Source organism: Paenibacillus sp. Cedars (genome assembly GCF_003184205.1).
Taxonomy (GTDB): domain Bacteria; phylum Bacillota; class Bacilli; order Paenibacillales; family Paenibacillaceae; genus Paenibacillus_AQ; species Paenibacillus_AQ glucanolyticus.
Window position 1 is genome coordinate 4,935,001 of the sequence record NZ_CP020866.1, and the last position, 57,671, is coordinate 4,992,671.

46 protein-coding genes and 1 riboswitch (1 of these 47 running past the window's edge) are annotated in these 57,671 nt (G+C 50.6%); of the genes, 10 read left to right on the top strand and 36 right to left on the bottom strand.

Annotated elements, in window-relative coordinates:
* Positions 1 to 98 precede the first annotated feature (98 nt).
* The 19 genes from B9D94_RS24320 to B9D94_RS24410 all read right to left on the bottom strand — a co-directional run bounded on the left by B9D94_RS24320 (position 99) and on the right by B9D94_RS24410 (position 28,104).
* Positions 99 to 1,469, bottom strand: a complete 1,371-nt coding sequence (locus tag B9D94_RS24320) for an NCS2 family permease (protein WP_148248174.1) — start codon at positions 1,467 to 1,469, stop codon at positions 99 to 101.
* Positions 1,470 to 1,679: 210 nt separating this feature from the next.
* A riboswitch (purine riboswitch) is annotated at positions 1,680 to 1,778 on the bottom strand.
* 534 nt (positions 1,779 to 2,312) lie between these two features.
* Positions 2,313 to 3,851 carry a glutamine-hydrolyzing GMP synthase gene (guaA, locus tag B9D94_RS24325; protein WP_006208249.1) on the bottom strand — a complete coding sequence of 513 codons (1,539 nt, stop codon included), beginning with the start codon at positions 3,849 to 3,851 and terminating at the stop codon, positions 2,313 to 2,315.
* 78 nt (positions 3,852 to 3,929) lie between these two features.
* Positions 3,930 to 6,254: a transglutaminase TgpA family protein gene (locus B9D94_RS24330; RefSeq protein ID WP_148248175.1), complete on the bottom strand. Its 2,325-nt coding sequence runs from the start codon at positions 6,252 to 6,254 to the stop codon at positions 3,930 to 3,932.
* Positions 6,223 to 7,521, bottom strand: coding sequence for a DUF58 domain-containing protein (locus B9D94_RS24335; RefSeq protein ID WP_148248176.1), 1,299 nt, complete (start codon positions 7,519 to 7,521; stop codon positions 6,223 to 6,225). The genes B9D94_RS24330 and B9D94_RS24335 overlap by 32 nt, the downstream gene beginning before the upstream one ends.
* The gene (locus B9D94_RS24340; protein ID WP_063478580.1) at positions 7,518 to 8,525 is read right to left on the bottom strand and encodes an AAA family ATPase; all 1,008 of its coding nucleotides are present in this window, start codon (positions 8,523 to 8,525) and stop codon (positions 7,518 to 7,520) included. Before B9D94_RS24340 ends, B9D94_RS24335 begins: the two co-directional genes overlap by 4 nt.
* 378 nt (positions 8,526 to 8,903) lie before the next feature.
* Positions 8,904 to 9,863 (bottom strand): carbohydrate ABC transporter permease, encoded by a 960-nt coding sequence (locus B9D94_RS24345; protein ID WP_006208246.1) that lies wholly within the window; start codon positions 9,861 to 9,863, stop codon positions 8,904 to 8,906.
* A gap of 2 nt (positions 9,864 to 9,865) precedes the next feature.
* Positions 9,866 to 10,831 carry an ABC transporter permease gene (locus tag B9D94_RS24350; RefSeq protein WP_036638823.1) on the bottom strand — a complete coding sequence of 322 codons (966 nt, stop codon included), beginning with the start codon at positions 10,829 to 10,831 and terminating at the stop codon, positions 9,866 to 9,868.
* Between the two features lie 84 nt (positions 10,832 to 10,915).
* A complete protein-coding gene (locus B9D94_RS24355) occupies positions 10,916 to 12,613 on the bottom strand; it encodes an ABC transporter substrate-binding protein (protein ID WP_148248177.1) in 1,698 nt (565 codons plus the stop codon).
* 124 nt (positions 12,614 to 12,737) lie between these two features.
* Positions 12,738 to 14,270: a response regulator transcription factor gene (locus B9D94_RS24360; protein WP_063478579.1), complete on the bottom strand. Its 1,533-nt coding sequence runs from the start codon at positions 14,268 to 14,270 to the stop codon at positions 12,738 to 12,740.
* Positions 14,242 to 16,086 carry a cache domain-containing sensor histidine kinase gene (locus B9D94_RS24365; protein WP_006208242.1) on the bottom strand — a complete coding sequence of 615 codons (1,845 nt, stop codon included), beginning with the start codon at positions 16,084 to 16,086 and terminating at the stop codon, positions 14,242 to 14,244. Before B9D94_RS24365 ends, B9D94_RS24360 begins: the two co-directional genes overlap by 29 nt.
* Positions 16,087 to 16,104: 18 nt before the next feature.
* Positions 16,105 to 17,646, bottom strand: a complete 1,542-nt coding sequence (locus B9D94_RS24370; protein WP_006208241.1) for a helix-turn-helix domain-containing protein — start codon at positions 17,644 to 17,646, stop codon at positions 16,105 to 16,107.
* 227 nt (positions 17,647 to 17,873) lie between these two features.
* A complete protein-coding gene (locus tag B9D94_RS24375) occupies positions 17,874 to 18,707 on the bottom strand; it encodes a carbohydrate ABC transporter permease (protein ID WP_006208240.1) in 834 nt (277 codons plus the stop codon).
* A 32-nt stretch (positions 18,708 to 18,739) separates the two neighbouring features.
* A complete protein-coding gene (locus B9D94_RS24380) occupies positions 18,740 to 19,693 on the bottom strand; it encodes a carbohydrate ABC transporter permease (protein ID WP_036638810.1) in 954 nt (317 codons plus the stop codon).
* 30 nt (positions 19,694 to 19,723) lie between these two features.
* Positions 19,724 to 21,046 carry an ABC transporter substrate-binding protein gene (locus B9D94_RS24385; protein ID WP_148248178.1) on the bottom strand — a complete coding sequence of 441 codons (1,323 nt, stop codon included), beginning with the start codon at positions 21,044 to 21,046 and terminating at the stop codon, positions 19,724 to 19,726.
* A gap of 141 nt (positions 21,047 to 21,187) precedes the next feature.
* Positions 21,188 to 22,735, bottom strand: coding sequence for a response regulator (locus tag B9D94_RS24390; protein WP_148248179.1), 1,548 nt, complete (start codon positions 22,733 to 22,735; stop codon positions 21,188 to 21,190).
* Positions 22,710 to 24,488 carry a sensor histidine kinase gene (locus tag B9D94_RS24395; protein WP_006208236.1) on the bottom strand — a complete coding sequence of 593 codons (1,779 nt, stop codon included), beginning with the start codon at positions 24,486 to 24,488 and terminating at the stop codon, positions 22,710 to 22,712. The genes B9D94_RS24390 and B9D94_RS24395 overlap by 26 nt, the downstream gene beginning before the upstream one ends.
* Positions 24,489 to 24,846: 358 nt before the next feature.
* Positions 24,847 to 26,022 carry an NAD(P)/FAD-dependent oxidoreductase gene (locus B9D94_RS24400; RefSeq protein WP_006208235.1) on the bottom strand — a complete coding sequence of 392 codons (1,176 nt, stop codon included), beginning with the start codon at positions 26,020 to 26,022 and terminating at the stop codon, positions 24,847 to 24,849.
* Positions 26,023 to 26,054: 32 nt separating this feature from the next.
* Positions 26,055 to 26,525, bottom strand: a complete 471-nt coding sequence (locus B9D94_RS24405; protein WP_006208234.1) for a DUF1641 domain-containing protein — start codon at positions 26,523 to 26,525, stop codon at positions 26,055 to 26,057.
* A 271-nt stretch (positions 26,526 to 26,796) separates the two neighbouring features.
* Entirely contained in the window at positions 26,797 to 28,104 is a 1,308-nt protein-coding gene (locus B9D94_RS24410; RefSeq protein ID WP_148248180.1) for a polysaccharide deacetylase family protein, read from the bottom strand.
* A gap of 242 nt (positions 28,105 to 28,346) precedes the next feature.
* Between B9D94_RS24410 and B9D94_RS24415 the strand changes: the two genes are divergently transcribed.
* Entirely contained in the window at positions 28,347 to 29,201 is an 855-nt protein-coding gene (locus B9D94_RS24415; protein ID WP_036638797.1) for a pirin family protein, read from the top strand.
* A gap of 99 nt (positions 29,202 to 29,300) precedes the next feature.
* Here the strand turns inward: B9D94_RS24415 and bcp are convergent, their stop codons facing one another.
* Entirely contained in the window at positions 29,301 to 29,756 is a 456-nt protein-coding gene (gene bcp / locus B9D94_RS24420) for a thioredoxin-dependent thiol peroxidase (protein ID WP_006208231.1), read from the bottom strand.
* Positions 29,757 to 29,915: 159 nt separating this feature from the next.
* Here bcp and B9D94_RS24425 point away from each other — a divergent pair, with 159 nt between their 5' ends.
* The 3 genes from B9D94_RS24425 to B9D94_RS24435 all read left to right on the top strand — a co-directional run bounded on the left by B9D94_RS24425 (position 29,916) and on the right by B9D94_RS24435 (position 33,415).
* Complete coding sequence (locus B9D94_RS24425; protein WP_148248181.1) at positions 29,916 to 30,974, top strand: LCP family protein; 1,059 nt, start codon at positions 29,916 to 29,918, stop codon at positions 30,972 to 30,974.
* Positions 30,975 to 31,054: 80 nt separating this feature from the next.
* Complete coding sequence (locus tag B9D94_RS24430; protein WP_148248182.1) at positions 31,055 to 32,371, top strand: glutamate-1-semialdehyde 2,1-aminomutase; 1,317 nt, start codon at positions 31,055 to 31,057, stop codon at positions 32,369 to 32,371.
* Positions 32,372 to 32,542: 171 nt separating this feature from the next.
* The gene (locus tag B9D94_RS24435) at positions 32,543 to 33,415 is read left to right on the top strand and encodes an aminoglycoside 6-adenylyltransferase (RefSeq protein WP_148248183.1); all 873 of its coding nucleotides are present in this window, start codon (positions 32,543 to 32,545) and stop codon (positions 33,413 to 33,415) included.
* Between the two features lie 165 nt (positions 33,416 to 33,580).
* Here the strand turns inward: B9D94_RS24435 and B9D94_RS24440 are convergent, their stop codons facing one another.
* The 15 genes from B9D94_RS24440 to B9D94_RS24510 form a co-directional block, all read right to left on the bottom strand.
* Positions 33,581 to 35,029, bottom strand: coding sequence for an ABC transporter substrate-binding protein (locus B9D94_RS24440; protein ID WP_006208227.1), 1,449 nt, complete (start codon positions 35,027 to 35,029; stop codon positions 33,581 to 33,583).
* Between the two features lie 130 nt (positions 35,030 to 35,159).
* Positions 35,160 to 36,026 (bottom strand): carbohydrate ABC transporter permease, encoded by an 867-nt coding sequence (locus B9D94_RS24445; protein ID WP_076150627.1) that lies wholly within the window; start codon positions 36,024 to 36,026, stop codon positions 35,160 to 35,162.
* Between the two features lies 1 nt (position 36,027).
* Entirely contained in the window at positions 36,028 to 36,963 is a 936-nt protein-coding gene (locus tag B9D94_RS24450; protein ID WP_036638783.1) for a carbohydrate ABC transporter permease, read from the bottom strand.
* Between the two features lie 97 nt (positions 36,964 to 37,060).
* Positions 37,061 to 38,383, bottom strand: a complete 1,323-nt coding sequence (locus tag B9D94_RS24455) for a response regulator (RefSeq protein ID WP_036638780.1) — start codon at positions 38,381 to 38,383, stop codon at positions 37,061 to 37,063.
* Complete coding sequence (locus B9D94_RS24460) at positions 38,383 to 40,215, bottom strand: cache domain-containing sensor histidine kinase (RefSeq protein WP_006208223.1); 1,833 nt, start codon at positions 40,213 to 40,215, stop codon at positions 38,383 to 38,385. The genes B9D94_RS24455 and B9D94_RS24460 overlap by 1 nt, the downstream gene beginning before the upstream one ends.
* A gap of 512 nt (positions 40,216 to 40,727) precedes the next feature.
* Positions 40,728 to 41,474 carry a type I methionyl aminopeptidase gene (gene map, locus B9D94_RS24465; RefSeq protein ID WP_006208222.1) on the bottom strand — a complete coding sequence of 249 codons (747 nt, stop codon included), beginning with the start codon at positions 41,472 to 41,474 and terminating at the stop codon, positions 40,728 to 40,730.
* A gap of 27 nt (positions 41,475 to 41,501) precedes the next feature.
* Entirely contained in the window at positions 41,502 to 42,230 is a 729-nt protein-coding gene (locus tag B9D94_RS24470; protein ID WP_148248184.1) for a TetR/AcrR family transcriptional regulator, read from the bottom strand.
* A gap of 476 nt (positions 42,231 to 42,706) precedes the next feature.
* A complete protein-coding gene (locus B9D94_RS24475) occupies positions 42,707 to 43,969 on the bottom strand; it encodes an SGNH/GDSL hydrolase family protein (RefSeq protein WP_148248186.1) in 1,263 nt (420 codons plus the stop codon).
* A gap of 74 nt (positions 43,970 to 44,043) precedes the next feature.
* Positions 44,044 to 44,385: a hypothetical protein gene (locus B9D94_RS24480; protein ID WP_253806036.1), complete on the bottom strand. Its 342-nt coding sequence runs from the start codon at positions 44,383 to 44,385 to the stop codon at positions 44,044 to 44,046.
* Positions 44,386 to 44,539: 154 nt separating this feature from the next.
* Positions 44,540 to 44,806 carry a hypothetical protein gene (locus B9D94_RS24485; protein ID WP_006208218.1) on the bottom strand — a complete coding sequence of 89 codons (267 nt, stop codon included), beginning with the start codon at positions 44,804 to 44,806 and terminating at the stop codon, positions 44,540 to 44,542.
* A gap of 65 nt (positions 44,807 to 44,871) precedes the next feature.
* The gene (locus B9D94_RS24490; RefSeq protein WP_148248188.1) at positions 44,872 to 45,735 is read right to left on the bottom strand and encodes an inositol monophosphatase family protein; all 864 of its coding nucleotides are present in this window, start codon (positions 45,733 to 45,735) and stop codon (positions 44,872 to 44,874) included.
* 262 nt (positions 45,736 to 45,997) lie between these two features.
* Positions 45,998 to 46,999, bottom strand: a complete 1,002-nt coding sequence (uvsE, locus tag B9D94_RS24495) for a UV DNA damage repair endonuclease UvsE (protein ID WP_036638769.1) — start codon at positions 46,997 to 46,999, stop codon at positions 45,998 to 46,000.
* A complete protein-coding gene (locus tag B9D94_RS24500; protein ID WP_006208215.1) occupies positions 46,996 to 47,313 on the bottom strand; it encodes a hypothetical protein in 318 nt (105 codons plus the stop codon). The genes uvsE and B9D94_RS24500 overlap by 4 nt, the downstream gene beginning before the upstream one ends.
* 104 nt (positions 47,314 to 47,417) lie before the next feature.
* Positions 47,418 to 48,512 (bottom strand): D-alanine--D-alanine ligase, encoded by a 1,095-nt coding sequence (locus B9D94_RS24505; protein ID WP_148248190.1) that lies wholly within the window; start codon positions 48,510 to 48,512, stop codon positions 47,418 to 47,420.
* 45 nt (positions 48,513 to 48,557) lie between these two features.
* Positions 48,558 to 49,580 (bottom strand): amidase domain-containing protein, encoded by a 1,023-nt coding sequence (locus B9D94_RS24510; protein WP_036638768.1) that lies wholly within the window; start codon positions 49,578 to 49,580, stop codon positions 48,558 to 48,560.
* A gap of 316 nt (positions 49,581 to 49,896) precedes the next feature.
* Between B9D94_RS24510 and acnA the strand changes: the two genes are divergently transcribed.
* The 4 genes from acnA to B9D94_RS24525 all read left to right on the top strand — a co-directional run bounded on the left by acnA (position 49,897) and on the right by B9D94_RS24525 (position 54,631).
* The gene (gene acnA, locus B9D94_RS24515) at positions 49,897 to 52,614 is read left to right on the top strand and encodes an aconitate hydratase AcnA (protein WP_148248191.1); all 2,718 of its coding nucleotides are present in this window, start codon (positions 49,897 to 49,899) and stop codon (positions 52,612 to 52,614) included.
* Between the two features lie 181 nt (positions 52,615 to 52,795).
* Positions 52,796 to 52,951 carry a hypothetical protein gene (locus B9D94_RS31160; protein WP_006208211.1) on the top strand — a complete coding sequence of 52 codons (156 nt, stop codon included), beginning with the start codon at positions 52,796 to 52,798 and terminating at the stop codon, positions 52,949 to 52,951.
* A gap of 184 nt (positions 52,952 to 53,135) precedes the next feature.
* Positions 53,136 to 53,534 carry a GntR family transcriptional regulator gene (locus B9D94_RS24520; protein WP_006208209.1) on the top strand — a complete coding sequence of 133 codons (399 nt, stop codon included), beginning with the start codon at positions 53,136 to 53,138 and terminating at the stop codon, positions 53,532 to 53,534.
* Positions 53,534 to 54,631, top strand: coding sequence for a DUF1648 domain-containing protein (locus tag B9D94_RS24525; RefSeq protein WP_006208208.1), 1,098 nt, complete (start codon positions 53,534 to 53,536; stop codon positions 54,629 to 54,631). Before B9D94_RS24520 ends, B9D94_RS24525 begins: the two co-directional genes overlap by 1 nt.
* A 361-nt stretch (positions 54,632 to 54,992) precedes the next feature.
* Here B9D94_RS24525 and B9D94_RS24530 read toward each other — a convergent pair whose 3' ends face one another.
* A complete protein-coding gene (locus B9D94_RS24530) occupies positions 54,993 to 55,733 on the bottom strand; it encodes an IclR family transcriptional regulator (protein ID WP_148248194.1) in 741 nt (246 codons plus the stop codon).
* A gap of 222 nt (positions 55,734 to 55,955) precedes the next feature.
* Between B9D94_RS24530 and B9D94_RS24535 the strand changes: the two genes are divergently transcribed.
* The gene (locus tag B9D94_RS24535) at positions 55,956 to 56,948 is read left to right on the top strand and encodes an alpha/beta hydrolase (protein ID WP_006208206.1); all 993 of its coding nucleotides are present in this window, start codon (positions 55,956 to 55,958) and stop codon (positions 56,946 to 56,948) included.
* 161 nt (positions 56,949 to 57,109) lie between these two features.
* Positions 57,110 to 57,671 carry the beginning of a Fe-Mn family superoxide dismutase gene (locus tag B9D94_RS24540; protein WP_148248196.1) on the top strand. Its footprint extends 608 nt past the window's final position, so the window shows 562 of its 1,170 coding nt (coding positions 1-562); it begins with the start codon at positions 57,110 to 57,112; its stop codon lies beyond the right edge, outside the window.

Genomic DNA, 57,671 nt, shown 5'->3' on the forward strand with positions numbered 1-57,671 from the left:
ATATACCACATGACTTAGTTACTATGCAAGCATTTTTTTAAAATAAAAAAAACCGCCTCTGAACGAGACGGTTCTATTATGCAACAACTATGAAATTGTTATTCAGCACCCAGGAAAGCATAGCGGATCAAAATGATCACAAACAGGATCCACATCAGCCAATGCACCTTCGTATCTGTGCGTCCAGTCAGCTTACCGAACACAGCCAGTACCACATAAGCAATGATACCAGCGGAGATGCCGTTAGCGATACCGCCAGTGAAAGGCATCAGGATGATGGTCAAGAATGCCGGGAAAGCTTGCATGAAATCATCCCAGTCGATATCGCGTACCTGACTCATCATCAGTACGCCGACAATGACAAGCGCCGGAGCTGTAGCGGCAGAAGGAACAACCAAAGCGATTGGAGCCAAGAACAATGCCAGAATGAACAGCACACCTGTCGTTACAGCAGTCAAGCCTGTACGTCCACCTTCAGCAACACCGGAAGTACTCTCCACGAAAGCGGTGATTGTGCTCGTTCCAAGGAACGCACCCGCACTTACGCCGCCGGCATCAACGAGCATCGCTTTACCAAGCTTCTTCTCGCCTTCCTCTTTGTTCTTCAGAAGTCCGGCGCGGCCTGCCGTACCAACCAGCGTACCGAACGTGTCAAACAATTCAACGAATGTAAAAATGAAAATAACTTCTATTAGACCAATGCCAAGCGCACCCTTCAGATCCATCTGACCGACAGCCAGATTATCAAATGAAGGAATCCAGCTTGCACCGCTCAGACCTGACAGATCCGTAACTCCCATAGGAATACCGATCAGCGTTGTCAGCACGATACCGATAAGCAAAGCGCCTTTTAACTTCAGAACCATCAGGATGGCGATCAGGAAAAGGCCGATAATCGCAAGCAGTGTATCTTTGTTCTCAACGAAATTCCCCAAGCCCAGGTTGAAGGCACCGCCCGGTACAGGATGAGTAATATCGGTTCCCGGATTAATCGAAGCCGTAACAATATTACCGAGCTTAAGTCCAACAATCGTGATGAACAAGCCAATACCGACCGTGATTGCAATCTTCAAGTTGTTCGGAACTGCCGTCAACAGCATTTGGCGAACCTTCGTTACCGTAAGAATGATGAAGACGATACCTGAGATAAATACGGCGCCGAGTGCCGCCTGCCAGGTAATCGCTCCATTTGAGCTTAACACGACGGTCATGAAATACGCATTCAATCCCATACCAGGTGCCAATGCAACCGGGATGTTAACAAAGAAGCCCATCGCCATCGTCACAAGACCCGCACCGACTGCAGTGGCGAAGAACACGCCTTCCTGCGGAATACCCGCGCCATCAGGACCCAAGAACAGATTGTTGACCAGCAGGATGTAAGCCATGGTCATAAAAGTGGTCAAGCCTGCAATAATCTCGGTTCTTACATTTGTTCCGTGTTCCTTTAGCTTAAAGAAACGCTCCATTGTAGAGATATCCCCCTTAAAATTAATGACACGGCAACACACAAATAGACCCTAAGGATAGATCCCCAGGGCCGTCGCTTGAAAAAAGAGCCGCAAAACAATCATTCGCATGCTGCCGGGCAGCATCCTTATCGAATAACCGACAGCCGATCAGGAGCACTGCTCCATCTAGCTGGCCGGTCTCGAATGCTGGACGAGTCCGCATCATTATATTGCCGCTCTTCTTTTCGTAGCGAGATCATTACGGTGACCTGTAGAGACTCCCGGGCCCATTCCCGGGATTATACGAAAAAGCTCGTTATTTGTTGTTGTCATGTCAGTTTCTACACATATTCTAGGACGAGAAGCCCAAGCTTGTCAATAACAAAAACGAATATTAAACTTGTTAATTTAAAGAAACGTTCGGAAATTGACTCCACTTGACATATCCCATCTAGGACAAATGGACCGCATACGACAAAAAACAACCCCAGAACGTGGGATACTGCGCACAGTGGCGTTGAAAAGCGTTAAAATCATTCTGGTGTTCACCCTAGCTTGGCGCTTCAATAAATAGAATAAAAATACAAAAAAAAGACAAAATAGCCCTGCACCGAGGCCTCTCCCCTATAATTGTATTAGGTGATCAGACATAAGAAATGATTAGCCTCTTGGAAAAAAGCTTCTGCCCGAATCTCTAGGCCATGGAAGCTTCTGCCTGAATCGTTAGGCCATAGAAGCTTCTGCCTGAATCGCCAGGCCATAATACAGCTTCTGTCCAAGTCATTTTGGCCATAAAAAACGCTCCCTCTCATCTGCCAAAAGAAGCAAATGAAAGGGAGCGTATATTTTACTATTCCGATCCTATTCCCACTCGATCGTTGCTGGTGGTTTGGACGTCACGTCATACACGATGCGGTTGACGTTCTCGACTTCGTTCACGATGCGCACGGAGATCTTCTCCAGAATATCCCATGGGATACGAGCCCAGTCAGCCGTCATGCCGTCAATGGAAGTTACAGCACGGATGCCTACGGTGTAGGAATACGTACGCGCGTCACCCATTACGCCGACACTCTTCATGTTCGGAAGCGCCGTGAAATACTGCCAGATCTCGCGATCCAGGCCAGCCTTGGCGATTTCTTCACGCAGGATGTAGTCGGAATCACGAACGATTTGCAGCTTGTCCTCCGTCACTTCGCCCAGTACACGAATCGCCAGACCCGGTCCAGGGAAAGGTTGACGGTGCACGATTGCTTCAGGCAAGCCAAGCTCTTCGCCCACCTTGCGAACCTCATCCTTAAAGAGAGCTTTCAATGGCTCGATCAGCGTGAATTTCATGTCTTCAGGCAGCCCGCCAACATTGTGGTGAGATTTGATGGTATGCGCCGTCTCGGTACCACTCTCAACGATATCGGTATAGAGCGTACCTTGAGCCAGGAATGCAAAATCATCAAACTTGCTGGATTCCTCATCAAATACATAGATGAACTCGTTGCCTATGATTTTACGTTTTTTCTCCGGATCGTCTACGCCTTTCAGCTTGGACATGAAGCGTTCCTGAGCGTCAATCTTAACAACCTTCATGTCGAATTTGCCAACGAAGGTCTCCATAACACTCTCAGCCTCGCCCTTGCGCAGCAGGCCATGATCGATGAACATACAAGTCAGCTGATCACCGATGGCTCTGTGAATCAGCATCGCTACAACGGAGGAATCAACGCCGCCGCTCAGTGCGCACAGTACTTTTTGCTCGCCGACAACTTCACGGATTTCACGAAGCTGATCCTCGATGAAAGTCTCCATGCTCCAGTTGCCCTCGCAACCGCACACTTCATACAGGAAATTCTTGATCATCTCATTACCATGAACGGAGTGACGCACCTCCGGATGGAACTGAACAGCATACAGCTTCTTCTCTTCGTTGCTCATGGCTGCGATCGGAGCAGATTCCGTTCCTGCATCCAGCTTGAAGCCGGAAGGCAGCGATACCACATGATCGCCATGACTCATCCATACCGTTTGTTTTTGCTCAATCCCTTTTACAAGCGTTGAGTTCGGAGCAAATTCCAATTCGGCCTTACCGTACTCGCGCTTCGAGGCGCGTTCCACTTTGCCGTCCAGCTGCTGAGCCATAAGCTGCATACCGTAGCAAATACCAAAAATCGGCAGCTCCAGATCATAAATGGCAGGATCCACATGCGGCGCATTTTCAGCGTATACGCTTGAAGGACCTCCTGAGAAAACAATGCCGCGCGGGGAAAGAGCTTTAATCTTCTCGACGGGCGTGTTGTATGGCAAAAGCTCACTATAAACGCCAAGATCGCGAATGCGTCGTGCTATAAGTTGGTTGTACTGTCCACCGAAGTCCAAAACTACGATGATTTCATTAGGCTTATTCATTACCGGGCCTCCCTTGATTAATGAAATTAATTATACGCAACCCCAATTCATACCGTCAAGAAAGAGGGCCCTTTGTTTTCATGCCAGTTTTTTGACAATTCGGATGCATTGACGTAAAAAGAGTACTTTTTCCGTACGGGACCAAGGTTCGTCCTTGTATGCCGCCCGCTCCCAGCGCTGTGCAAACTGCTCCAGATCCGCTCTGAATTCGACATCGGCAATCGACAAGGAATGGACATATTGACGAAGGGTCTGCCCTCTCTCCAAGGCTCCAAACCGGCGCTGCAGCTTGTCCCAAACCAGTACGGAAGCGGATACAAGACCCTCACGCCTGCTTACCGCTATCGTTCTGGCCATCCTGATGAAGGCAAACCTCTCGCGAACGGCCGGAATTTGATAAATGACTGCCACGATGACAGGAAGAATAAGCAGAAGTAAGCCCCCAAACATCACGGGACCGATCACGGATATCAGAAGTAATACTTTAACGGCTGCGTTAATGACGGAATCCCAGAAGTCTAACCAAGGCTTAAACCCGGCAGGAGCTGAATCGCTGGCAACCGAAAGTGGCGACATCGGCTCAATGCCAAACCCGGGGGTCGGATCAAACGTCACCCAGCCATGATCGGGAAAAAAGACTTCAACCCAGGCATGCGCATTCTTCTGTGCGATCTCGTACCGATCGACCGTTCCCGCGACCCGCTCGCCAGGTGCAAATCCAGTTACATAGCGTGCGGGGATGCCTTCAGATCGGAGAAGTACGGTCATCGTTGTAGCAAAATGAACACAGTACCCTTCCTTCGTATCAAACAAGAAATGATCCGTAAAGTCTGTACCCTCAGGCGGCACCGATGTTTGCAGCGAATACGTATAGTTCTGCTCCAAATAGGATTCGATAGCTTCGGCCTTTTCATACCTGTTCGCAGCTGTCGAGGTGATCTCCTCCCCTAAATTGCGTACTCTAAGCGGCAGCTGTTCGGGAAGCTGCAGGTACATTTCTTTCATATATTCCGGATCGTCACCAGACGCACTTCGAAGTGATGGCACATCAGGCTGATCGTATAAAGATTCAATGGTATAACCGGTTACCGCACTTTGGCCTTGTAAAGATACACTTTCGGAGAGCCGATCAACGGATAAGGTTGGCGCCCCTCTCTCCCTGGAAGATTGGATCTCATTCACGCGGGTAATGATGCCTCCTGCCAGAAGCGTCTGAATGGGCGTATCCTTGTCAAAAGTCAGCGTCTGAACCAGCGTGTTTCCTGCAGGCCGCTCCCAGAAGGGCAGGATCCCGCTCAGATCTTCGGATACCTTGACCGACTTGCGGATGGAAGGATCAATCCCCCATTTTCGGCCGTCATACAGGTTATAAGTGTCTCCCCGCCAATAGGTGCGCACAGGCGACTGCGCCGTAAAATACAGCTCATCACTGAGCGTCAGCGGCCCGCCTAAATCTTTTCCCTGAGCAGCATAACCCGTAACCTGGGAGGCAGGAACCGCTGGCTCTGTATTTCCCCGGAGCCGCTCCCCCCAGCCCGACAAGCGCTCGGCCACCTCGGTTAAAGACAACCCCATGCCTGCCGAAGGCTCGCTCAAGGCTCCTCCCATTCGGGTAACTCCTGTTATCAGAAATGAGGTTGCCAGCACAATTAGACCCCATCGCAGCACGGGCAATCCCGACAAGCGACCGACTTTTACAGGCTCATGGACCTGTATATCGCTACACGCACCCTCGACGGTTTCCTGCTTCAGCTTAAGAATCAGCATCATGCCCTGTGCCAGCAAAATATACAACACAGCCCGCATCATATCACGATAGATGCTCTCCTCCATGGCAGATTCCAGCACAGCTAAATAAAGCAGTGTCGAACCGCCAAACAGCCAGACGGTCCGGCGGTGTAATGCCAGCATATGGACGGCAGATACCATAATCCCCCACCCAACGAGCAGGACGATGGTCCTCGTCTCCTGGCTTAACGCTGTAAACTCCCACGCACGACTGAATGCCGCAGCATCATCCGGAAGTATCGCCGAAGCGTAGTCAACAAACCACGCGAGCGGATTCCGATAATCGAATAATTGGGAGCATAGCCAAATTACCAGTACGGCATTCAGCGGCAGCCACACCCAGCCTCGCCACGTAAACAATCCTTGCAGCAGCAGAAATACAGCCCAGAGGGATAAGGCTTGCAGCACAAGGTAGCTGCTCCCCTCTCCCGCAGTGTGAAGCGGCAGGAGCCACTCTGACAGGAGCCCCAACACAGGCAATGTAATAAGAAAACGATGAAGCAGCGTTCCGTGTGTTAATCGGGAATGAAACAGATTCGGCAGAAGCTTGGCTTCCAACCTCTCACTCCCCCGACGGCCAGCTTCAACGGACGAGCTGTTGCTGGATCCTATCATACCCGGCACCCCCTATCCGGGTTGAATTCTCATAAGCCGATAACTCTTGCAAATAAACCAGCTTCCCGCCTTTGCTGAAAAATTCATGCGCCCACTCCGGGTGATCCTGATCTCCCCATTGAACAGGCGATGCGTTTACAGGGGATTTCATCCGCTTTGCCATTTGCGTACAGTAAATGGTCACTTTTCTGCTGCCTTCATTCAGCAGGTTTATTCCGGTAACAGCCGCATTCTTATGGAACACACCTGTCATTACAGCCCATTCCGTATTTTTCTCTGAAGAGTTATGTGAAAACTCAAACCTGGGACTCCGTACAGAATCCTTCTCAGCCAGCTGAACGGAAGCAAACGGCAGCAGTATATCCTGATGATGCTCTGAGAAAGCTCCTTTGTACTCGATAAGCTGATTCACTATACCAGCCCCATCCATTCGCATCTTGAATGGCATTCTGTCGCGAAGAAGCTGTGTTACCAGTCCTGCTGCGACAGATACGGTTTCTTCGAAAGCATCCTCCGGTTTCACTCCTTCATATCCGAAGTAACCTTGAAGCGCTGTATCCAGCACAATTCCCTGTCTTACCCCGTAACCTTCATGCGGCATAAAAGATTGCAGACGTCCAAGCTTCGCGGAGTTCTTCCAATGAATCCGGTTCATGGGATCACCGGGAATATAATCACGGACGCCGGTACCTCTCGTTTCGTTCCATACCCTCACCCGTGCACGCTCATCCTCTCTGTCCATATCGCTTCCCTGCACAAGCACCTGGGCCTCGGGCCACTTCATGGGCCTTGGGAGTACGATAAAGCCGCCAGTGTCACTTTGCAGACTCCGGCATGTCCTGAACCAGCCGAACATATCGCCCCATTCCACCTCACTATAGATTGAAGACCAGACTCCGCGGGGAACCTGGTTCAGACGGTAGGTATACTCGAGCCGCTTGCGCATGCCAGGAAACAGAAGCTTGCGATATTCCCTGCCACCCATCCGATCGGTTACGATGAGCCATGGAAGGGGCAGCACCGAGCGATAGGTGATCTGAACGGTCATCTCAACGGAATCTCCCGCCTGTATGCAGGCAGGGGAACTTCTACGGGAAATGGTCATCCGGGTTGGACCGAACAAACTCGTTAACCCCCCGCATAACAATAGAAACGTACACGCTAACCATACAAATCGAAGCGATTCCCCGCCTAACCACAGATAGAGCCCAAGCGCTGCGAACCAGATGGCGATCCCCCTCGACCATTCCAGCAAACCGCGTCTCATGACAAACTTCCCTTCCGGCTTCGCTGACGGGGAAGATCAAACCTCGTAATGATGGACTCTACCATTTCATAAGGGGTGACTCCTGCTGCGCGTGCATCATGCCCCAGATGGATGCGATGGGTCAGCACAGGCACAGCGACACGAAGGCAATCATCAGGAATGACATACATTCGGCCTGTCAAAAATGCGGCTGCTTGCGAAGCACGGAGCCAGGCCAGCGTTCCTCTTGGACTGATCCCGAGAGACACGCCCTGCTGTTTCCTTGAAGCATCGGCAACACTGACCATGTAGCGCTTAATGGTGTCATCCACAAATACACGGGAAACCATCTGCTGCATTTTCATGAGCTCGGACCCCATCATGATCGGCTTCAGATCCTCCAGCCTCGGGCTGCCCATTCCCCGCTCCAGGAGCTCCAGTTCCCCCTCCATGTTGGGGTATCCGAGCGATAATCGCATGAGAAACCGGTCGAGCTGTGCTTCCGGCAGACGGCTTGTCCCTTCGTATTCGTAAGGGTTTTGCGTTGCCAGCAGGAAGAACGGAGCTGGCAGCGGATACGTATGACCATCCACGGTGACGCGTCCTTCTTCCATCGCCTCAAGGAGTGCGGATTGCGCCCGCGGCGACGCCCGGTTAATCTCATCGGCCAATACGATATTGGACATTACCGGTCCCGGCCTATAAACGAATTCACCCGTATGAGGATAATAGACCGATGCGCCCGTAATATCCCCCGGCATTAAATCATAAGTAAACTGAATCCGGCTGAAGTCGCAGCCAATTAATGCTGCCACCGACTTCACCAGCATCGTCTTCCCGACTCCCGGCACATCCTCCAGCAGCACGTGTCCGCCTGCTAGCAGTGCCATCATCGTTAACGAAATTTGCTCCTCATGTCCAACAATGACACTGCCAACCCGCTTGGTAACTCTCCCCAGAAGATCAGGCGCCCATTCCGGAAGATTTGATTCTTCAGCATGTATGGATGAACTAAACAAGAACATCAACCTCCAACCTGTATTCATAGATTATTAGATTTAGAACCACTCGAAATTTAGAATCTATGAATAGGTTTTCCAAGAAAGAAGGAAGATAGACATCATTTACTAGAAAACCTGGAAGCCTCTACTGCCTCACTCCTATAGAAACCGGAATGATCTGCACCCCATCGCAGTTGGTTTGATGATCCCCTTCTTTCTTAGCTGCGCAAAAGAAAAAGCGGTTACCCGACCTAAAAAAGATCAAAGTAATCGCTTTTTCTATCGCATGAATGATTGATTCGTAGCCTTAACCGTCCGGGTCCCCCGCCGATTTTCACTATAACACGGGATGCTTGCCTTCATGATCTGCATGATAGGAGTTTGGCATTTTGTGCAACGGTTTTATTCTTTTACGCTGCCCACGTTCAATCCGACTACAAAATACTTCTGCAAGAACGGGTAAACGACCAGAATAGGCACGGAGGCTACAACCGTAACCGCAGCCCGTATGGATAAGGGCGTTACCATAGCTGTCGCTGAATCCTGAGTCATCCCGGCCCCTGCGGCCACATTAGGATTACTGTTGGAATTCATGCTGGACGACAGCAGTTTCATGAGCTCATACTGCAGCGTGCTCAGCTTCTGCGTGGAAGATGTATATAGGAATGCATCAAACCATGTATTCCATGCGCCTACCGCTACAAAAAGAGCAATCGTAGCCAGAACCGGCTTGCACAGCGGGAATATGATCTGCATAAAGATTTTGAAATCCCCCGCTCCATCGATTCTTGCCGATTCAACCAGACTTTCGGGCAGCGTGCCGATGTAGGTGCGAATCACGATCAGGTTGAAGGCACTCACCATGGACGGCAGAATGTATACCCAGAAGCTGTTCAGCAAGTTCAGGTCCTTGATCAGGAAATATCCTGGAATCAAACCGGCGTTAAAGTACATCGTCAATACAAAAACAAGTGTAATCGGCTTGCGGAAGGCATATTCCCGCCGGCTTAAGGTGTATGCCAGCATCGTGGTCAGGAAGATATTCAATACGGTTGAGAGAACGGTTCTGGCCACCGTAATCCAGAATGCATTGTAGATCGTTCCTGAGGCGAATACAGCCTTATAATTCTGCAGCGTCCACTCTCTCGGCAGCAGATAGATTCCGCCGCGAATCGTATCGTTCCCGGCATTAAACGATACCGCAATTGTGTTGAGGAACGGGTACAGCGTAACAATAACAAGGAAAATCATGAACACCGTGTTAAAGGTATTAAATAGAACCGGCTCGACACGGTTTCTTACAATATTTTTCTTCACTGGCGCATTTGCCGCTTTCTGCGGGCTGAGTTGTTGATTTGCCATGTCTATAACAACCTCTCTTCCCCAAGCCGCTTCGCGGTCCAGTTGGCAAGCAGCAGCATGGTGACGCTGACAACCGTCTTAAATATACCGCCGGCTGTCGCCATCGAGTAATTTCCTTGGGCAATCCCGTACTTCAATACGAATATATCAATCGTCTCTGCCCAGTCCACCACAAGCCCGTTGCCAAGCAGATACTGCACTTCAAATCCAGCTTCAAGAATATGGCCGATGGACATAATCAGCAAAATAACGATCGTTGCTTTGATGCCAGGAAGCGTAACGTGAAGCATCTTGCGATAACGACTGGCCCCGTCTATCTCAGCTGCCTCGTAAAGCGCAGGATCGATGGAAGCGATGGCGGCCAGATAGATGATCGTGTTCCAGCCAACCTCTTTCCAGACATGGGAGCCCCCTACGATTCCCCAGAAGTATTTCCCTTCGCTCAGCCATAGGATCGGTTCTTTAATCACCTGAAGTTTCATCAGGAGATCGTTGATGATCCCGTCAGAGGCAAGAGAGGTAGCCACGATGCCCGTTACGATAATCCAGGACAAGAAGTGAGGGAGATACGAGATGGTCTGAACGGTTCTTTTCCAAAACACTTTCTTGATTTCGTTTAACAGCAGCGCCAGTATAATGGCGGTAACAAACCCGAGCACGAGGTTAATCAAACTCATGCCCACCGTATTGCGCAGCACGCGCAAAAAGTTGTCGTCCGTAAACAGGAACTTGAAGTGCTTAAAGCCTACCCAGGCTTGTTCTCCGAAATCCTTGGCTGGCTTGTAATCCTGGAAAGCCATCGTCCAGCCCCATACCGGAACATAGGCAAACAATATAATGTACAGCATCAGCGGGACGGACATCATAATCAGCTGTTTCTGATTTTTGATGAGGTTCCATGTGATAGGCTGTTTCTTTCCCCTCTTGGGATTTCGGACGGCTCTCTTTTTCGCTAAGGTCTCATCCATATCAAGCTGCTCTCCCCACAAACCTTAATTTTAGAAAGTGGAAGGCTAATTGCACGCCCTCCACCTCCTGACCTTGCCTGAACATTATTTGCTCCAGTTCGTAATTCTCCACTGGATCTGTTCATTAATGCGGTCTTCATAGGCTTTAATGTTGATCTTACCGATTTCAGCCGTATACTCGCTCCATGCAGATTCGAAATCTGCCGGTTTAGCCAGGATCGCTTTTGGCAGGAATTTGGTAGACAGGTCGTTCAGCTTGGTATTGACCACCTTCGCTTCCGATCCTTCAACCAGATCGATGGTCCATGCCGGGTAAGCAACCTCATTCTCCGGCGGTTCGCTGAAGAAATCCACGTAGCTGTCGAAGCCGTACGCTTCAAGGAATTTCTTGTCATACTCCTTCAGACCGGCTTTGTACTCCTCAGGCTGAGCCGCAGCATCCGTAGCATTTCCGTCACTGAAGCTTCCTTCGATTTTTGGAGCGAAACCGAAGAACGCATCTGCTTTGTTTGCCAATTTCCAAGTTCCGTCCGTAAATGCATCACGCTGCTCCTGCGTTTTCATAAAGCGGCCTTCCTCATTCACGATGTAATCTTCGCCCTCAATCCCCCAACTCAGCACTTTCTGCCAATCTTCCGTAATCAACGCATCCAGCATCTTCAGAATCTTCACGGGATCCTTGGCATTCACGCTGATGCCGAATCCATTATTCAAATTGAGCGGTGCACGGTCACGATAATGATCCTTGGTGTTCTCATCATAGACCAGCGGAAGGCCGACGTACGTTCTTTCGTCCTTGCCCTGCGTGATCAGGGAATTCTCAGCATTCTGGAAATTCCAGTGCTGGTCGAACATGCCGAGAACCGTTCCGCTGGATAACTTGGCAAGATACTGATCGTAGTTCTGCACAAAAGTCTCTTTATCAATCAGGCCCTGCGCATTCATTTCGTTCAGCTTCTGGTAATACTCCTTGGCGTAATCCTTGTTGGCAAACACCTCGGCAACTCCATCCTTGACAACAACACCGCCGTCATTCGGATGTCCGATCAAATGCTGCGGTGCATTGAACAGGCCCCAGTTTCTCCAGTCATAGTTCAAGATCTCGAACCCAATCGTTGGACTGCCGTCGATCGTCGGATATTTTTCCTTGTACTTGCCGATCAGATCAAAGTATTCGTCGAGCGTTTTGACCTTCGGATAACCGAACTCCTCCAGCACAGCCTTCTGAATCCAGAATGCCGGTCCTGAATACCAGGAGCTGTTCAATTTACCGTTGAACACGCCATAGTTCGGAAGAATATAGATATGCCCGTCATTAGGGTCCTTCATCATGTTCCAGTAATCTTCATAATGCTTCTTCAAGTTCGGAGCATGCTCTTCAATGAGATCTTCCAGTGGAATGTAAGCACCGGCAGCTGTAAGCTTCGTATTTCCAGTCATCATATCCGGATAATCAGAACCGGCTATCATGACGCCCAGCTTCTGATTGATGTCGCCAGCCAGAAACTCAAAGTTGAAGCTGGCACCCAACTCATCCTTGATCTTCTTATAAATTTTGTTATCCGGCGTCGGCTGCTGGCCAGCCTCGCCGATAAAGACACTGACTTCAAATGGCTCTACCTTATTCCCGTCTGTTCCGGGTGTTGTTTGTTCCGCGGAGTCCTTTTTTTCCGGCGTGGCCGCATTATTTCCGTTTCCGCTCCCGCAGCCCCCAAGGACAACGCTGAGCGACAACAGCAATACCGTGCTGAGCCGAAGCCATGATTTTGTCTTTCCCCCCATAAAAGCACCTCCGTAATAATGTGGTTACATCGTGTACGAACCCGCATGCTTGTAACCTATCTATATTTTAAAAGCGCTTTCAAAGTCGGACTATACTATAACTAAAGCATTAACCTTAAAAACTTTAGAACATCCCGCTTTTGAATTCATTCGGCGACATGCCCCATCTTTTTTCAAAATGCTTAAGAAACTGGTTGTAGTGGCTATAACCGACCCGATCCGCAATCTCGCTGTTCTTGAGCTTGTTCTGCTTCAGCAGCGCGGTGGCCTCATCGATCCGCAAATTATGGATGAGTTCACTGAAGCCAATACCGTTCTTTCGAATCAGCAGTTGTCCGAGATAGACAGGATGTAAATAAAAGAGTTCCGCCAATCTCTTAATGGTTAGATTCTCGCGGTAATGCAAATGGATATAATGGTTGATTTCTTGTATTACTCCTTGCGATTGCCGTGCTTGCTGTACGAGCAGATGCTCAATACACTCTTCGCCGCAGCGTATCAAATCCCCGATCAAGTCATCCAGATGGGTGACCCCGTCTGTTAATCCGGCTACGTTGTATTTGCTGGACAGATTTTGAGGCTCAGCGCCCTCTGCCTCTTTCACCAAGCCTATGATCCTGTACAGGACATGGATCACCATTTTTTTCACAATTCCAGGTGCGATCCAAAGCTCTCGAAATGCGGATGCCGCGATGGTGGCAGCTTCACGGAACCCCGCCTTGTCCAGCAGCTCCACAGACCTGATCACATCATCCATCAGGCTGATCTGATAATGATAGTGAAACGGTTGATCCCGTATCTCACGATAAGAAATGCTTCCACCATAATCCGTATCATAAAATTTATGCTCGATGGCTTCCTTCGCGGTCAGGTAGCAGCGATGGATATTCAGAAGAGAAGGCTCAGTCGCTCCCTCTGACGCAATCAACCGCTGACCGGCATGACGGTGGAGCAGCTCCCGCAGCGTATCAGAAGACTCGCTCTCTCCGCTTGCGGAATGTCCATAAACCAAACCTATTCGGTTCGGTTCCAGATCGATCACATACTCTCCTTCCATCTGAACGGACAAACTGGCAATCGTCTCCCTGACGCTTGCCATCAGGGAAGGCTCCGATTGGATCAGGCAGCAACTCCATGCTTCACGCGCCGAGGATATTGCCTGAAGTTTCACAAGCCCGCTATCTTTAAGCGGCAGCTCCAGCAGTGAATGCTTGATCAGAGAAATGGCTTCTTCTCGCATGGCAATGACCCCGAGATTGAATCTGTTCTTCTCTTGCACAAGCTCCTCATGAATCCTGCTCAATTCCTCCTCGGCCTCTTCCCCGATAACAGGTTTCAGTATGTAGTGGTTGATTCCATGGCGCAGTGCCTTCCTTGCATATTCGAATTCGCTGTATCCGCTCATGACTACAAACTTAACCCCGCTGTCAGGATACTCCTGCTGCCACGTTTCAATCATGAGAAGTCCGTCCATGAGCGGCATATTCACGTCCGTGATGACCAAATCCGGCTTATATTCAACCATCTTCTGCAGCCCTTCAAGTCCGTTGCTGCAAGTTCCGCAGATGTTAAACCCAAGGCGTTCCCAATCAATCCACAGCGCAAGCCCTTCCAGCGCACCCGGTTCATCATCGATCAAGAGCACGTTGAATGTCATGGCTCTCCCCTCCTCCGCTCCCTTGCTCCTGAGTTTCCAGCAGTTTGATCGGAATCTCGAACGAAACCGTTGTCCCCTGATTCGGGCTGCTGGCAATATTGAAAATGACATGATCGTTATAGTACAATTCCAGCCTCCGGTAGACATTTCGGATACCAAAGCTGTTGCCCGAGAATTGCTCGTTGCGAACCGACAGGATGATGTCCCGGAGCTTGTCTTGCTCAATGCCCTTCCCGTTATCCGAGATGACGATATGAAGATAATCGCTGGCTACGGAAGCGCTGATCGTAACAAGACCGGCTCCATCCACCGTTTGCAGACCGTATTTGCAGGCATTCTCAACGAGAGGCTGAATGCTCATTTTCGGTATTTTATAATGAAGCGCTTCCACATCGATATGGAATTGATATTCAAATTTATCCCGAAACCGAAACTTTTCGATTTTGAGATACATTTCAATAAACCTTATTTCTTCCTCAACAGAGACCAAATCCTCTCTCCAACTTAATAATCTGCGGAGCAGCTTGGACAAACTCTTAATGATGTCCGTCACATCCGAATATTGGTTCTTCGTACAGACCACTAATATCGCGTTAAGGGTATTAAACAGGAAATGGGGATTCATCTGGCTCTGCAAAAAGTTCAATTCAGCCCGGACCCGCTCCATCTCCAGGTCCTTCTTCTGAATTTCCAGCTTATACACATTGTTGATCAGAGAGTTCATCTTCGTTGTCATCTGATTAAAATTACGGATGAGTCCGCCAATTTCGTCCCGTCCTTCATCAATTTCGATCAGATCAAACTTCTCATTGCTCACCTTCTGCATATGACGGGACAGTCGCTTCACACGGTAATTGTAAGACCTGAGCATAACCGTAATAAAAATCGCAGCGATCAGCGTAACCACAGCTGCCAAAATGACGGTAAACAGCTGCATGTCCAGCATGGCGCTCGTTATCCGGTTGCCCTGGGTTATGCCGATCAGCTTCCATCCCTTAACATACCTGGCCGTTCCGATGGAGAACACGTGCCGATCCTCTTCATCGTACTGCTCCAAGTCAAACACCGGATAAGCATCGTACTTCCCTCTCTCGTAACCGCTGCTGGCCGACATGATGATCTCGTTGTTCTCGTTCACTAAATACATATCCAGATAATCGCGTTCCCGTACAATGACGTCATAGATTTTGCTTAAGTCGATATCAATTCGAAGCAGCTTCTCATAGGTGTCATAGTTATCAAAATAAGCCATTTTCTCAATCACGCTTAAATACGGAACCGTCGAAGCGGAGTTATTCGCCTCCGTTGCCCTGTATGCTGCCACCAGCACCGGGTGGGTCGAATTGCTCCACAGCTTAAACCAATCACTATCAAGCACATCGTCATTGATCACATGATAGTTGCCCCCGGACACAATGGAGGGATTGCCGGTGAAGATACTGATTCGCTGAATCTGGTTGTTGACCGGAATGTAGCTGATTACCCGATTCCGCAGCTGTTCATCAAAGGTCTCATAGAAATCCAATTGCGACTCATATTCCCGATCGAGCATTTCGTAGAGTGTCTTATCGGTGCTCAGGGCATGGCTTACTGCCACGCCGCCGTCTATGAAATTATGGATATCCTTTCTTGCCCGCTCCATCGATATGTCAAGGTTCTGCTCTTCTCTCTCCCTGATCAGCTCCGACATTCGATCCATGAACATCAAGTTAATCACCAGAATAGGCAGCAGCACACCTATGACAAAAATAAGAAAGAATTTATATTTCAGTGGAATATCGTTTACGAAATTTCCCCGTCCGAACATCCTCTTCATAAAAGGCACCCTCCCGGATTAGCGCAGCTTGCTATCCTCATTATTCTTGTAATTCGAGGGCAGCATCCCGGTTGTCATCTTAAATTTATGGATGAAATAGTCCGCGTTCGGGAACCCGACATGCTGTGCAACCTCGGACACCTTCATCCCGCTTCGCTTCAGCAGCAGCTTGGCCTCTTCAATCCGCTTGTCATTGACATATTCCTTAAAAGGCCTGCCTGCGTGCTTCTTGAACAGCTGTCCCAAATAGGTGGCGTTCATGTGAAAATGCTGTGCCAACTCCTGAAGCTGCAGCTTACTCCGGTACTCCCGGTCGACATACTGAATCACTTGAAAAATCGTGTTGTGCTCGTTGTGCTTCCTCAACTCAGCGAGCAGTGAGGAGGCTTGGAGCGCGAGATGCCGCACGTAGTTCTTAAGCGCTGCACCATTGCAGGCATCATCCAGATTGCCAAGCTCCTCCTGCAGCCTGTTCATGAAAATATCCGGATCCCCATTCATCTCGGCGATTGTTCTGCACAGCGACAACTCCAGATCAGCCACATCGGCCCGAATGGCTCTCAGATCCGGCATGTAATCGGTCATGACTGCGAAGATCCGCTCCAAACATGCTTCGATTGGTTGGGACTCCCCTGCCAGGATCATCGACATTAAATCTTCGACCCGCCCGAACGGAAATTCCCGGGAATCGGCCATTCTCCTCAGCTCCTGATAACAAAACACGCCGCTTCTTCCTTGGCTTCGTCTATAATGACGCACCTCCGCGCTTTGCCGGTAAAGCTCCCCGACGGCCTGAATTCCTCTCCCCATGGCACTCAATGCCACGATAACCGGCCCTCCCAGCTCCTGGACCAGTGCGGACTGCAATTGAAGCGCGGTTTCCATAACGTCATCAGGGGCCTGCTGCTCAACACGAAGCAGGACTCCGAGACTGCCGCTGCTATCCTGAAAGCATCCGAGCAGTCCCTCGGGGCCATGATTGGCAATCCATTTCATCAAGTCCATGCCCGAGGACTCCGTATCAATCAATAGACACCGAAGCTCCGGCTCTCCCTGGATCAACATCGCCTTGCGGACTTGCTCCGCTATATCGTGGTTATCCCCATCCTGAATTAATCGATTCAATAGATAATGGATGGCGATGCCCGCTTTCATCTGATGGCTATGTTCGGTTTCATACTCATCCCGGATCACATGGCTCAGTCTGGCTAACAGGGCTTCGATCTCTTCATCATCAATCGGTTTGAGCAAATATTCCGCAACCCGCTGCTGCATGGCGTTGTGGGCGTATCCAAAATCATCATATCCGCTCAGAATCACGAATTTCGGTGGATGGGGCATTGTCCGATTGCTGTGCTCAATCAATTCCAGACCGTTCAGCACAGGCATGCGGATATCCGTCATGACCAGCTCCGGCTGCAATCGTTCTATTAACTTCAACGCTTCCGGAGCACTCAGGGCTTCTCCGCATATTTGGAATCCGAACCGGTTCCAGTCAATCATGGTCCTAAGCCCCTCCAGGACCCATGGTTCATCATCCACCAGAAGTACATTGAACATCGTCATCGTCTCCCTTAGTGAAGCGTATTATGTAAGCGCACTCATTTTACTTATACTACCATACTAGTATACCTATGAGAATATACTGACTTGTATAAATTGATGTGAACGCTAATCGTGATGGTGCCTGGTTCTACAAGGCCATTCAGGCGCAGAACGCAAATAACCCGCAAGCGGATTCTGTCATCTAAGAATCCAGCTTACGGGTTATTCCTATCACCTATCAGCTACCCTTTAATTCCCGATAAGGTGACGCCCTCAATAATATATTTCTGGCCGATGATATATACGATAAGGACCGGAATCAGTGCTATGGAAGCCCCCGCCATCATCAGTGTCCAGTCTGTGGAATACATGCCGCGGTACAGATTCAGCATCATCGGAACGGTGAACTTATCCGTGCTGCTGAGAAAGATCAGCGGATTAAAGAAGTTGTTCCACATCCCGAGAAAGGTGAAAATGCCGAGTGCCGACAGCGCCGGTTTAATCAAAGGGAGCATGATCCGGGCATAGATCGTCCAGCGGTTCGCGCCATCCACAATGGCGGCCTCCTCCATCTCTTTCGGAATTCCCCGGAAGAATTGCCGGAGCAGAAACACCCCGAATGCGTTGAGCAACGCCGAAGGGACAATAATCGCCAGATGCGTGTCCAGCCATCCGATATTTTTCATGATCAGATATAGCGGAATGATGGTCACTTGTCCCGGCACCATCATGGTGGCCAGAAACAGAATGAACAGCGGCTCCCGAAACGGGAACGTGATTTTGGCAAAAGCATAGGCTGCCATGGAACAGGTAACTAGCTGTGAAAGGACGACAATCATATTGATATAAAAGCTGTTAAAGTATGCGCGCCCGAAGGGCAGTGCCGTCAGGGAATCCTTATAGTTGGACCAGATGAACGGGTCCGGAATCCATTTGGGCGGCACCACGAATACTTGCGACAAATCCTTGAGCGAGCTGAGCACCATCCAGACAAACGGCAGTGCCATAATACAAGCACCTATGATCAGAACGATGTGCAGCACGACGGTGGACATTCTCAATCCCCGATGTATCATTCATTCTCCTCCTCCTTCCTCGCATGGATCCGTTAGTCTTCGTAATGAACCCACCGTTTGGACATTTTCATCTGGAACAAGGTGAGCGACAGGATCATCACAAACAGGATGACGGCTGACGCCGTGCTCTTGCCGAAGGTAAAGTCCGCAAAGGCTGTCTCGTAAATGTGATACACGAGAGTATAACTCGCCTTCGCCGGTCCGCCGGAGGTCATGACAAAGGACTGGTCGAACACCTGGAAGGAACCGATAATGGACATGATCGTTACAAAAAAGGTTGTCGGCGACAGCAGTGGAATCGTAATATGAATCAACTGCTGCCATTTGCCTGCACCGTCAATCTCGGCTGCCTCATAATAACTTCTGGATATCCCCTGAAGTCCGGCAAGGAACAGCACCATGTTCCCCCCGAGTCCCATCCATACGCTCAAGAGGGCAATCGAGGGCATGACATATCTGGAATCCGTCAGCCAGGAAGGTCCCGTAATACCGAACCATTGCTGCAGATACATGTTAATGAGCCCAAAGTCTGCGTTGAACAGCCACATAAACACAACGGCCACTGCGACGGACATTGTAATGTTCGGCATGAAGTAGATCAGCCGGTACAGGATTTTCCCGCGAACCCGGTTTAAGCCTACCGCCACCAGCATGGCCAGAATAATGCCTGTCGGTACCGATAGAATCGTATAATACACCGTGTTGACCAGGGCGATATGGAACTCCTCATCCTGAAGCTGGGATATGAAATTCTGGAGTCCGATAAACTTCTTGGCTCCCATCCCGTCCCAGTTCATCATGCTGATAACAAAAGCCGAAATCAGCGGAATTAATGAAAAAGCGATCAGTCCGATCATCTGGGGAAGGATAAAAAAGTAGCCCCATAAACCGTCGGATGTCTTGCTTGTTAAGGAGGTTGTTCTCCTCTCCGGGAGCTGCTCCGGAGAAGGAGAGGCTCCGGGGCTTCCAGCAGGCTGCGTCTTCATATCTTCTCACCGTTCCTCTCCAGAGCTTGATCAGTTCTTGCCGCTCTTGTAATCCTGAATTTTCTTATTAGCCATATCCTGAATGTCCTGCAGGGAGCTTTCAAGATCCTGATCTTTCAGCCACAGTGCCTCGAATTTGGATGTGATATCCTGGCTGAGACCCGGAATGCTCGCCTCGAACGGCGTCAGGGAATACCCGATCTCACGAGCATCGAGGAATAACTGGGCATGCTCCGGCAGATTTCCTTCCAGGACCACATCATCCGTGCCTTGTACCGACGGGACCGCATTGCCACCGCCCTGCAGGCGGTAACGTTGACCTTCTTTACTTACATACTCGGAGAAAAAGGTATAGGCTGCTTCCTTATTCTTCGCTGCCTTGTTCATGACCAGGAATGCCGTTGGGATACCGGCCGGCTCGATTTTGTTGCCGGTGTTGGTAGGCCAAGTTACCACGTCATACTCAAGTCCTTGATTCTTCTTGAACAGCGGCAGATACCACCGTCCCGCAGCAACAAATCCGACCTGGTTGGACATAAACATGGCGTCCCCGCCCTGCCCTTTGGGAAGCGTCCCGGAGAACGTAATGTTCTTGGACTTCACGTTGTCGTACAGGAACTTGAAAGCCTCCATTGCCTTGGGATCCGAAGCCGCCACGAAATTCCCCTCGTCATCGTAGACCTGGCCTCCATTCGAGGTAACCCAGCTGTGATAACTGTTCCAGGAATTATCCAGCACGTAGCCGTATTTCTTGCTGTCCCGGATCTTGTCCGACATTTCCTTGAACTTGTCCCAGGTCCATTGTCCATTCGCCTGAAGATCGGCAGGCATCTCGGTTATACCCGCTTCCTTCAGCACCTTCTTGTTGTACCACAGCACCATCGGGTTGCAATCCACCGTCACGCCGTAAGTCTGCCCATCCCGCACCGCTGCTCCCCACAAGCCCTCGAAGTAATCCTCCTTCTTGATCAAGCTCTCCGGGGCATCCATGTAGGGGGTTAAATTCTCAATGCTTTGATTCTCGATCAATTTCACGATCAGACCGTCACCGGCGTAAAAAATATCCGGCGCTGTCCCTCCCGTTAATTGGGTTAATATTTTCTGATCATACTCGCCGGGAATTGGAATGAATTCGGCTTTGATATCTGGATGCTTCTTGTTGAAATCCTTGGTCAGCTCCTGGTAGCGGCTAAGCTCTCCGGGATTCCCCCAGCTCGCCCATTTAATCTTGACCTTCTCGCTGCTTCCCGAATCTCCGCCCTCCGTAGTTCCGCCTCCTCCACACGCCTGAAGCATGGATGATAGTAGAAGAATGATTACAAGCAACGACCCTCTTACCTGTTTCCTTGTCATTTCATTTCCTCCATTCAAACCCGATTTAGTTTTGCTGGCACAGCACTTTGTAACCGCTTTAATTATAAAATTTTGGCAAAAAGCATTTGAACGGATTATGTTCCGAAAAAGTGGCTTCTTTTCCGATCTATGAAGTTTTGATCATTTACGGTGCTGTCCCTGGTACTCAGCCGGCGAAATCCCTACCAGCTTCTTGAACAATTTGCTGAAGTATTTCACATCATTAAATCCGGATCGGTCAGCCACTTCATACACTCTGAGCGAGGTCGTGGAGAGCAGCTCCTTGGCGCGTTTCAGTCGAAGGTCGATCACATAATCGATAAAGTTGTGCCCGGTGACGCGCTTGAACATTTCACTAAAATAGTTGCGGCTTACAGCCACGTCGTCCGCCACCTCCTGCAGAGATATGGGCTCGGTAAAGCGGGCGTTAATATATTGAACAGCCTGCAGCACAATCCGCTCATGCAGCGTGGATTCCGGGACGGGGTGACGGATGGCTTCCTCACGCAGCATGCGGAAAGCTTCAAGAACAAGCCCTTTTACCTCCTCCACCGATCGAAGCCGCCCCGCTTCTCCTGCCTGGGGCAGCGCCGGACCGCCAGGGAGATAATGCATGGCCAGCAGTCCCAGAATGCCCTCTGCTTCTTTAAGAACCGCAGGTTTGTTCATCCTTCCAGGCTTCCAGCGCTCCATGATCGCCTGCAGCTCCACTTCGCTTTTATCCATATTCCCAACAGCCAGCCCCGCTCTAAAGCCATACAGTCCGGAAGTTGAACCTTCCTGTGCCGATTCGGCATCCACGAGGAGCCTATCCTCCGCATGAAGAATCTGTTTATCCCTATAAAAGAAAAGCCCCTCCAGACTTTCAACGGCTTCTTGAAAAGCCTCATGCAGCTTGCCTATGCTGTTGAAGCCTCGGCTCAATCCGATGATACAGCGAATTGGCAGCTTGATGCCCGCTTCGCTGACTTCCCGCCTCTCTTCGGGACGCACTGGTACGTAGGCCGCGATCCGGTCCGTTTCCAGCCGCGCTGCCAGCGCTTCCGGGACCTGGTCATATAACAGCTCCAGAAGCCGTTCGATTCTGTCATGCCAATCCTTCTGCTGTCCCCCCGCCGCCCGATCTCCTATGTCGGAATCAAGCTGAAGCACAGCCATCATATAAGAGCCGCCATGACTCCTGGCTTCCAAATCTTCTATCGCATTTGGATCGCCGGATAAGGCCTGAAACAGTATTTTCTCATCGGCCTTCTTCTTGTTCCGCCGCTGCTGCTGCTCATGCTCCGTCAGAATCCGCTGCATCTGCCGCTCCTCTTCCAGCTTCGAACGCATCTGATCGAGTATGGCACCGAGCGAGTCCGGGTCCAGCGTCGGCTTGAGAATATAATCCGATGCGCCAAGCCTGATGCCTTCGCGCACGAATTCGAAATCGCTGTGGCAGCTGAGCAGCAGCACCTTCACCCATGGACACAGCTCTCGGGTCCGGCGGGTCAGCTCCAAGCCATCCATGACGGGCATCGCGATATCCGTAATCAGAATGTCGAGATCCCCATTCAGAATCCACTTCATTGCCCGCTGTCCATTGGAGGCCTCTCCGACCAGCCGATAACCGTGCTTCTCCCAATCGAAGGTGGATCGAAGTCCTGTACGAGCGATTGCCTCGTCATCCACGAGCAGCACTCTGTACATAAGCGTCCCCCCTTTCCTTGGCAAAGGTGATAGTGACCCGTGTACCTTCGTGTTCCCGGCTCTCCACCCACACTCCGTAGCCGCTGCCATAATACAGCTGGACCGTTTGGTGAACATGACGCAGCCCGATATGGGTCATGCCGTGTTTGGAGTGATCCTGATCATGCGAGAGCAGTCCTGTTATTCGCTCAGGTCTTATGCCGATCCCATTGTCCTCGATCTGTACCAGGACATCCTGCTGCTGCGATGAAATCCTGATCTGAATCACGCCCGTGTCATCCAGCGGCGCAATCCCGTGAAAGATCGCATTCTCCACAATTGGCTGCAGCAGCATCCGGGGAATATGGATGTCCTCCATATCCTCAGGACAATCGATCCTTAGTTCAATCTGATGGTCGTAACGGTAATTCTGAATAATCATGTATTTACGGAGCTGCTCCAGCTCGTCGCCGAGCCGTATGAACACGCCATTGCGCTCCAGGCTCCCCTCCAGCAGATGAACAAGGGCGGTGACCGATTGATCCACGTCGTTAGTCCGGTTAAGCTTGGCCATCCAGCGGATGGAATTCAGCGTATTATAGAGAAAGTGGGGATTAATCTGGTACCGCAGTGCACGGATTTCCGCTTTTTTCTTCTCGGACTCCTCCGCGGCAATCCGCCTGATCAGCAGATCAATTTGCTCAATCATTTTGTTGAAGCTTCTTCCCAGCTGCCCAATTTCACTGGAACCTACATTCTTGCTCCGGACCGATAGATCTCCTGCTTCGCTTCTGCGCATAAGCCTGCTTAGCTGGACGAGCGGATTGCCAATCCGCCGGGTCATGAAATAACCGATGCCGATCGCTGCGAGGATCGATCCGAAGACAATCCAGACGGTGAAACTCCGGATGCTGGCCGAGTCCGCCGTCAGCTCCTTAAGCGGTACCATCCCTACCACATGCCAGCCATTGTTCAGGCGCGACGGAATCATGAGTGTTTTATTGTTGTTCAGGTTATATTCCGTCAGACCCGTCGGCAGCTTGATCTGGGACTGCTTCCCATACATGGAGGGATCGGGATGATAGAAGTAACGGTTCTCATCATTGGCCACGTACATATACCCCGTATCACCGAACTGGACATGGTTTAATTCGTCGATCAGGACATCCCCCATGATCTCGATGAACATCACCCCCACAATCTCCCCCGTATCCCAGCTCCGTATTGCCCTGCCCAGGCCGAATACCGGAAATCCCATTCCCGTCTGCTTCAGGTAGGAGGTATCGGACAGGCCGAACCATACCGCCTGACCGTTAGCTTCCAGAATCGACTGATACCAAGCGGAATCCCATTGGTCCGGGATGGACATCAGGGAATCGGCACTGAGGACCGAATTGTTCCGCAGCACATCGAATACATACACATCCAATATTTCCGGCGAGTTAATCATGATGGAGGTCAACAGATCCTTTCCCTCCTTCACCTTCAGCGTCAGATCATATTTGCTCATATCCTGATCCTCCAGAATGCCGTGCACCACCTTGCTGTTCAGCACCATCATCGAGGAATCGTCCAGTTTCTTGAAAAACATATTCAGTTTGTCACTGACTTGAGTAATGGTGAGAGAGGCAACTTTACTGACTTGTTCCTCCACAATTGATGCCGATTTGTTGTACGACAGGAAACCCATAATAAGTACCGGGAGTGTGGTGCCGATGAAAAAAAACAAAAACAACTGAATGACAATCGAATGAAGACGATGATATCCCCGCATACAAACTCCCTCCGTTTTGTAAAATGAAAATGATGAATCTTTATTTGATAGCGCTTACATAAATACTTAGCCTTCTTACTCATTTCCTCCTTCAAGCTCTCCTCTTCCACCTCCTCTACCGTTTGCTTTCCCCCTCCCCGCCTTCTCCCCAAGTCCCCGTATCTGGCATAACCCAGAACTCGCTCTGCTCCCGGGTGTATACATCGTATTATGTTTTAAGATGATTGTCCCTAAGTCGATCTGCTTATGTTTGGAGTCTGTGCTTCACTTCACCGAGGTCATCTCCATATAAAAAAAGAGATGGCCCCGAATAACTCCGGGTCCATCTCTTTGTATTCGTATAATGCCGCCCTTTGGCTTAGTAAGCCAGTGTGAACAAACCGTTGATGTGGGACAGGTAACGCATGTTACTCGCTTCCTTCATCAAGGTTGCAGGCAGACCTTTCAATTGGGTCTTGTTCGCGCCGATCGTACCGATGGCATCTTTACGTCCCAAGCTGCCCAGCGTACCGGAGAATACCGGTGCGAAGGAAGCTGGTGCGCCGCCGTTCAATTGAGCGAACATGTTGTATCCGATCAGCTCGCCCATTTGCCATGCCAGCTGTGCTGTCGGCGGGAACGGACGACCTTCTGGTCCCATAACAACCGCGCTGTCGCCAGCAACATATACGTCAGGGTGGGAAGCGGATTGCAGGAATTCGTTCACAACCGCACGTCCGCGGTTCACTTCGATTCCGCAGTTAGCGACAACGCTGTTGCCTTGTACGCCGCCTGTCCATACCAATGTGCTGGTTTCGATGGTGCTTCCATCTTTCAGCTCAACGGTGGTGCCGTCCATTTTGGTAATAGGCAATCCAGTCAGGAAGTTCACGCCGCGTTTTTGCAGGCTTGTTGTCGCACGGTCAACCAATTCAGCAGGGAAGCCCGGCAGAATGGAAGGAGCAGCTTCAACACAATAGAGCGTGATTTCCTGTGGATCGATACCGTATTTGCGAGCCAGCTCGCTTCTCATATCGGCATATTCACCAACAAGCTCAACGCCGGTCAAACCGCCGCCGCCAACCACGATGGTAGCGTCCGCTTTGTTTTTCGTTTTGCTGTATTCCGCAATGCGGGACTCAACGTGAGCACGCAGACGGTTTGCATCGTTAACAGACTTCAGAATGAAGCTGTTCTCTTGAAGTCCCGGGATACCGAAAAATGCAGTTTCACTGCCCAGAGCGATAACCAGGGCATCATATGTGAAGCTGCCGCCGTCATCGAGGGAAACCGAACGCTCATCCGGCTTGATTTCCTTAACATTGCCGATGCGCAGGTCAACGTTCGCGCCGCGCAGAAGCTTATCCAGCGGCAAAGCTACTGCTTTCTCTGCGATGTTGCCTGCTGCCAGGCGGTGCAATTCCGTAATGATCTGATGGGTTGGGAAACGGTTAATCAGCGTGATTTTTGCAGATGCGCCGAAATGCTCGCGTGCAGAAAGTGCACTAAGCAAGCCGCCGTAGCCTCCGCCCAAAATTAAAATATGTTTAGACATGACCATCCTCCGTTCTTCGTATGATTTATGGATTAACGCTTGTTTTGTTGGTCGCGCTCGTTAAGAACGTCCAAAAAAGCCTGAGCATAGCGAAGACCCTTTTGAACCTGAGGATCTTTCAGCATTTTCATCAGACCAAATACACCGATCTGAGCCTGGTCGCCTTGAGCGTGGACACGGTCCCCGGCTTCGATAGCTGCAGATGCAACGCTTTTTGCTGCTGTCGTTACCGGCTTCGCGAATCCGCTGAGGGAAGCCATGGTGTCTTCCGCAAGCACGGGATCCGTAGCTACGGATTTACCGAAATCATACGCTTTAGTCATGACGGACAGCATTTCCGTAAGTTTAGGAAGATTGTCCACGAGAGTTGTAAGGGATTCCTGAACCTCGGGCTTGAGCAGTTGTTCGAGCAGCACATCAGGACGGCTGGACGCCGCAGCTTCTTGGTTTCCTACAACATTTTCCGGAGTTTCGGACGGTTGTGGAGAAGATGTTTCTGTCATAAAGAATTGCCTCCTTTTCTTTAAGTAAATTCCCAAGATGAACTTGGCGACGATCGAACCGGCTAGGTTTAATTTTGGGATAACCGGTATCTATTATGCATCACTTACAAAAGTGCGAACTTATGGGTGACTCATCTATCGCCAAAAATAAAGCAGGGGGAAGCTTCCCCCTCCTTTATTCTGAAACATTCTTAGGGATTGTGATAAATATCTCTAAGTACTAGTCTATAACTTGTGCAGCATAATTACAAACATAAAATACAAATTTCGACTACAAAGTTAGAACGCGATATTCGCTTTCTTCATATGTCACTCTTGTAACAGGGTGGCCGGAAAAGTCAAGCGCGTCCCGAATCGGAATCCAAGCCGTGCCGCCGATCAGATGCACATCCGATGACACAGGTTTGCCACCTGTTTGATGGGATAACAGCAAGCCCCCTACCGGGTCCGCATCCCAGCGATTCCCTCCAAGCTTCACCTGCACGGTTTTGTTATGAGACTTCCAGGACACGCTTCCGCCAAGCCGCTCCACCAGGGAGCGCAGCGGAACCATCAGCCGGCCGTCCACCAACTTGTATTCACCTGCCGCAAACGCGGTTTCAAGTCCGCCGAATTCCACGGCGAGCGTCCTTCCAGATTCAAAGAGTGCGGCATTGGCAACAACTTCCTGTGTGATCCACTGCTTCGAAGGCTGCGAAGCCTTTCGGGCCGCCTTCTGTGCGGTAAATTGAACAGGCTGCGTTTTTGTCGAAAGCACTTCAAAGGCGTACCCCTGCTTTTTATAATAAGAAATAATGTCCGGCAGAGCCTTCACGCTTTCGCCATGCCCTTTACCATCATGAAGAAGCACAATCGCCTCATTGCCCTTAACTTTTGTGGTTGCCCCTTTTACGATGTCCTTAACCGGGACCCCTTTATACTTGGAATCGCCACTGTCAACATTCCAATCGAATACATGATAGCCACCCTGCTTCATCAATTGAAAATAGGCTTCGTCAAAATGACCTGCCGTGCCCCCTGGTGCTCGCACCAACTGCGGCCGCTCCCCCGTAATCAAGCGGATGACTTCCTCCGTCTTCTTAATCTGCCCCCAGAAATCCTGAAAACGCCCGTAGAGCTGGTCGTAACGATGATCATATGTATGATTCCCGATGGTATGGCCTTCTTCATAGATGCGATTGATAATCTCCGGACGGGTCTCGGCTTCCTTGCCCAGTACAAAAAATGTGCCTTTAATTCCTTCTCGCTTCAATATATCAAGCACCTCAAGCGTTAAATCCGATGGCCCGTCATCAAAAGTGAGATAAACCGTTTTATCCGTTGGTTTTTTATATGAAACAGGTGCGGCGTTCACAGCGGGTTTGTCCTTGTCTGCCGTAATGACGATGGGCTTGCTTACCTCTTTCCCCTTCATCTGTGCAGCCTGCTGAGGCACTGCCAGGGGTACTGTCGCCAGAGGAGCCTGTTCTACATATATCTCCATCGGCCGCTGGAAGTCCAATCCCGTACCGATCATGATCAGAACAGCCAATACGCCGAAAAATACTGCAATTGATGTTACCCGCACCATGTTTTTCATTATCAACTCTACCTCCATCGTTTCTATGAGTTCGGTTTCCTGATAGATTATATGGGGCGATATTTGAAAAAAGACTAGAATCTGATATTTTCTTGCGAACTTGATTTTAATTCAGATTACTAGTAAACTGAATTTGAGTTCTTCGCTAGCGTTATCTTAATTCCATTATTATAAGAAGCTTCGTTATACAGATTTGGATTGATTCTTGGCCTATTTCGAGATGAGAAGGGATGATAGAAGCTATGGACAACAACTCAACGGTATTCAAACGCGATATTGCAGAGGTCAGAGACGTCGTTCTCCGGCGCAACAGCCCCATCCATGCCGCTGGACCCGTTATTGAATTCGGTAACTGGACCCAATCCGACCCGTTTCTCGGCATGATGGAAGACAAATTCCAAGCCGGTTCATTCGACGATCATCCCCATCGGGGAATTGAAACCGTTACTTTTGTAATCGACGGAACCCTCGAGCATTATGACAGCGTCTCCGAACAACGCGGGGTGCTTGGGCCCGGTGATGTGCAGTGGATGACTGCCGGCAGCGGCGTCATCCACAACGAAGTCCCTTCCGAGGGCGTAACGGCTCATGTCCTGCAGCTCTGGGTCAATTTGCCCCGTGACCGGAAAATGACCTCCCCTCGCTATCAAAACCTGAAGGGGGCGGAGATGCCGGTCAGACAAGAGAAGGGTGCGATCGCACGGGTCTTTTCCGGTTCATCCGGCCATGTGGTATCCGGCACTAAAAACCATGTTCCGGTTACGATGGTTGAGGCCATCCTTGAGCCTGGCGCTTCCATAGCGCAGGACCTGCCCGGCAGCTACAACGGCTTCATCTATATCCTTGAGGGCAGCGGAACCTTCGGAAGCCAAGGTGTGACTGCCTCCCAGAATCAGGTGCTGTGGCTGGGTGCCGGAATTGATGGAATGCCAAGTGAAATCCAGGCAACGGCTGTGGAGCCCCTCCGCTTCGTGCTGTATGCAGGCGAACCCTTGAAGGAACCCGTGGCCGCACGCGGCCCCTTTGTCATGAATACGGAAGAAGAAGTGAATGAAGCGTTCCGCGAATACCGGATGGGTACGTTCTTGAAGCATTGATCCCTCCCACCCGGTCTATTCCTCCGGTCCTATTTTCTCAAAAGAACGGTCCCTTATTATGCCTGTCCAGGCATGCTGAGGGACCGTTCTTCATATAGCTTATGACAGCACGGCTGTGAGAACCGCTTCGACATGACCTTTTACTTTAACCTTCCGCCACTCCCCTGTCATCTTCCCGTTCTCATCAATCAAAAAGGTGGAGCGTATAATGCCCATATACTCACGGCCGAACATCTTCTTCATCTGCCAGACGCCAAACATCTCGCTTACCTTATGCTCCTCATCAGACAGAAGCAAATAGGGCAGGCTATGCTTATCCATAAATTTGGCATGAGATTTCAGTGGATCCGGGCTGATTCCGATCACGACCGCGCCCGCCTCTTTCAAGGCACCATAATGGTCACGGAAGCTGCAAGCCTCCTCGGTACAGGTCGGCGTCATATCTTTCGGATAAAAGAACAGCACGACTTTGCGTCCACGAAAATCGCTTAAAGATACCTTCTCCCCATTCGAAGCCGGAAGTGAAAAGTCCGGCACCTGGCTTCCGATTGTCAATTGCGTTTGATCTACGATAAGGCTTCAACTCCTGCTGTACGGACCTTATGGCCCGTAAAATTGATTGTCTTTTCGAAAAAAATTATAATAGAATGAATGTCGAATATTCAAATGTTCTATCGAATTTATTCATCAGCGTAATCCGAAAGGAAGAACACAATGACCAAAAAAACAAAGAAGACGATTATATGGAGTGTAAGCATCGTGCTCGCAGCTGTCATTGGCTACGGCATTTATTATGCAGTTTCATTCTACGACGGCTTGCACAGTCTTCAAAAATCAGGCGAATCCTCCCCTTTCCGGGAACTTGAAAAAGTGGATGCCAAAGCCCCTGCCCCGCCAGAGTGGGAAGGAACGGAGACCGTTAACATTTTACTCATGGGTGTCGATGCCCGCGGATTTGAGGAAGGTGAAATCCCTCGCTCCGACAGTATGCTTGTTGCCTCAATTGATCCCGTAGCCAAGAAAATGCACTTATTCTCTATTTTGCGCGATACTTACGTAGAAATACCTGGATATGATCGAAACCGGATCAATACGGCAATTACGCACGGTCCGAATACGGCGATGAAGGCCGTAGGCGATTTGCTTGGTATCCCGGTTCAATACTATGTCTATACGGATTTTCAAGGTTTTATGAAGTTGGTTGATTCCGTCGGCGGCGTTGATTTCTATGTTGAGAAGGACATGAATTATTCCAGTAAAGCAGATAAAAATGAATACGACATTGAACTTAAAGAAGGCATGCAGCATCTTGATGGTAATACGGCGCTGCAATACGTCCGCTTCCGCTATGATGCGATGGGCGACTTCACTCGAACCGAGCGTCAGCGCGAACTCCTGAAGGCCGTAGCCAAGAAAATGCAGACCACCACATCAATCATGAAGCTGCCGGAGATTCTGAAATCCGTCAGTCCGTATATTGATACCAACCTCGATGTCGAGGATATGTGGAAACTCGCCAATGTCGCCTATAAGAGCAAAATGAGCGGCAGTGAGCAGGTTCCTCCGATGAAACTTCTGAAAGAAGAAACCATTGGAGGCGCAGCCGTCTTAACCGTTGGCAATCCGGATACGCTGAAGCAGTATATCCAGGATATCATGAATCCGCCGGTGCCTGATCCAGAGACCGAGGGCAGCGAGAGCACGGAAAGTGATCCTGCCAGCAGTTCTTCCGACAGCATCGCTACTCCATCCACAACAACAGACCGCAATTAACACCCTATACCGCATCAGGACAGGTCGCTACTTCATTCAGCAGCCTGTCCTGATTCATGAAGAAAGGAAGTTTTAGTCTAATGTCTACATCCAGAAACCATTCAGAAACCCTGTATCAAGAAGCACTCCAGCATATCGTTGGAGGCGTGAACAGTCCCTCCCGTTCGTTCAAAGCCGTTGGAGGCGGTGCCCCTGTCTTCATGAAGCGCGCAAACGGAGCCCACTTCTGGGACGTGGACGGCAACCGCTATATTGATTATCTGGCGGCTTACGGCCCGATCATAACGGGACATGCCCATCCGCATATTACAGCCGCCATTACAGCCGCTGCCCAAAATGGCACTTTATACGGTACACCGACCGAGCTTGAGATTACCTTGGCTAAAATGCTGAAGGAAGCCATCCCCTCCATGGACAAGGTGCGTTTTGTCAACTCCGGCACCGAGGCTGTCATGACCACGATTCGTGTAGCCCGAGCATATACCAAGCGCAACAAAATCATCAAGTTTGCGGGCTGCTACCACGGCCATTCGGATCTTGTCCTTGTAGCCGCAGGTTCAGGTCCGTCCACGCTCGGAATTCCGGACAGTGCCGGAATTCCGACCAGCATCGCTTCGGAAGTGATTACGGTTCCGTTCAATGATCTGGAAGGCCTGCGCGCTGCCCTGGACCGATGGGGCGATGATATTGCTGCCGTCATGGTGGAACCGATTGTCGGCAACTTCGGCATGGTCATGCCGAAGCCGGGATTCCTGGAGGGGTTATGCCAGATGACTCACGATAATGGTTCCCTTGTCATCTATGACGAGGTCATCAGCGCCTTCCGCTTCCACTACGGCTCCAGCCAAACCTACGCGGGCCTGGCTAACCACGAGGCTATACAGCCCGACCTTACAGCACTTGGCAAAATCATCGGCGGCGGGCTGCCGATCGGCGCGTATGGCGGCCGCAAGCACGTGATGGAGCAGGTCGCTCCGCTGGGCCCTGCTTATCAGGCTGGAACCATGGCGGGCAACCCCGCTTCCATCGCAGCCGGAATCGCCTGTCTGGAGGTTCTGCAGGGTGATGGGGTTTACGAGGAAATGGAACGATTGACAATCAAGCTGACGGAAGGCTTGCAGGCTTCCGCGGACCGCTACGGCATTCCGCTGACCATCAACCGGATCCGCGGCTCCTTCTCCACCCACTTCTGCGATCATCCGGTTACGAACTATGATGAAGCGCAAGACACCGACGGCGAAGCGTTCGCTGCCTTCTTCCGCCACATGCTGGACCGCGGCGTGAACCTGGCTCCTTCCAAATACGAGGCCTGGTTTATGACAACGGCCCATACGGATACGGACATCGAGGCCACGCTGGTTGCTGCGGAGGAATCATTTAAGGCCATGAAGAATTAATCCTATATATCCAAAAAGACGCAAGGAGGTACGCCCATGAAAAAACACCTAAACAAGTTATAACAGGCCTCCTATCCATGCGGTGCTTCTACGGTCCGAATTCGTGGACCTCCTGCCTGTCCGATTCGAATAAAGCTGCTCTAAAAATATGAATACGGAGGCATGGATAACATGAGAAGCGAACAAGAGATGATGGATTTGGTACTGGGCTATGCAGCCCGTGACGAACGGGTTCGGGCCGTGACCCTGGAAGGATCCAGAACGAATCCGAATGTGCCCAAGGATATATTTCAGGATTATGATATCAGCTTTCATGTAACGGACATGGACAGCTTCATTCAAGATCCGAATTGGATCGATGTCTTCGGGGAACGGATAATTCTGCAGACGCCGGAAGACATGGCTATGTTTCCCCCTGATCTGGGAGGCTGGTTCTCGTACCTGATGTTATTTACCGACGGCAACCGGATTGACATGACCCTGATTCCCATCGAGGAGAAGGAGAAATACTGCAAGGAAGACAAACTGATCCAGATCTTAATGGATAAAGATCAAATCTTTCCCAAGATCCCTGCTCCTTCCGACGAGGATTTCTGGGTACAGCGTCCGTCAGCAGCCTTTTTCGAGGATTGCTGCAACGAGTTCTGGTGGGTATCCACGTATGTCGCCAAGGGCTTGTGGCGGGCAGAAATCCTGTATGCCCAGGACCATCTTCACAACATCATGCGGCCGATGCTGTTGAAAATGCTGGAGTGGCAGGTAGGCACCCAGACCGATTTCTCGCTCAGCGTAGGCAAGAACGGCAAGTACTTGAACAAGCACCTGTCTGCGGACAGCTGGAATGAGCTGATGTCCACCTACCCTCGCGGAACCTACGAAGAGGTGTGGGAGGCGCTGTTTACGATGGGAGCGCTGTTCCGCAGAACCGCGCTGGATGTCGCTAAGCAGCTTGGCTTTGACTATGACATGGGGCAGGATCAGCGCGTGAGCGCCTTCCTGCGGCATGTCCGGCAGCTGCCGGCGGATGCACGCGAAATCTACTGATTCTGATTGAAGCAGCGGAAACTGTCGCAGGCTGTTGTGACCCTGCCACACGGAAATGCTACCGATGTTTGCCCCCTGGAAACCGAACAACCCGCTCAAGGAATTCCTTGAGCGGGTTGTTCGTATTTATCTTTAAAGATAGGCCGACCATCGCCGGTCTCTCTCCTATTTCTGCTCGATTTTGTCGAAGAAGTTCTCCTGTACTAACTTGGCCGTATCGTCCAGCTGCTTCTTGGAGTCCGTGCCTTCCTTCGAGAACGATTCCTGTACGACATTGGACATCGCGGCATAATAGTCCTGCGTGCCAAACTGCGCTTCCGGCTTGCCTTCCAGCAGGCTGAAGAGCTGTGGATCATATTTGTACACGTTGTCGTATTTATCGTAAATCGCTTTTACCTTGGCTGCGTACTCCGAATCATCGCTGAAATATTCAAGCGGTGTCGGAACAAAGTATTTGCCCTCGGCTTTGCGGGCATTGATTGTATCCTCCACTGATTTCAGAGCATCATCCGTAAAATAATCAAACGTAATGTAACGGAATGCCATTTCCTGCTCATCCTTCGTGGCGTTCGGGTTGATAACCAGGTAGTTGCCGCCCAGAATCCCGTGGTGTGCTCCGCCCTTCTCCATAGCTGGCATTGGATAAGCGATCACATCCTCAGGCTTCATGCCGCCTTCATTCAGCGCAGGCTGGATCACGTCAAATGCACCTGCAATGACCATAGCCGTACGTCCTTGCTGGAACGAACTGACAGCATCGCCCCAACCGAGAGCCCAGTCCTGGGGAATGGCATTTCCTTCCCATCTCAGTTTCTTGTAGAAATCCAGTGCCTTCACGCCGGCTTCCGAATTAAACACGGCCTTCACTTTGCCGTCCTCGTTCACTTCGATATCCCCGCCGGCTTCGAACAGGAAGTTGGTCCAGTTCCAGCCTGCCTCATTGCCTTTGCCCATTGGCGCAATACCGGATATACCTGCCTTCGGATCAGCGGCACCCTTCGCCGTGTTGTACATATCGTCCCACGTCCAATCCATCGGCGGCAATGCTACTCCCTTCGCGTCCAGCAGTTTCTTGTTCACGATGGTTGACGTGATGTATCCGTTCTGCGTAACGCCGTACACCTTGCCGTCTACGATAAATTGCTCCTGCAGCACAGGGTTCATGTCGTCCTTGTACTCCCAGTTGTTCCAGAACTCCGTAATGTCGGCTACCCAGCCCCGCTCCACGAGCAGCTGCGCCTCTGTAGCCCAGGTGTTATAAAATGTCGGTGCTTCGTTCGAAGCCATCTTTACCCCAATTTCATTGACGCTGTACTGCCAGTCATCCTTCACAATCGTCACGTTTGGATACTTCGCCTGGAAACGCGCGATTTTATCATCCTCCTGCTGACGCAGTGTGGTATCGTCCGGCAGCGGATAGTGAATCTTGATCGTTACTTTTTTATCCGCGACATCCTCTTTCGGCTCTTCATTCTGTGTCGTGGTTGTCCCCCCTGTATTGGTGGTCCCTCCCTCTTTACTGGTGACCTCCGGAGCTGCTTTGCCGCCGCCGCACGCTGCAAGCAAGGAGCTGAACAGCATAAGGCAAATCAGTAGTGCTGAGAACTTGCGCATGGATACTCCCCTTTTCCTTATTGAAATAATATGTTCTTTCCTATCTCCATCATAAAAGCGGAACGCTGAAAGAACGATGTGCATTCATATGACGATCATGTGCAGGCCTACGATCATGCAAACGCTATTTCTACCCTTTGACGGCCGAGAGGCTGACGCTGCGCATGATAAACTTCTGGAACAGCAGAAACACAAAGATAGGCGGCACCATCACCATGAACAGGATTGTGAATTTAATGCTGCTGTCCAGGTTCCGTGCATTGATCACATACTTGTAGATGGCTGTTGCCAGTGTGTATTTGTCCTGTGTCTGCATCACAAGGGACGGCCAGAACCAATCATTCCACGCAGTCGAGAAAATAAAAATCGCAAGCGTTGCAAAAATCGGGACCGACAGCGGAATCGCGATACGCAGAAAGCTGCTGATCTCCGAAGCGCCGTCGATGCGCGCCGCCTCAAATATCTCGGGATGAATCCCATCGAAGAAGTTTTTGATCAACAGGAAGAAGTAAGCGTTCGCCCCTGCCGGCAGCCAGAACGCCCAGTAGGAATTCAGCAGCCCCAGCTCCTTCAAATTGACGAAATTCGGAATCATATAACTCGATGCCGGTATAAACAAGGTCATGAGAATGAAGAAATAAATCGCCCGGTGATACGGAACTTTAATGCGCGAAATGCTGAATGCCGCAAGGCCCAATACCAGAATGGTCACCAGCAAATTACCGCCAAAAATAAACAGCGTATTCTTGAGAAACATCGGCAGATCAATGTAATCCCACCCCTTCGGGAAGTTATCCCAATGCCACTCCGAAGGGAAAAATCGCGGAGGAAACGTGTTGATCTCCTGGTTGCTCTTCAGGCCGTTGAACATCGTCATGCCGATCGGATACAGCATCGTAAAAGCCATTGCCGCAATACACAGCACCATAAAGCCGTAAACCACTTGATTCAAGGGTTTTCTCAAATCCGAAGTCGATAATATGCCTCTCTCTTTCATCCTAGTACTCCTCCCTGTTCATCTTGAATTGCAGGATGCCAAGTATGCTCAGCACGAGGAACATCAAGACGCCCATTGCGGTTCCCGCCCCGTAATCCAGCTGGTTAAACGCATATTTTACGGTGAGGAGAGCATAGGTGAGCGTAGCCTTGTTCGGACCACCGTCCAGCATCGCGAGCTGCGATTGATACGCCTGTGAAGTACCGATCAGCTGCAGAATCAGCATGAGTATAATCAGATTGCGCATCGAGGGAAGCGTAATATATTTGATCCGGGCCCATACGCCCGCACCGTCGATTTCGGCGGCTTCATACCAATCTTTAGGTATGCTGAGCACCCCCGCCAGATAGATCAGCATTGCCGAGCCGAATTGCTGCCACGTTTCCATCACGACCAGTGCCACCATCGAGAAGCGGCTATCCGATATAAACGATACCGGCTCTGCCCCGAAGAAGCCAAACAAGGCATTGATCGGACCTACCGGATCATACATCCATCTCCACATGCCGTAGAGCACGACACCGGGTACAACAAACGGAAGATAAGCCGCGATCCGGGCGAAGCCCTGGAACAGCTTCAGCTCCGAGATGGCAATGGAAGCCGCTATCGGCACCCAGAAGCCGATCACAAACGTTAACAGCATGAAATAGAGTGTATTACGAACGGAAAGCAGCAGGTCGGGATTACTCAGAACGTTGGCGTAATTATCCAACCCGACGAAGGTGTTTCCTTTGACAAAATCGATATGAAAAAAGCTGTAAAAGATCCCTTTAAATATCGGCACCCATAAAAACACGATAAAGATCGCAATAGCCGGAACGAGGAATAAATACCCCCATAAATACTTCCTCCACAGCGGCTTTCGCTTGTGCTCCTGCCGGGTACGATGACCGGGCTCCGTCAGAGCCTGGCCTTGTGACATGACCGTTTCTTCCATCAGACTCCCTCATTCCTTTATTTAATGTCTAGCTTTTATTTTAAAAAAGCAGGGGAGCCTTCGAACATGTCTAAAACTATGTGAAGTATGACCGTTCTTACTTCTTTAACTCACTCGGGCTGACGCCGAAGTACTTTTTGAAGATTTTGCTAAAATGCTCCGGGGACTCATAGCCGACCCGCTCGGCAATCTCGTACCGGCGAAGATCCGTGTTCAGGATCAGAGACCTGCTCTCTTCCATCCGAAGCTTGACCACATACTCCCATAGGCTGCTGCCGGTATATTTTTTGAACAGATAACTTAAGTAGTTCGGGCTCACGTGATTGTTCTTGGCCACCTCATGTATCGTAAGTCCCTTCTGACGGTAATGATCCTCGATGTACTGCCTGGTATTCTCAACGATCCGGTTGCTCTGGCTCGAAAGCACCTCCTGCGACGTTTCATGGGCATAGTTGTGCCAATTGAAGTCCCCGTAATAAAACACATGAAAATCATGCAGCTGCTGGCTCCACAGCATCGCCTTATCCGCCTGACGGCTGAGCACGCTCAAAAATTCGGTCCCCCTCAGGATTTGGCTTATTCCCACGGTACAGCTCTGCTTCAGGTGCTGCTCCACGTGGTGGTGCAGGCTCCGGCCAATCATCTCCAGGTGATGGATCTTTCCGCCCGCATTCTCCTCCATTTCCTGTTCGCTCCATTGAAGGATGATGTTGATATCCCGCTCCGGCGAGTAGAACGCCAGGGTGTGCGGCTCCTGCTCCAGCAGCTCTTTGGCAATATTCAGCGTTGCATATTGAATCAGGCGTATGTCTTGTGAGGAAAAAGAAGATTCGGTGCCTTGCTTGAGGGCAAGCTTCATCTTGATGACGGCAAAATAAGGACCGATCAAGCCGAGCTCCGACTCGTCGTGCAGATCGGCTAACTCTGACTGCTCCGGCTCGGTTGCAAGCCGCTGATTCAGCCGCTCCGTTCTCCCGGACGGAGGCTCATCCATCCGAAAATGCTCATTGTCCGCCATGAGAAACTGCTCTACCTGAGGTGCAGGTTTATCCAGCTTCAGCAGTACACTGCGAACCGAATCCAGAAACTGCTCGCTGTTCAGCGGTTTGATCAAATAATCCCTTGCCCCGAGCTGGAGCGCCCGCTGCGCGTATTGGAACGTTTCATGGGCTGAAATAATGATGGTCTGGACCCATGGCTTCACAATCTTGGCCTGCTGCATCAGCTCGATGCCGTTCATCTCACCCATCTGGATATCGGTGACCAGCAGATCAATATCTCCCATTCGTATGTAATCCAGCGCCTCCTGCCCGCTATAGGCCGTTGCAATGTCGTCTATGGCAAGCCCCGAAGACGTTAGCAGTCCCGCTAAGCCTTTGCATATCAACGGTTCGTCGTCTACCACCAAAATGTTGTACATCAGGAGACCTCCTGTTCGTTTAAGGTAATGGTTGTTGCTTCCATCCGGGGGATCGTAATGGTCACCCGGGTCCCCCCTTCATCTCTTGGTTCATATTGCAGTCCGTATCCACTTCCATAATGCAGCTGAATCCGCTCATGGATATTGCGGATGCCATAGCCCAGCGAATGATCCGGGGCTTCATCATACAGCAGCCTGCGGATGGATTCGTAATTGACCGGACGATAGCCGTTGTCCTCGATGACAATCCGGCAGTGTCCATCCTCCAGATGACCGGATATGCGGATGATTCCGTCCTCGCCCATATTTTTAATGCCGTGAATAATGGCATTCTCCAGCAGCGGCTGCAGCGTAATCTTCGGCACATGATTCACCAGCAAATCCTCCGGAACCTCCCAGTGGACCGCGAACTGGTAATCATAACGATTCAGCTGGAGATTAATATAAGCCCCCGCATGCTCAAGCTCTTCCCCAAGCGTAATGAGATCCCGGCCTCTGCTGAGACTGATCTTCATCAATTTGGACAGATCCTTGATCATTTCGGCAGACTCCGTATTCCCTTCCATCGTGCTCTTCCAGTAAATGCTCTCCAGCGTGTTGTACAGCAGATGAGGATTTATCTGCTGGTAGAGAAGCTGCAATTGCGCCTCCTTCTGCTTCAAATCCATACGGTATTTGTAATGGATCAGATCATTCAATCGGCGGGCCATGTCATAAATCGTGGAGATCAGGACACTGACCTCATCCTTTCTGCGCCGATACGGTGTTTCCGGCACAATGTTCCCCGGTTCATAGCGCCGTACAAAATGGGCCAGCTTCTGGAGCGGTGTCATCAACGACTGCCAGAAATAAAAGACGATGATTAGGCCCACAACAAAATAAGCGATGGAGATGACCTGGATGACCCGCTTCATCTCGCTTTGCTGGGCGAGCAGCGTTTTGACAGGAACCTTATAGACCAGCTTCTGCTGAAGCATATAGTTATAATCGATGACGTAGATGAAATCCGAGGTAATAACGTCCATGACGCCCATGGTAGAGCTGCCCGGATCAACCTCGGGCGGCAGCTCAAGCGTCCCCGCCAAGCCTTTTACCGATGAAGTCAAAATATTGTTGTTCCAGTCCGTCAAATAGAGCTCCCCGTCCGGTATGGATACCGTTGATAAGGACTCTCCGATCCGCGCATCCAGATTGGTAACAACCAGAACGCCGATGGTTCCGCCCTGATAAATATTGTTGACGGCCCGCACGTAGCTTAGGGTCTCTTGATCCTTGCGCCCTTGCACCGGGGGTGACAGATGCTCCATGCGCCGCAAATATCCGTTGCCCTTCATCGCCACGGCTTCATCAAACCAAGCCGGCTTCTCATTCTCGTCCGAGAAGAAATACACGCCTGCTTTTCTGCGTTCGGGGTAATAAGGAGCAAAAAAGTAACTGTTGTCGGGGTCATACACATAGAGTGAGTAATAAACCGGTTCGCGCTCATCCGTCTCCTGGGAGAAGGAAAACAGCATCTTTTCAAGGCGTTCATAGTTCTTCACCCGCTCCAGAACACTCCCCTCGGAAAAGGTGCCGAGCTGCTGGATCTGCGAGTTCTGAATGACTGTAGAGGTTACTTTGTTAACGGTTTCAATGTCCCGGTTGATGAGCTTGAAATTCTGTTTGTTCAGCTCGATATAGGCATTGGTCACATGGCGCTTCAGAATTTGACCAGCCATGGAATTCCCGTAGGCGTTGAGTGCAAACAACGGGATGACCAGCACCAGGAACAGCAGAATCATCTGCTGTTTAATATTCATGCGGCTTAGCGGATTTTTGAAGCGGTTCTTCATCTGCCCTTGCACCTCCGGCTTTTTCAAGCATATCAACAATCAAATGGAACCAGCGTAGTCATTCCTACGGAAATGATGCGTATTTTTACGATGAGATACGAAGTCTCAACTGGAAGTATTAGCCTCGGGGCATGTAATTTCCTGCTAGCTCGTCGGGGTTTGCAGGGGGCGTGGCTTCGGGGGGACAAAATTCAAAATGCCCCCATACGGGTCCGAGCGGACGGAATGGAGGCTTTTGTAACGGATATTTACTTGGAACTTTGCACCCCGATTCGATGCAAAAGGGAAATCCTTTGTGTCTATCAACAGATCGAATACGTTTAGGAGAATGTGGAGTTAAAACCATTGTGCGACGTTTCATTGTCGAGTGACAAGAACCCGGCATTCAAGCGATCCATCATACGGACGATGATCTTCCCCCCTTTCTCGGAGAACATTTTACCATCGCGCAGGCATCGCGCGGGACTCCGAATATGGGCGACTTCGCCTAAGGAGACCGTTCGCCTCCATTCTTACTGGGCCGTTAAAATCAGTGGTCCATCCGGCGTAATTGCAATCGTATGCTCATATTGCGCCGACAACTTGCCGTCGGCCGTTCTCGCCGTCCACTGATCGTCGTCAATCGTGATATGGAACGTACCTTCGTTGATCATCGGTTCGATGGTAAACACCATGCCTTCCTTTAGCCGGATGCCTTTGCCAGCTACGCCGATATGCACGTAGTTAGGCTCCTCGTGCAGGCTCCGCCCGATCCCGTGAGCCAGCAGATCACGCACGACCGAATACCCATTCGCTTCCGCATGCTGTTGTATCGCCGACGTTATGTCACCGAGCCGGCCCCCTGGGATAGCCCGGGCGATCCCCAGATCCAGGCATTCCTTGGTCACCTTCATTAATTTTTGCGCTTCCGGCCGGATATTGCCCACCGCATAACAATGGCAGGAATCGCCGAACCATCCGCCATATTCCACGACGATGTCGAGCTTCAGCAAGTCGCCATCCATAAGCACCCGGTTTGAAGGAATGCCGTGGGCCACCACATCGTTGACCGAAGTGCAGGTTTCGGCGGGGAAACCGTTGTACCCCTTCGTAAACTGCTTGCCGCCCAGCTTAGTGATGTGTCTGGCAACAAAGTCATTGATCTCCCGGGTGGTGATCCCAGGCTCAATCAGCTTGGTCACCTCGCGGTAGCAGTCCGCAACGATTTGGCTCGCCGGCTTCATCTCTTCGATTTCCCTAAGTGATTTTAAGATAACCATCTTTTGTTTATTCGCTCCTTATCCATTTTATAATTTTAATAACCGGGCGATATCCCTGGCCTCTTCGTGCAGCTTTCCGCGGCGCAGCGAAAGCGAGGCGCAGCCGACCAAGGCGGCCAGCAGCATCTCCGCGTGCTGCAGCAGATCCTGCGGCTCCGCAGCGTTTCCGCCGGAAGCGGCTGCCCCGTCCGCCGTATGCCCGCTTCTCAGCAGCGCGGCAAGCGGCGTGAGCACCTCCCGGCGAAAGGCAGCCAAGAGCGGGATCGAGCGCCCTTCAGGCAGCGCGGCAAAGCCCTCACCGGCCAGCTTATGCAGCAGGTACAGGGCGTGGTCCTCCGCCCAAAGCTGCAGCAGCCGGACGCCAGCGGCAGCGACGGGACCAAGCTCTGCGGCCGTTACACGGCTTCCGCTTCGGGAACCCGCGGCAGCCGAGTTCCCGGTATCCGCCGCAGCAGCCAAGCGGAAATGCCCGCCCGCCGGTGCCATCCCCGCATCTGAATCGTGTGGAGCTTCCATCGGAACCTCCAGCCAATCCCCGGCCCGATCCAACGCGTCCCACAGCAGATCGTGGAGCAGATCGCCCTTATTGCTGTAATAATGATATACCGTGCCATAGCCGAGTCCCGCCTGTGCGGCTACATCGCGGATTTCCAGTAAAGGTCCTTTATTCAAAAAAACATCGGCAGCGGCTTTCCGAATTTGCGCCAGACGCCGCAGCCGGATCTCTTCGTTTTGCTCCTTCGTGCGTGGAGTCATCTTCTCCGTTCACCTCTTTTATTTTTGACCTACTATTATGTCAATATAAAACATTGGCTGGCGAATAACAAGAGGCGAACCGGAAGATTTCCGGCTCAAACCTGAAAACGGTGTCTGGCCAGCGGATAGCCCGAGCTGAGGTTAAGCACTTTATTTCAGATCTTTTTTCCAGGCGTTACGCTGCAATGCCAGCAGTCCACTCATTTCATCCTAAGCTGCCGCCATATCCCCTCTACCCATAACTGCCCAGGGACTGAACCAGCATATCCGAGATCATGGCAGCGGCCCCGGTCTTCTCGATGGCGATCGACATCGGAATCATGCCGCCAATCAGTACGAAACACCGGCCTGAATGAACTCATATGAATAACATCACACTGCTGCCGGATCGCCTTCATCCTATGTCTCAAAAAAGTTCCCATTAAAAAAGCTGAACCGGCTTGATTCTGCCGGTCCAGCTATTCTACGCATGAATATTACAAATTAATGAATGCCGTACGCAATTTGGAACTGTATTGAACATCAAAACCAAGACCGGATGCAATCACTGCGAGTGGAACGTAGGTTTTGTCTTCCTTCCCTACTTTTTGCAGGAAAGCTGGTGTATCAATCGGTACAGACTTTCCGTTGACCTGAACGGCTTTGGCACCGATCTTCACCACAACGGTCTGATCTCCGAAGGAGATCGTTGCACTGGACGTTTTATTTTCCCATTTTGTAGTCGCTCCAACTGCATTCACGATATCCTGAATAGCTACGTAGTTCAGATTGTCGCGAAGAATCGGCTTAAACGGCGTATTCAGCTCCTGTCCCTTCACGACGATGCGCATCGGCTGCCCCACCTCCTGAACAGGGGGTTTCTTATAGCTGCCCCAGATCGTCTCTGCAAACACGCTGGCCATCGTCTCATATCCGTATTGGTTCGGATGGATATCATCTTTCAGGATATGGGTCATCGTCAGCTCAGAGCCCACGAACTTCTTGGCAACATGGGCGACTTTGATATCTACGCCCTGACTCGCAAATCCGTCAGCCACGCCTTCCACCAGCTGCGTGAATTCACCGGATGATGCGAGCAGTTTGGCGTATGCGACTTCGTCCGCGATTTTCGGTACCGGATTGTACTGGTCGGCCACTACAATCGCAGCATCCGGATTCATGGTATGCAGATTGGTAATTACAGCCGAAACATTGTCCGTGTACAGCTTGAACAGTTCCTGCATTTTCGCCTTCAACTGCTCGTCGCTTAAGGTTCCCACCGTGCTGACCAGACTCATCATATCATTCCCGCCGATGGTAATCGTGATCAGATCTGCGTCAGCGATGACAGGCTCGGCTTTCGCTGCATCTGCTCCAATCTGCTTGGTGCGCGGGTCAATGCTGCTGAGACCGGGCTGTATTTCCTCTGCTGTAATGGCCCGTTCATCTGCAACGGCCTGGACGTAATGGTTCAACCCGTCGGTCTTCAAACCGCCGATGCCCAAATTCGTCACTTCCGTTCGACCGTAGAACAATCCCTGCTCATACAGCCGATCAACAAAGCCATAGGGCTTGCTGTTCAGATCCATACCCGGCTCATACCCAACGGTCAGCGAGTCCCCCAGTGTTACGATACGATATGTATTCTTGGCTGTCACATCATCGGCAAAAGTTGGTGCAACGCCCGGTGCGACCAGTGCCACCGCGAGCGTCAAGGTGCCGGTTACTGCGGCCAGCCCCTTTTTCCATGGTTTAAACATGCCATCACTCCCTTAACATCATAAATCTGATTCAGCCTTATTTTACCACCACAAACCTGTGAATGGTACCGCCATCAGCTTCTTAATCGTGGTTTCATCAGCAGATAAGCAAACAAATAGCCTAACGATGCAACTCCAAACCAAGCAAATATCCCGGGTGTCCCCGTCAGATACAAGCTGGGCAGTATGGACCATCCAAACGCAATCAGCAGCAGCAATCGGTACGAATAGAACACTGCGATAAGTGCCAAACAGCCGGGAAGAAAAAGCATGATAAAAGTATTTAAGGCAGGACTCAAGTTCGTGCCATCCGTATACGGATTGAAGAAAATAAGGATGAGCCAGAGCAATATGGAGCCCATACCTGAAAGTCCTGCAACAATATGTGAAGCCTTAAGCTTAAGCCGAACTCGCAACGCTCTTCCCCCATCCATGTCAATTGTAAACACCCGAACGAGACCCGCTCCATCATAAAAAAGAATGGGCAGCCGCTCAAGTGCTGTCCATTCTCCGTTTGCCAACCTATGGTGATATTATGCACTCTCACAGCAAATGTTTCCTGAAGCGCTGTCAAACATCTTCACCTGATTCCTCAGGCTTATCCTTCTTGATCGTCTTATCCATATACTTATCGTACCGGCCATCAACTTCCTTAGCCATACTGCGGTATTTCTGGGTCTCCTCCACGATGGGATCGAGCTGGGTCTGAATTCGGATCTCATATTTCGGAGAAAGAAGCCGGCGCTCCTCTTTCTCCCGGTCCCTCTGCTGCATTTCACCTTCCGTCAACATCTCGCTGAGCTGGCGCTCCAAATTCTGATCTGATTTCTCATTCATCGCACGCATACTCCTTTATCAAGCGGTTGTATGTGACCTGCATTTTCTTTTGTTTGTTCCAGGGGTTAACGGACTGATGCTTCGCCCGCATCTTTTAGTGTGTCCAGAAACCGCTGATGGATCAGCCCGTTCGTTGCTGCCAAATGACGTACCGACAGATCGTAAGGACGCCCCTCCGTATCAGTCACCTTGCCACCGGACTCCTGAACCAGCAAGGCACCCGCCGCAACGTCCCAGACACTCAAGCCGTGCTCCCAGTATCCACTGAGCCGGCCCGCCGCAACATAAGCCAGATGAAGCGCGGCGGAACCGCCGGCTCTCACATTGCGTACCTTCGGCAAAAGCGCCTGCAGCTCTGCCATATTCAGCGGCAAGTTGACCGTGCTGTCAAGAGGAAAGCCTGTGGCAAGCAAGCTGTCCGATAACTGCTCTTCCTTGGAAACATAGGTAGGATTGCCGTGAACGTAGGCTCCTTTTCCTTTTTCCGCAACAAATAATTCATCCCGGGAAGGGTCATATATGACACCGACGATGACTTCGCCATGGTGAGCCAGTGCAATGGACACGGAGTAAAAAGGGAATCCATGCACGTAATTCGTCGTTCCGTCAACAGGATCAATGATCCAGAGATACTCTTCTTCTTTTGCATCATCCAAAGCTTTCGCATAGGCTTCGGTGCCGGGAGCAACCCCTTCCTCTCCAAGAATCGCATGGTCTGGAAAATGGGTCAGAATCAGCTTGCGGATCATCTGCTCCGCACCTTTGTCCACCTCGGTTACGATATCCTGCGCGGACGTCTTCGTGCTAAGCTGTTTCACGGTACCCAGCTTGCTCTCAATCCATTCACCCGCTTTCGCGGCACAATTAATCGCTACAGCGGTGTAGCTTTTACTGCTGACAACATAAGGAATCTTTTCGTTCTCATTCAAAGCGCTCACTCTACTTTCTATATAAATCTAGTGATTTTGGCAATCCCTACATCCTATTCAATTAGTACGGGAACGAAAGGGCAGCGTCTCAAAAAATCCGCCCTATTTCAATAAAAGTCCGTCCTATGCTGTGCACCTGAATGCTTGGCGAGAACGAACTTTTTTATCCAATACGATAGCTTGAGGAGAATCTGTGTTCCGTACTTCCAACGTAACCCAAAATCCATCAACTTGCAAGTCATAACAGGTTCGTCTTATGGTTTTAGGCATTTACTTCGATGGAGGCCCCGTCCAGAATCGTTACACCCTCTCCCGCACAATCTCCCAAATCCTTCATCAGACCAAACAAGGCGCCATCCTTCATCTTGGCTTCAATCATAACGTCCACCTTCGGCGTAGCGCCCGCAATCTTCCGTAAAAATGCCAGCAAAGGCACAACGTCCACCCCGTCTGCATGGCTTCGGATATCTGTAGGGCTTTTGGGACTGGACACATGAATCTTCGGCGGCAGCGGTTGTATCGGCTCAGAGCCTTCTTGAGCCAGCGGCGTCTCCCAGGTGCGGAGAATGGCCGGCCACAGCTCCCAAGGCGCCTCACCATCATTATTGACCCACTGATGATGGATATCCAGCACCATCGGCAGCCCGGTCTGCTGGCATACCGCCAGCGTCTCCTGTGCGGTAAAGGTTTTATCATCATTCTCAAGTGTCAGACGTTCCTTGATGCTCTGATCAAGCGCATGAAAGTGCTCAACGAATCGGGCTGAAGCGCTGGGCTTGTCCCCGTAGGCGCCGCCGATATGGATGTTGTTTTTCATGGAAGCAGGCAACCCCATCGCCTTCAGCATATGGACGTGTGACTCCAGGTCCCGAATGGAATTAATCAACACTTCAGGTCGAGGCGTGCTCAGCACCGTGAAATGATCCGGATGAAACGACACCCGCATCTCATGCTTCTTCACAAACTCCCCGATGGCCTGGAAGCCCTCCTTCAGCGCCGGGAAAGGGTTCCAATCATGCATATCATTGTGCGTGGCAAGCGGAATCAGCTTGGACGAGAAACGGTACACCTTGATATCATGGGCCAGATTATGTCTCAATAACCGAAGGGTATTATGTAAATTCTCGTTCGCGATCCGCTCCAGTTTGTGTATGCCGGCCTCACGGTCATCCAGCTTCGTAAAACTCTTCATGGTCATTGTCTTGGAGGGAGAAGCGTTCTGCACAACCGTGGACATGGCTACATAACCGAAACGGACAATCATGCATGGTCTCCGAAGAACATCTCATGAGCGAGCGCGGTCTGAACGCGTGCTTCCTCATCCGTCAATTTGCGGATCAGCTGCAGCTCAACCGAGGTTACCTCACGACCCTGGAAATTAATCTCCGATACACATGCCGTAATCAGGACAATCGCTACCGCCTGGTTATCCGGCGTATAGGCGATGACCTTCTGTCCTGTCGGAAACACCCTCAGTCCGTCCTTCAGCATTTTGCCGCGGCCGTATTCCAGCAGCTCGTAGAGCTCCTGCTCACTCTTAAACTTACAAACGGAATTGAACTCGGTTTGAAATCCCATATCTCGAATCTTCCTTTCATCCCAAAATATTAGACTCAAGGGGAGCCGTGATGAATAGCGCGGACTCCCCCTGGTCAATCGTATCCTATTGTAAAACGGCTAGCTTATGCCTGGTTCTCATAAATCAAGGATTGCTTGCGGTTGTACCGCTCAAGCCCCAGCTCAATCATCCGGTCGAGCAGCTCGCGGTAGGAAACGCCTGTCTCCCGCCATAGAAGGGGATACATGCTGAACGGCGTAAAGCCGGGCATCGTATTCACTTCATTGATCAGAATCGCGCCGTCGGAGCGGCGTACAAAGAAGTCCGCGCGAGTGATTCCGCCGCCTTCAATCGCTTTGAACGCGTTAATCGCGAGCTCGCGCAGGCGATCAGCCACATCCGGCTCGATCTCCGCCGGGATTTGCATCTGTGACTGTCCGTCCGTATATTTGGCCGCATAGTCATAGTATTCACTGGAAGACACGATTTCACCCGGAACGGATGCCATCGGCTCATCATTGCCGAGCACGCTGACCTCCACTTCACGGGCATCCACAAACTCTTCCACGATGATCTTGTCATCGAACCGGAGGGCGGATTCAATTGCCGACTTGAGCTGCTCCCGGTTCTTCGCCTTGGAGATGCCGACGCTGGAGCCGAGGTTAGCCGGCTTGACGAAGCTTGGGAAACCGAGTTTGTCCTCGATGTCCTTAAGCACGTCGTACTGCCCCTGTTCCCACTGCGTGCGATTGAAGTAACAATATTCACATTGCGGTAATCCCGCTTGGGCGAACAGCTTCTTCATCACGACTTTATCCATGCCTGCAGCCGATGCAAGCACGCCGGTGCCTACGTAAGGAATGTCCGCCATTTCGAACAATCCCTGAATGGTCCCGTCCTCGCCAAACGTTCCGTGCAGCAGCGGAAACATAATGTCCACTGCCTGATTTTCTTGACCATACAGCCTGCTGAACACAGCGTTCAGAGCCGTCTGCGTCCCTTCCCCTTCGGCCAGCTTCAAATCCTCCAGTTGGCTAAACGGAGCTGATCGCTTGCTCCCGATTCTCCAGGTTCCCTGCTTCGAAATATAAAAAGGAATCATTTCGTATTTATCAAAATCAAAAGCGTTCATGACTGCAAATGCCGTGGAAAGTGACACCTCATGCTCGCCAGATTTTCCCCCGTATACCAAGCCAACCGTTAATTTATCCTGTTCCATGTTTACCTCTCTCTTGTCCGTATTGCAGCATGACATGCTGTCATCTTAAAAATAATCGGGTATATGGTAAAACCGATACTCGGTGTTGTCGTTCCATGCGTAGGAATCACGGTAGTCCCAGTAGCGATGACGGCTTGATACCGTATGAGCATTGACCAGCGGCATACCGCCAGCATCAAATGCTGTCACAATGGTGCTGTGCTGAAACGCCCCATCACCGTCCCAATCATACACGATGACATCCCCAAGCATCAGCTGCTCAGGCCGTTCTACCCGCTCGGCTCGCAGTCCCGAGGTACTGGAGTTCAAATAATGCGCGAAGCTGTTCGAAACCGCCCAGCTGTAACTCCACCATTCCCGTTTGCTTACATACCCCTTGTACCACCATCCCGTTTCTCTTTTACCAGTATAGAGGATTGGGGCTTTACCTGCAAAGAGGCACTGGGAGATATAATTGGTGCAATCCACGTCAAATTCTTCAAACTCCGGATTGCCGGAATCCCACCACCTGTCGGCATAAGCAGCAGCGGCTTCACGCTCGTATCGACCGGACCGCGGACTGCTGCCAGCCGAGTAAACACGACCATTCATGAATGGAGTAGACGGTTCTCTTCCAGCCGAGTCCTGGCCTGTGAACGAAGCATCGGTTCTTTGCAAGGGATGGCGTTCGTCCTGCAGACGTTCAATGCCAACGATCAGCCAGGCTTCCCCATCACGGATCAGCGTCAGCCGCTCCCGTGACACCGTGTCCTCACGGTGCGTCATGCCTCTTTTCTCATAATAGAACACGCTGTGAAGCCTTACATCGGCAACAACGTCATCCTCCGTCTCTCTGAGTACACGCTGGAGCCGTGCACGAGTCTCGCTCTTTAGCGGGGTTGCTTCGCGCAACTCGTACCATGACTGCAGTCGGAACTGCCTTTCTCCTCTCTCTACCAGGAAATTCAGATCTGCTACAATTTGCTCTTTCAGGCCTGAAGAATAGTCCACGCGATTTTGGTTATATTGATTGACGTAAATATATAAAGCTTGCTTCCATGGCTTCTCTGCTTGCTTCAGACTGTTCATCTTCTCTCCTCCTCTGACCTTGCCTTTCACGCAGTTCCCTATCACAACTATATGAAGCAAATCTTCAGGCTATGAACTTCGGTAAAGAGAATACAGAAACACTGAATCAGGGCAGCCGTGTCAGCTTAAAAAACGGGCGAATTTTCACGGTTTTGAAATACGTTTCTTCTATAAAAAATGCTTTACGCGGCGAGTTGAAAACGTTATACTTAAGTTAGTTAATTTATGAAATTAGGTTTCATCTAGTGAAACCACAAAAGGTTTAACTCAGATCGTCATAATAAGATCAAATGAAATGACTCAAGGAGGTTCATCTATGCCAGCAAAGGATCAATTCTCCATCTCTCGCAACCTAGAGGTGGGCGGTAAAAATTACCGTTATTTCAGCCTGCAGGCGCTCGAAGAGCAAGGATACGGAAGTGTATCCAAGCTTCCTTTCTCCATTCGGGTACTGCTGGAAGCGGCCGTACGTCAATTTGACGGACGCGCCATTACCGAGGATCATGTAAAACTTTTGTCCACGTGGAATGAAGCACGCGACAACAACAAGGAAATTCCGTTCATCCCTGCCCGTATCGTATTGCAGGACTTCACCGGTGTTCCGGTTGTCGTGGATCTTGCAGCCATGCGCGACACCGTTAAAAAATCCGGCGGCGACCCGAAACAGATCAACCCTCTCGTTCCGGTCGATCTCGTTATCGACCATTCCGTCATGGTTGACGCTTTTGGTACCGACCAAGCGCTTGAATATAATATGAAGGTTGAATTTGAGCGTAACGAAGAGCGTTACCGCTTCCTCCGCTGGGCTCAAACGGCGTTTAACAACTTCCGCGCGGTTCCTCCCGGAACAGGTATCGTTCACCAGGTTAACCTGGAGTACCTGGCTTCCGTAGCAGCTACGAAGACAGTTGACGGCGAAACCCTCGTCTTCCCTGATTCCCTCGTAGGCACCGATTCCCATACAACCATGATCAACGGTCTTGGTGTAGTGGGCTGGGGCGTAGGCGGCATCGAGGCAGAAGCCGGAATGCTCGGCCAACCGCTTTATTTTGTAACACCTGAAGTTATCGGCTTCAAACTGACAGGCAGCCTGTCAGAAGGCGCAACGGCGACCGACCTTGCCCTCACCGTAACCGAGCTTCTTCGCAAAAAAGGCGTAGTGGGCAAATTCGTGGAATTCTACGGTCCTGGTCTTGCCAACATCAGTCTGGCTGACCGTGCAACCGTTGCGAACATGGCACCGGAATACGGCGCTACCATCGGTTTCTTCCCGGTTGATAGCGAGACGTTGGCTTACCTGCGCAACACCGGCCGCACCGATGAGCAGGTTGAACTCGTGGAGAGCTACTATAAAGCACAAAACATGTTCCGTACGGCTGATACGCCGGACCCTGAGTTCTCCGATGTAATCGAATTGGATCTCGCTTCGGTTGTACCGAGCTTGGCTGGTCCGAAGCGTCCACAAGACCGCATTGAACTGACCAACATGAAGCAGAACTTTAACGACATCATCCGTACACCGATTGATAAAGGCGGCTACGGGCTCAGCGATGACAAAATCGCGGAAACCGTTAAGGTCAGTCATAAAGACGGCTCTACCAGCGAAATGGGCACAGGTGCAGTTGTTATCGCAGCCATCACGAGCTGTACGAATACATCTAACCCAAGCGTTATGCTGGGTGCAGGTCTCCTGGCCAAGAAAGCGGTTGAACGCGGTCTGAAGAAACCTGGTTATGTGAAGAGCAGCTTGACTCCAGGCTCCCTTGTCGTAACCGACTACCTTCAGAAGTCCAACCTTCTGCACTACCTGGAAGCTCTCGGCTTCTATGTTGCAGGCTATGGCTGCGCAACTTGCATCGGTAACTCCGGTCCATTGCCGGACGAAGTAAGCGAAGCGATTACCGATAACGACATGACGGTAGCTGCCGTATTGTCCGGTAACCGTAACTTCGAAGGACGTGTGCATGCTCAGGTCAAAGCCAACTACCTGGCCTCACCGCCACTGGTTGTTGCTTACGCTCTGGCAGGTACCGTGAACATCGACCTGCAGAACGATCCGATCGGCTACGATCCAAACAATGAGCCAGTTTACTTGAAAGACATCTGGCCAACCAGTGCTGAAATCCGTGAAGCCATTGGTCAGTCCCTTAGCGCTGACGCTTTCCGTGAAAAATACGAGAATGTGTTCACAGCGAACGAGCGTTGGAACAAGATTCCTGTTCCTGAAGGCGAATTGTATGAGTGGGATGATCAATCCACGTACATTCAGAACCCGCCGTTCTTTGAAAGCCTGGGCAACGGTCTGAACGACATTCAGGATATCAAGGAAGCGCGTGTGCTGGCTCTCTTGGGTGATTCCGTTACAACGGACCACATCTCACCAGCCGGTAACATTGCACCGTCCAGTCCTGCAGGCAAATATCTGAGCGATCACAAGGTGGAACGCAAAGACTTCAACTCCTACGGCTCCCGTCGCGGTAACCACGAAGTCATGATGCGCGGTACCTTCGCTAACATCCGCATCCGTAACCAGGTAGCTCCAGGTACGGAAGGCGGCGTAACCACATACTTGCCGACTGAAGAAGTCATGTCCATCTATGATGCATCCATGAATTATCAAGCAGGCGGACAGAACCTGATTGTTATTGCAGGTAAAGAATACGGTACAGGAAGCTCCCGTGACTGGGCGGCAAAAGGTACGTATTTGCTCGGAGTCAAAGCTGTACTGGCTGAGAGCTTCGAGCGTATTCACCGCTCCAACCTCGTAGGCATGGGTGTGCTTCCGCTCCAGTTCCAGGAAGGTCATGGCTGGAAGAGCCTTGCGCTGAACGGCCGGGAAACATTTGATATCCTGGGTCTCAGCAACGATGTGAAACCAGGTCAAGAATTGACGGTTGTTGTTACACGCGAAGACGGTACTCAATTCGAGTTCCAAGCTATCGCTCGTCTCGACAGCATGGTGGACGTGGACTACTACCACAATGGAGGTATCCTCCAAACGGTACTTCGTCAAATGATCGCATCGAACCAATAAGACAATTCATCTAGGCGCTTTAGCCTTAGGAACAAATCCCCATCATCCGCTAATGGATGATGGGGATTTTTCATTTCACAGTACTTTTTTCCTGAATATTGGAAATTCCGTTTCGAATGATGCCGGAAAGGTTAAATGGTAGAAAACATTCCGGAAATCCATATCTAGGAGGATCGTACCTATGATCAAAATACATACGATGGCTTCGTTCCATTATCAATATCAACGGCCGCAGCCGGTGACGGCTCCGAAGAAAGAGGATTCGACAGATAAACCCGTCACATTTCAAGAGATTCTGAATCAAAAGATCAAAGAGAAGAATATCAAGCTGAGATAAGTACGCTCTCTTGTTAAATTACACATCGAGCAATGAAAACACGAGGACCGCCTTCCAATCCCAAGATTGTGAAGACAGTCCTCGTTTTTTTCGTTTATGAAAAACTGCGGATTGACCTTTACACCATCCGCTCCAACTGTTATACTACATATATAACAGTTACAACGAATGCGGAGGTTCTCTTATGATTATCCAACTGGATATGCAGTCCGATGTCCCCATATACAACCAGTTAATGAATCAGATTATCGAAGGCATTGCCAGCGGCAGCCTTAAGCCCGGCGATCCCCTGCCCTCGGTTCGCAGCATGGCATCCGACATCGGGATCAATCTCCACACCGTTAACAAAGCGTACACGCTGCTGAAGCAGGAAGGCTTTATTCAGATACACAGGCAAAAAGGCGTGGTGATACAGCCGGATACCATGCCGGGCATTACCCCCGAATATCAGGATAAACGCAATGCCTATCTAAAACCTATCATTGCTGAAGCCATCTGCAGGGGCTTATCCGAAGAACAGCTGCTTCAGATCGTACGAGATATGCATAATGAGATCACCCAGACTGGGGAGGAGAATGTGTAATGGTTATGATATCAGCCTCGATTCTAGTATTTATGATTATTCCGATTATTGTACTGCTTGCCTTTATGCCTTATTACACCAGGGAAACAGTTAGCTTTGGAGTATCGGTGAGTGAAGAAATGTTCCACAGCGAAGCCCTTCGCAGGCTGCGGAAGCAGTTTGCTTCCATCAGCTGCGGTATTTATGCCCTTATCTTGATCGCCTGTCTGATCGGATTGTTATCGATTGGGAACACAGGGTTCGAATGGCTTATTGTCGGCTCCATCACGGCAATCGTCATTGCTTCACTTGCCCTGAACCTGACCTTTCATTTCAAAATGAAAGGGATCAAGGCCACTCTTCCCCCTGCGACAACCGGACGCCAGGTCGTGGCAATCGATACCAACTTCAGAAGGCAGAAGCTTGTCCTCTCTAACCGCTGGTTTATCATTCATGCCGTCATTACCATCATCAGCACCGTCTGGATTTTCCAATACTATGACCAGATCCCAGATACCATTCCCATGAAATTTGATTTTCAAGGCAGCGTGATCAACTATGCGGACAAATCATGGGGTGTAGTCCTGCTGCCCAACATTATGCAGGTATTCATGATCCTCATCTTCATGTTGATCAATTGGTCCATCCTAAACAGCAAACAGCAGATCGATCCGGGAGATCCGGCGGGCTCCTCAGCGCGCAACGCCATCTTCCGCCGCCGTTGGTCCTTCTTCAATACGATGGCTGGTCTGCTGCTTGTGCTGATGTTCTCCTTGATCCAGCTCAACATGATCGAACAGCTGAATCCCGAATTGCTGCTGGTCATCAGCTTAGCCATACCGTTGGTGATTGTCCTCGGTGCAGTGGTGTTATCCTTCACAACAGGTCAAGGCGGAAGCCGGCTGAAGAGAGATCCCAACACTCCGCACTCCACTCATAGTGCCAATGACGATAAGTATTGGAAGCTCGGCTCCGTCTATTTTAATCCGCAGGACCCTGCTCTCTTTGTGGAAAAAAGATTTGGCGTTGGCTGGACCATCAACGTAGCAAGTCCGTTAGCCTGGCTATTCCTTGCAGTTCCGATCGTGATTGCCCTGCTGACCATGCTCCTGGTTTAATTTTATCCCCTTACTTCATCATCCAGAATGAAAAAAGAGATGGCCCTGGTCTAAACTCAGGTGTCATCTCTTTGTATATTTGCAAGGGCTCCCGGCAAAACCCTGCACATCTTATCGCCATGCATCCGTCCACTCTCCGTTTAAGCTTTTTCATCATATAAGAGTAACGCTTATCCATGATATCCTCAGAATACAGACCGCCTGTAGCGGACATTTTTCTTCTCAGAGATAAGGATGGGGAGTCTTTGAAGTTTACGCTTTCTCATCTAATGTAAAATAACCGGGCAGCTGTATCACTCGGAGCTGCCCGGTCATTCAATAACTTATAGTGATGCTGTCCGCAACTCCGAAATAGAATGAATTAAATCATCATTCCCATTTCCCGCGCTGCTTCCATCAGGACGGGCGCATGTTCACGAAGTGTATCCGCCGGGAGGCGTGTGACCGGCCCTGACATCGACAGCGCGGCCGCCACTTGACCGTTCCGGTCAAAAATCGGCACCGATACAGCGGCAGCTCCAGGCTCACGCTCTTCAATACTGATGGCGTACCCCTTCTCCAGAATTTCGGCGAGCTGCTGCCGGTACACGTCCCGATCAACAGACTCTGGCCAATCTGCCGCATTCAGCAGCTCCTCCTGATCTGCCGCAGGCGCAAAGGCCACCAGCACCTTGCTGGAAGCGCCTACCGACAGTGGCAGTCTTACTCCCACCTGGGCGACCCGCCGGATGCCCTGGTTACTCTGCACCGCCTGGATGCGAAGCCGATCGGCGCCATCTCGCAGATACAAGCTGACGGTTTCCCCCAGCCGGTCCCGCAGCGCTTCCATCGCGGGAAGAAGGCGAATGGCAGGATCATCGCTCTGGGACAGATGCATTGACAGCTCCCATATTTTAAGGCCGAGCCGGTATTTCTCCGTCTCTTTGTTCCGCACCACAAATCCTTGGTCTTCCAGCGTTGTAAGCAGTCGATGGACCGTGCTTTTATGCAACCCGATAAGGGAGGCTATCTCCGTCAGAGCAAGCTCATTATTTTTCGTAAAACACATCAATATATCAAGTGCCCGCTCTACAGCACGTACCGTTAATTTTCGGTCTTCCATCCCGACCTGCTCCTCTCGTGTTTCATTGTATGAAACCTGGTTACAATAATTATATGAGAATTATTCTCAAAAGTAAACCATTCGCACCGGGACTTTACATTTGTCTTACAATCTATTGATTTGCATTGACTTTATAGCCCACCGGGCATACGATTATTATAAATTTCGATATTTTCACTTTAACGAAAAAAAATCCGACTATATGGTAAGGAGGGGCCACTTATGAGTACAACAACTGGTAGTAATGCCCCACTCTCCCAATTGAATGACACGCCAGCCGAGCTGTCGACAGGCCTGGTTCGTTTTAAGCATATTATATTAGCGTTGTTGTTATCTGTCGTTTTTTTTCTAGTTTTCTGTTTTATTGCACTGCATGCCTATATTGCTTGGGTATTGTCGAATCCGACGGTTGCTCCGCTCTATTCCAATCCCAAACTCGCTAAAGATATGAATTACGAGAATGTCACATTCCACTCGATTGATGGTAAACGGAATATTAACGGGTGGTATATACCGGCAGAGAATTCCTCCAAAACCATCGTGCTGAGCCACGGCTACGGCGCCAACCGGGAGGAAACCTGGGTTCCTATGTACGATATCGCCCATTACGCGCACAACATGAATTTTAATGTGCTGATGTTTGATTACGGCTTTGCGTCCCAGACCAGCAAGGAAGTGGCGACCGGCGGCAAGGAAGAGAAACGCCAGCTTCTCGGTGCCATTGAGCATGTGAAACAGCGCGGCGCGAAGCAGATTGTCGTCTGGGGTTTCTCCATGGGTGCCGGTACTGCTCTCCAGGCGGGGCTTGAGACCAAAGATGTGGACGCCATGATCCTGGACAGTGCATTTTTGCTCGAGCCGGACACGCTTTACCACAATATCCATAACCAGATTAATCTTCCGCGGCATCCGTCTCTGGAGATTCTGGAGCTGCTCTTCCCGGTCCTCAACGGCACAAGTCTGGATCAGATCCCTTACAACGAAGTGAAGAAGCATGACTATCCGTTCCCGACCTTGTTCATTCACGGAACGAAAGACGATAAGGCGCCTTACCCGATCGCCGAGAAAATTGCGTCCAATCAGAGTCATGCGGATTCGGATTCCTGGATCGTAGAGGATGCCCATCATGAACTTATCTTCCGTGAGCATCCTAAAGAATATTTACGCAGAGTATCAACCTTCCTCGGCAAACTTGAAACACCGGAAGGACCGTGACGTTCCGGATAATAGCATTCATTGCGAGATGCCGCAGCTCCATACTATGTTCCAACCCCCTACTGCCTGGAGCAGTGAGGGGATTTTTATTTTTTCCACATAATACAGGCTGCAAAATGAATATAGTGAGTTTAGTGAACCTGATACTGGAGGGAACGGACATGTTATTTCATTATGGAGCGAAACTCCCGGTACGATTATTGGAGGAAATTCGCTATTGGAAACATCAGGAAAGGAAACATACCGGGCTGATTAAAGCCGTAGTTCCTGATCTGGAACCGGTCTACGTTCAGATGCTGGATCAGTGGGCCCTCGTATTTGCCGATACAGAAAAAGTCGCTGACGAACTTCTGCGCCACATTCTCAGCAACCATGCGCCTCCTTCACCTCAAGTGCTGGCCCAGGTAGAGCAGCTGCTTCGAGCCTCCTGCGAGCAATCCAGAGAGTTCATCCGCCAGCTGCACGGACTGAAGGAGAATAGCGAAGCCGTTCAGAAGGTACCGCTTGCCGGTACGATTGTACATCACGTCATCCGGGAGTCCGAGTATTTCCTGAACGCACTGGAGACCCTCAACTCCGCTGGAGCATTAGAGCGATTCATGGATATGCCGCAACAATCCATGACGCTTCATGAGGCCTCGTCCCCTCCACCCTCTCTCTCAGAGGCTGAGCTGTCCATTCAAGGCATGGGCGACAGTGGTCAGGCCGTCCCGATTGGTGGAC

Coding starts and splice junctions, on each gene's coding strand:
- B9D94_RS24320 (WP_148248174.1), bottom strand. CDS start 1,469: ATGGAGCGTTTCTTTAAGCTAAAGGAACACGGAACAAATGTAAGAACC.
- guaA (WP_006208249.1), bottom strand. CDS start 3,851: ATGAATAAGCCTAATGAAATCATCGTAGTTTTGGACTTCGGTGGACAG.
- B9D94_RS24330 (WP_148248175.1), bottom strand. CDS start 6,254: ATGATAGGATCCAGCAACAGCTCGTCCGTTGAAGCTGGCCGTCGGGGG.
- B9D94_RS24335 (WP_148248176.1), bottom strand. CDS start 7,521: ATGAGACGCGGTTTGCTGGAATGGTCGAGGGGGATCGCCATCTGGTTC.
- B9D94_RS24340 (WP_063478580.1), bottom strand. CDS start 8,525: ATGTTCTTGTTTAGTTCATCCATACATGCTGAAGAATCAAATCTTCCG.
- B9D94_RS24345 (WP_006208246.1), bottom strand. CDS start 9,863: ATGGCAAATCAACAACTCAGCCCGCAGAAAGCGGCAAATGCGCCAGTG.
- B9D94_RS24350 (WP_036638823.1), bottom strand. CDS start 10,831: ATGGATGAGACCTTAGCGAAAAAGAGAGCCGTCCGAAATCCCAAGAGG.
- B9D94_RS24355 (WP_148248177.1), bottom strand. CDS start 12,613: ATGGGGGGAAAGACAAAATCATGGCTTCGGCTCAGCACGGTATTGCTG.
- B9D94_RS24360 (WP_063478579.1), bottom strand. CDS start 14,270: ATGACATTCAACGTGCTCTTGATCGATGATGAACCGGGTGCGCTGGAA.
- B9D94_RS24365 (WP_006208242.1), bottom strand. CDS start 16,086: ATGAAGAGGATGTTCGGACGGGGAAATTTCGTAAACGATATTCCACTG.
- B9D94_RS24370 (WP_006208241.1), bottom strand. CDS start 17,646: ATGTTCAATGTACTTCTGGTGGATGATGAACCATGGGTCCTGGAGGGG.
- B9D94_RS24375 (WP_006208240.1), bottom strand. CDS start 18,707: ATGATACATCGGGGATTGAGAATGTCCACCGTCGTGCTGCACATCGTT.
- B9D94_RS24380 (WP_036638810.1), bottom strand. CDS start 19,693: ATGAAGACGCAGCCTGCTGGAAGCCCCGGAGCCTCTCCTTCTCCGGAG.
- B9D94_RS24385 (WP_148248178.1), bottom strand. CDS start 21,046: ATGACAAGGAAACAGGTAAGAGGGTCGTTGCTTGTAATCATTCTTCTA.
- B9D94_RS24390 (WP_148248179.1), bottom strand. CDS start 22,735: ATGTACAGAGTGCTGCTCGTGGATGACGAGGCAATCGCTCGTACAGGA.
- B9D94_RS24395 (WP_006208236.1), bottom strand. CDS start 24,488: ATGCGGGGATATCATCGTCTTCATTCGATTGTCATTCAGTTGTTTTTG.
- B9D94_RS24400 (WP_006208235.1), bottom strand. CDS start 26,022: ATGTCTAAACATATTTTAATTTTGGGCGGAGGCTACGGCGGCTTGCTT.
- B9D94_RS24405 (WP_006208234.1), bottom strand. CDS start 26,525: ATGACAGAAACATCTTCTCCACAACCGTCCGAAACTCCGGAAAATGTT.
- B9D94_RS24410 (WP_148248180.1), bottom strand. CDS start 28,104: ATGAAAAACATGGTGCGGGTAACATCAATTGCAGTATTTTTCGGCGTA.
- B9D94_RS24415 (WP_036638797.1), top strand. CDS start 28,347: ATGGACAACAACTCAACGGTATTCAAACGCGATATTGCAGAGGTCAGA.
- B9D94_RS24425 (WP_148248181.1), top strand. CDS start 29,916: ATGACCAAAAAAACAAAGAAGACGATTATATGGAGTGTAAGCATCGTG.
- B9D94_RS24430 (WP_148248182.1), top strand. CDS start 31,055: ATGTCTACATCCAGAAACCATTCAGAAACCCTGTATCAAGAAGCACTC.
- B9D94_RS24435 (WP_148248183.1), top strand. CDS start 32,543: ATGAGAAGCGAACAAGAGATGATGGATTTGGTACTGGGCTATGCAGCC.
- B9D94_RS24440 (WP_006208227.1), bottom strand. CDS start 35,029: ATGCGCAAGTTCTCAGCACTACTGATTTGCCTTATGCTGTTCAGCTCC.
- B9D94_RS24445 (WP_076150627.1), bottom strand. CDS start 36,026: ATGAAAGAGAGAGGCATATTATCGACTTCGGATTTGAGAAAACCCTTG.
- B9D94_RS24450 (WP_036638783.1), bottom strand. CDS start 36,963: ATGGAAGAAACGGTCATGTCACAAGGCCAGGCTCTGACGGAGCCCGGT.
- B9D94_RS24455 (WP_036638780.1), bottom strand. CDS start 38,383: ATGTACAACATTTTGGTGGTAGACGACGAACCGTTGATATGCAAAGGC.
- B9D94_RS24460 (WP_006208223.1), bottom strand. CDS start 40,215: ATGAAGAACCGCTTCAAAAATCCGCTAAGCCGCATGAATATTAAACAG.
- map (WP_006208222.1), bottom strand. CDS start 41,474: ATGGTTATCTTAAAATCACTTAGGGAAATCGAAGAGATGAAGCCGGCG.
- B9D94_RS24470 (WP_148248184.1), bottom strand. CDS start 42,230: ATGACTCCACGCACGAAGGAGCAAAACGAAGAGATCCGGCTGCGGCGT.
- B9D94_RS24475 (WP_148248186.1), bottom strand. CDS start 43,969: ATGTTTAAACCATGGAAAAAGGGGCTGGCCGCAGTAACCGGCACCTTG.
- B9D94_RS24485 (WP_006208218.1), bottom strand. CDS start 44,806: ATGAATGAGAAATCAGATCAGAATTTGGAGCGCCAGCTCAGCGAGATG.
- uvsE (WP_036638769.1), bottom strand. CDS start 46,999: ATGATTGTCCGTTTCGGTTATGTAGCCATGTCCACGGTTGTGCAGAAC.
- B9D94_RS24500 (WP_006208215.1), bottom strand. CDS start 47,313: ATGGGATTTCAAACCGAGTTCAATTCCGTTTGTAAGTTTAAGAGTGAG.
- B9D94_RS24505 (WP_148248190.1), bottom strand. CDS start 48,512: ATGGAACAGGATAAATTAACGGTTGGCTTGGTATACGGGGGAAAATCT.
- B9D94_RS24510 (WP_036638768.1), bottom strand. CDS start 49,580: ATGAACAGTCTGAAGCAAGCAGAGAAGCCATGGAAGCAAGCTTTATAT.
- acnA (WP_148248191.1), top strand. CDS start 49,897: ATGCCAGCAAAGGATCAATTCTCCATCTCTCGCAACCTAGAGGTGGGC.
- B9D94_RS31160 (WP_006208211.1), top strand. CDS start 52,796: ATGATCAAAATACATACGATGGCTTCGTTCCATTATCAATATCAACGG.
- B9D94_RS24520 (WP_006208209.1), top strand. CDS start 53,136: ATGATTATCCAACTGGATATGCAGTCCGATGTCCCCATATACAACCAG.
- B9D94_RS24525 (WP_006208208.1), top strand. CDS start 53,534: ATGGTTATGATATCAGCCTCGATTCTAGTATTTATGATTATTCCGATT.
- B9D94_RS24530 (WP_148248194.1), bottom strand. CDS start 55,733: ATGGAAGACCGAAAATTAACGGTACGTGCTGTAGAGCGGGCACTTGAT.
- B9D94_RS24535 (WP_006208206.1), top strand. CDS start 55,956: ATGAGTACAACAACTGGTAGTAATGCCCCACTCTCCCAATTGAATGAC.